52 protein-coding genes and 5 pseudogenes (1 of these 57 only partly in view) are annotated in these 56529 nt (G+C 71.1%); 30 read left to right on the plus strand and 27 right to left on the minus strand.

All coding sequences use genetic code 11. The features are described 5' to 3' along the window. Together ITX44_RS19100 and ITX44_RS19105 are read left to right on the plus strand one after the other, a co-directional pair. Positions 1-825, plus strand: the end of a protein-coding gene (locus ITX44_RS19100; RefSeq protein WP_205358479.1) for a bifunctional YncE family protein/alkaline phosphatase family protein. 2013 nt of this gene lie to the left of the window's left edge; 825 of the gene's 2838 nt are visible here — the last part of the coding sequence; its start codon lies off the left edge, out of view; its stop codon occupies positions 823-825. A gap of 694 nt (positions 826-1519) precedes the next feature. Continuing rightward, positions 1520-2239, plus strand: a complete 720-nt coding sequence (locus ITX44_RS19105) for a hypothetical protein (RefSeq protein ID WP_205358480.1) — start codon at positions 1520-1522, stop codon at positions 2237-2239. 58 nt (positions 2240-2297) lie between these two features. Here the strand turns inward: ITX44_RS19105 and ITX44_RS19110 are convergent. From ITX44_RS19110 to ITX44_RS19130, 6 genes and pseudogenes are all read right to left on the minus strand, one after another. After that, a pseudogene (locus ITX44_RS19110) lies at positions 2298-2588 on the minus strand (transposase family protein); the annotation flags it as partial. A gap of 190 nt (positions 2589-2778) precedes the next feature. Next, positions 2779-3771 (minus strand): aldo/keto reductase, encoded by a 993-nt coding sequence (locus tag ITX44_RS19115; protein ID WP_205358481.1) that lies wholly within the window; start codon positions 3769-3771, stop codon positions 2779-2781. A 120-nt stretch (positions 3772-3891) separates the two neighbouring features. Next, on the minus strand, positions 3892-4014 hold the full coding sequence (locus ITX44_RS42245; protein ID WP_265934247.1) for a hypothetical protein: 123 nt from the start codon (positions 4012-4014) through the stop codon (positions 3892-3894). A gap of 73 nt (positions 4015-4087) precedes the next feature. Continuing rightward, entirely contained in the window at positions 4088-4360 is a 273-nt protein-coding gene (locus ITX44_RS19120) for a hypothetical protein (protein WP_205358482.1), read from the minus strand. A 262-nt stretch (positions 4361-4622) separates the two neighbouring features. Further along, a complete protein-coding gene (locus ITX44_RS19125; RefSeq protein WP_307795359.1) occupies positions 4623-5651 on the minus strand; it encodes a PP2C family protein-serine/threonine phosphatase in 1029 nt (342 codons plus the stop codon). A gap of 198 nt (positions 5652-5849) precedes the next feature. Further along, positions 5850-6500, minus strand: coding sequence for a TetR/AcrR family transcriptional regulator (locus ITX44_RS19130; protein ID WP_205358484.1), 651 nt, complete (start codon positions 6498-6500; stop codon positions 5850-5852). Positions 6501-6785: 285 nt separating this feature from the next. Here ITX44_RS19130 and ITX44_RS42665 point away from each other — a divergent pair, with 285 nt between their 5' ends. The 6 genes and pseudogenes from ITX44_RS42665 to ITX44_RS41175 all read left to right on the plus strand — a co-directional run bounded on the left by ITX44_RS42665 (position 6786) and on the right by ITX44_RS41175 (position 12098). Continuing rightward, entirely contained in the window at positions 6786-8231 is a 1446-nt protein-coding gene (locus ITX44_RS42665) for an alpha/beta fold hydrolase (RefSeq protein WP_307795360.1), read from the plus strand. Next, positions 8228-9376, plus strand: a complete 1149-nt coding sequence (locus tag ITX44_RS19140; protein WP_205358486.1) for a hypothetical protein — start codon at positions 8228-8230, stop codon at positions 9374-9376. Before ITX44_RS42665 ends, ITX44_RS19140 begins: the two co-directional genes overlap by 4 nt. Before the next feature lie 186 nt (positions 9377-9562). Beyond that, positions 9563-10337, plus strand: a pseudogene (locus tag ITX44_RS41170) (NF041680 family putative transposase); the annotation flags it as partial. 24 nt (positions 10338-10361) lie between these two features. Next, positions 10362-10739 (plus strand): hypothetical protein, encoded by a 378-nt coding sequence (locus ITX44_RS19145; RefSeq protein WP_205358487.1) that lies wholly within the window; start codon positions 10362-10364, stop codon positions 10737-10739. A 574-nt stretch (positions 10740-11313) separates the two neighbouring features. After that, complete coding sequence (locus ITX44_RS19150; RefSeq protein ID WP_205358488.1) at positions 11314-11718, plus strand: hypothetical protein; 405 nt, start codon at positions 11314-11316, stop codon at positions 11716-11718. Then, positions 11715-12098, plus strand: a complete 384-nt coding sequence (locus tag ITX44_RS41175; RefSeq protein ID WP_236060986.1) for a P-loop NTPase family protein — start codon at positions 11715-11717, stop codon at positions 12096-12098. Before ITX44_RS19150 ends, ITX44_RS41175 begins: the two co-directional genes overlap by 4 nt. A 31-nt stretch (positions 12099-12129) precedes the next feature. On the opposite strand, the pseudogene ITX44_RS43035 reads toward ITX44_RS41175, so the two are convergent. The 4 genes and pseudogenes from ITX44_RS43035 to ITX44_RS19170 form a co-directional block, all read right to left on the minus strand. Continuing rightward, positions 12130-12249 (minus strand): annotated as a pseudogene (locus ITX44_RS43035) (transposase); the annotation flags it as partial. A 238-nt stretch (positions 12250-12487) separates the two neighbouring features. Beyond that, positions 12488-12604, minus strand: a pseudogene (locus ITX44_RS43040) (hypothetical protein); the annotation flags it as partial. 192 nt (positions 12605-12796) lie between these two features. Next, complete coding sequence (locus ITX44_RS19165; protein WP_205358490.1) at positions 12797-13318, minus strand: hypothetical protein; 522 nt, start codon at positions 13316-13318, stop codon at positions 12797-12799. A gap of 329 nt (positions 13319-13647) precedes the next feature. Continuing rightward, positions 13648-14163, minus strand: coding sequence for a DinB family protein (locus tag ITX44_RS19170; protein ID WP_205358491.1), 516 nt, complete (start codon positions 14161-14163; stop codon positions 13648-13650). A gap of 65 nt (positions 14164-14228) precedes the next feature. On the opposite strand from ITX44_RS19170, the gene ITX44_RS19175 reads away from it, so the two are divergent. Together ITX44_RS19175 and ITX44_RS19180 are read left to right on the plus strand one after the other, a co-directional pair. Continuing rightward, a complete protein-coding gene (locus tag ITX44_RS19175; protein WP_205358492.1) occupies positions 14229-14723 on the plus strand; it encodes a helix-turn-helix domain-containing protein in 495 nt (164 codons plus the stop codon). A gap of 38 nt (positions 14724-14761) precedes the next feature. Then, on the plus strand, positions 14762-15031 hold the full coding sequence (locus ITX44_RS19180; protein WP_307795361.1) for a transposase family protein: 270 nt from the start codon (positions 14762-14764) through the stop codon (positions 15029-15031). Between the two features lie 261 nt (positions 15032-15292). On the opposite strand, the gene ITX44_RS19185 is transcribed toward ITX44_RS19180, so the two are convergent. Next, positions 15293-16411 (minus strand): hypothetical protein, encoded by a 1119-nt coding sequence (locus ITX44_RS19185; protein ID WP_205358494.1) that lies wholly within the window; start codon positions 16409-16411, stop codon positions 15293-15295. A gap of 143 nt (positions 16412-16554) precedes the next feature. Continuing rightward, on the minus strand, positions 16555-17172 hold the full coding sequence (locus ITX44_RS19190; RefSeq protein ID WP_236060988.1) for a COG4315 family predicted lipoprotein: 618 nt from the start codon (positions 17170-17172) through the stop codon (positions 16555-16557). A gap of 548 nt (positions 17173-17720) precedes the next feature. Here ITX44_RS19190 and ITX44_RS19195 point away from each other — a divergent pair. Next, entirely contained in the window at positions 17721-18062 is a 342-nt protein-coding gene (locus ITX44_RS19195; RefSeq protein WP_205358495.1) for a hypothetical protein, read from the plus strand. Between the two features lie 585 nt (positions 18063-18647). Here the strand turns inward: ITX44_RS19195 and ITX44_RS19200 are convergent. Then, complete coding sequence (locus ITX44_RS19200; RefSeq protein WP_205358496.1) at positions 18648-19697, minus strand: transporter substrate-binding domain-containing protein; 1050 nt, start codon at positions 19695-19697, stop codon at positions 18648-18650. Between the two features lie 102 nt (positions 19698-19799). Further along, on the minus strand, positions 19800-20777 hold the full coding sequence (locus tag ITX44_RS19205) for an amino acid ABC transporter permease (protein WP_205358497.1): 978 nt from the start codon (positions 20775-20777) through the stop codon (positions 19800-19802). 321 nt (positions 20778-21098) lie between these two features. Here ITX44_RS19205 and ITX44_RS19210 point away from each other — a divergent pair, with 321 nt between their 5' ends. Beyond that, positions 21099-21989 (plus strand): hypothetical protein, encoded by an 891-nt coding sequence (locus tag ITX44_RS19210; protein ID WP_205358498.1) that lies wholly within the window; start codon positions 21099-21101, stop codon positions 21987-21989. After that, entirely contained in the window at positions 21986-22162 is a 177-nt protein-coding gene (locus ITX44_RS19215) for a hypothetical protein (RefSeq protein ID WP_205358499.1), read from the plus strand. Before ITX44_RS19210 ends, ITX44_RS19215 begins: the two co-directional genes overlap by 4 nt. 176 nt (positions 22163-22338) lie before the next feature. Here the strand turns inward: ITX44_RS19215 and ITX44_RS19220 are convergent, their stop codons facing one another. The 3 genes from ITX44_RS19220 to ITX44_RS19230 form a co-directional block, all read right to left on the minus strand. Further along, positions 22339-22932, minus strand: coding sequence for a hypothetical protein (locus ITX44_RS19220; protein ID WP_205358500.1), 594 nt, complete (start codon positions 22930-22932; stop codon positions 22339-22341). Positions 22933-23242: 310 nt separating this feature from the next. Further along, a complete protein-coding gene (locus ITX44_RS19225) occupies positions 23243-24001 on the minus strand; it encodes a hypothetical protein (RefSeq protein ID WP_205358501.1) in 759 nt (252 codons plus the stop codon). A gap of 1057 nt (positions 24002-25058) precedes the next feature. After that, on the minus strand, positions 25059-26366 hold the full coding sequence (locus ITX44_RS19230; protein ID WP_205358502.1) for a carbohydrate-binding protein: 1308 nt from the start codon (positions 26364-26366) through the stop codon (positions 25059-25061). Positions 26367-26832: 466 nt separating this feature from the next. Here ITX44_RS19230 and ITX44_RS19235 point away from each other — a divergent pair, with 466 nt between their 5' ends. Further along, on the plus strand, positions 26833-27381 hold the full coding sequence (locus tag ITX44_RS19235; protein ID WP_205358503.1) for a hypothetical protein: 549 nt from the start codon (positions 26833-26835) through the stop codon (positions 27379-27381). A 370-nt stretch (positions 27382-27751) separates the two neighbouring features. Here ITX44_RS19235 and ITX44_RS19240 read toward each other — a convergent pair whose 3' ends face one another. The 3 genes from ITX44_RS19240 to ITX44_RS19250 form a co-directional block, all read right to left on the minus strand. After that, positions 27752-28084: a Ku protein gene (locus tag ITX44_RS19240; RefSeq protein WP_205358504.1), complete on the minus strand. Its 333-nt coding sequence runs from the start codon at positions 28082-28084 to the stop codon at positions 27752-27754. A gap of 71 nt (positions 28085-28155) precedes the next feature. Then, positions 28156-28641 carry a DUF6233 domain-containing protein gene (locus tag ITX44_RS19245; RefSeq protein WP_205358505.1) on the minus strand — a complete coding sequence of 162 codons (486 nt, stop codon included), beginning with the start codon at positions 28639-28641 and terminating at the stop codon, positions 28156-28158. A 932-nt stretch (positions 28642-29573) separates the two neighbouring features. Beyond that, positions 29574-30290, minus strand: coding sequence for an SDR family NAD(P)-dependent oxidoreductase (locus tag ITX44_RS19250; protein ID WP_205358506.1), 717 nt, complete (start codon positions 30288-30290; stop codon positions 29574-29576). A 185-nt stretch (positions 30291-30475) separates the two neighbouring features. Between ITX44_RS19250 and ITX44_RS42670 the strand changes: the two are divergent. Together ITX44_RS42670 and ITX44_RS42675 are read left to right on the plus strand one after the other, a co-directional pair. After that, positions 30476-30553, plus strand: a pseudogene (locus tag ITX44_RS42670) (hypothetical protein); the annotation flags it as partial. Between the two features lie 83 nt (positions 30554-30636). Further along, entirely contained in the window at positions 30637-31512 is an 876-nt protein-coding gene (locus tag ITX44_RS42675; protein WP_307795362.1) for an Lrp/AsnC family transcriptional regulator, read from the plus strand. Between the two features lie 72 nt (positions 31513-31584). Here ITX44_RS42675 and ITX44_RS19265 read toward each other — a convergent pair whose 3' ends face one another. After that, positions 31585-31878 carry a hypothetical protein gene (locus ITX44_RS19265; protein ID WP_205358508.1) on the minus strand — a complete coding sequence of 98 codons (294 nt, stop codon included), beginning with the start codon at positions 31876-31878 and terminating at the stop codon, positions 31585-31587. 379 nt (positions 31879-32257) lie between these two features. Beyond that, a complete protein-coding gene (locus ITX44_RS19270; protein WP_205358509.1) occupies positions 32258-34096 on the minus strand; it encodes a WD40 repeat domain-containing serine/threonine protein kinase in 1839 nt (612 codons plus the stop codon). Positions 34097-34526: 430 nt separating this feature from the next. Here ITX44_RS19270 and ITX44_RS19275 point away from each other — a divergent pair, with 430 nt between their 5' ends. From ITX44_RS19275 to ITX44_RS19315, 9 genes are all read left to right on the plus strand, one after another. After that, entirely contained in the window at positions 34527-34925 is a 399-nt protein-coding gene (locus ITX44_RS19275; RefSeq protein WP_205358510.1) for a hypothetical protein, read from the plus strand. Between the two features lie 81 nt (positions 34926-35006). Continuing rightward, entirely contained in the window at positions 35007-35321 is a 315-nt protein-coding gene (locus ITX44_RS19280) for a hypothetical protein (RefSeq protein ID WP_205358511.1), read from the plus strand. A 319-nt stretch (positions 35322-35640) separates the two neighbouring features. Then, positions 35641-36321, plus strand: a complete 681-nt coding sequence (locus ITX44_RS19285; protein ID WP_205358512.1) for a class I SAM-dependent methyltransferase — start codon at positions 35641-35643, stop codon at positions 36319-36321. Between the two features lie 393 nt (positions 36322-36714). Then, on the plus strand, positions 36715-37317 hold the full coding sequence (locus ITX44_RS19290) for an RNA polymerase sigma factor (protein ID WP_307795363.1): 603 nt from the start codon (positions 36715-36717) through the stop codon (positions 37315-37317). After that, the gene (locus ITX44_RS19295; protein ID WP_205358513.1) at positions 37314-37961 is read left to right on the plus strand and encodes a hypothetical protein; all 648 of its coding nucleotides are present in this window, start codon (positions 37314-37316) and stop codon (positions 37959-37961) included. Before ITX44_RS19290 ends, ITX44_RS19295 begins: the two co-directional genes overlap by 4 nt. Before the next feature lie 137 nt (positions 37962-38098). After that, positions 38099-38401 carry a helicase associated domain-containing protein gene (locus tag ITX44_RS19300; RefSeq protein ID WP_205358514.1) on the plus strand — a complete coding sequence of 101 codons (303 nt, stop codon included), beginning with the start codon at positions 38099-38101 and terminating at the stop codon, positions 38399-38401. Between the two features lie 288 nt (positions 38402-38689). Continuing rightward, the gene (locus ITX44_RS19305; protein ID WP_205358515.1) at positions 38690-38914 is read left to right on the plus strand and encodes a hypothetical protein; all 225 of its coding nucleotides are present in this window, start codon (positions 38690-38692) and stop codon (positions 38912-38914) included. A 143-nt stretch (positions 38915-39057) separates the two neighbouring features. Further along, positions 39058-39438, plus strand: a complete 381-nt coding sequence (locus tag ITX44_RS19310; protein WP_205358516.1) for a hypothetical protein — start codon at positions 39058-39060, stop codon at positions 39436-39438. 93 nt (positions 39439-39531) lie between these two features. Next, on the plus strand, positions 39532-40251 hold the full coding sequence (locus ITX44_RS19315; protein WP_205358517.1) for a hypothetical protein: 720 nt from the start codon (positions 39532-39534) through the stop codon (positions 40249-40251). Positions 40252-40278: 27 nt separating this feature from the next. Here ITX44_RS19315 and ITX44_RS19320 read toward each other — a convergent pair whose 3' ends face one another. Then, positions 40279-40452: a hypothetical protein gene (locus ITX44_RS19320; protein WP_205358518.1), complete on the minus strand. Its 174-nt coding sequence runs from the start codon at positions 40450-40452 to the stop codon at positions 40279-40281. 1136 nt (positions 40453-41588) lie between these two features. On the opposite strand from ITX44_RS19320, the gene ITX44_RS19325 reads away from it, so the two are divergent. Further along, positions 41589-42122 (plus strand): hypothetical protein, encoded by a 534-nt coding sequence (locus ITX44_RS19325; protein ID WP_205358519.1) that lies wholly within the window; start codon positions 41589-41591, stop codon positions 42120-42122. Between the two features lie 822 nt (positions 42123-42944). Here ITX44_RS19325 and ITX44_RS19330 read toward each other — a convergent pair. Together ITX44_RS19330 and ITX44_RS43045 are read right to left on the minus strand one after the other, a co-directional pair. Continuing rightward, positions 42945-44849, minus strand: a complete 1905-nt coding sequence (locus ITX44_RS19330; RefSeq protein WP_307795364.1) for a multicopper oxidase family protein — start codon at positions 44847-44849, stop codon at positions 42945-42947. A gap of 135 nt (positions 44850-44984) precedes the next feature. Beyond that, a complete protein-coding gene (locus ITX44_RS43045; protein WP_372440946.1) occupies positions 44985-45413 on the minus strand; it encodes a DUF6233 domain-containing protein in 429 nt (142 codons plus the stop codon). 442 nt (positions 45414-45855) lie between these two features. On the opposite strand from ITX44_RS43045, the gene ITX44_RS19335 reads away from it, so the two are divergent. The 4 genes from ITX44_RS19335 to ITX44_RS19350 all read left to right on the plus strand — a co-directional run bounded on the left by ITX44_RS19335 (position 45856) and on the right by ITX44_RS19350 (position 51766). After that, entirely contained in the window at positions 45856-46050 is a 195-nt protein-coding gene (locus ITX44_RS19335) for a hypothetical protein (protein ID WP_205358520.1), read from the plus strand. Positions 46051-46755: 705 nt separating this feature from the next. Then, a complete protein-coding gene (locus ITX44_RS19340) occupies positions 46756-47145 on the plus strand; it encodes a VOC family protein (RefSeq protein ID WP_205358521.1) in 390 nt (129 codons plus the stop codon). Positions 47146-47750: 605 nt separating this feature from the next. Continuing rightward, positions 47751-48134 carry a hypothetical protein gene (locus ITX44_RS19345; protein ID WP_205358522.1) on the plus strand — a complete coding sequence of 128 codons (384 nt, stop codon included), beginning with the start codon at positions 47751-47753 and terminating at the stop codon, positions 48132-48134. A 2933-nt stretch (positions 48135-51067) separates the two neighbouring features. Continuing rightward, positions 51068-51766 carry a hypothetical protein gene (locus ITX44_RS19350; RefSeq protein WP_205358523.1) on the plus strand — a complete coding sequence of 233 codons (699 nt, stop codon included), beginning with the start codon at positions 51068-51070 and terminating at the stop codon, positions 51764-51766. Positions 51767-51938: 172 nt separating this feature from the next. Here the strand turns inward: ITX44_RS19350 and ITX44_RS19355 are convergent, their stop codons facing one another. Both ITX44_RS19355 and ITX44_RS19360 read right to left on the minus strand, forming a co-directional pair. Continuing rightward, on the minus strand, positions 51939-52667 hold the full coding sequence (locus tag ITX44_RS19355) for a hypothetical protein (protein WP_205358524.1): 729 nt from the start codon (positions 52665-52667) through the stop codon (positions 51939-51941). 360 nt (positions 52668-53027) lie between these two features. Further along, positions 53028-55874: a WD40/YVTN/BNR-like repeat-containing protein gene (locus ITX44_RS19360; RefSeq protein WP_205358525.1), complete on the minus strand. Its 2847-nt coding sequence runs from the start codon at positions 55872-55874 to the stop codon at positions 53028-53030. Positions 55875-56529 lie beyond the last annotated feature (655 nt).

Genomic DNA, 56529 nt, shown 5'->3' on the forward strand with positions numbered 1-56529 from the left:
GCCGACCCGCTGTCCCCGCCGTTCGACCTCTCGATCCCGGACACCTACCGCTACCAGATCTGGAAGCAGGACTTCGAGAAGAACGGTCCCGCGAACTTCAACATGGTGTGGCTCTCCAGCGACCACACCGGAGGACCGGCCGACGCGGAGGCCGGGGTCGCGGACAACGACCTCGCCACGGGCAAGATCGTCGACACGATCTCGCACAGCAAGTACTGGAAGGACTCCGCCATCTTCGTCCTCGAGGACGACAGCCAGGACAGCGCCGACCACGTCGACGGACACCGCGCCCCCGTCCAGGTCATCAGCCCCTGGGCCCAGCACGGCAAGGTGATCAACACCTACTACTCGCAGATCTCGGCGGTCCGGACGATCGAGCAGATCCTCGGCGCCCAGCCGCTGAACCAGAAGGTCGCCGCCGCCACGCCGATGTACGACGCCTTCACCTCCCGGCCGAACTACACGCCCTTCACCACGGTGCCGAACCGGATCCCGCTCACCGAGGCCATCACCACCGCGCCGGCCTGCGGTCTGGACACCCTGGGCCTGACCGGCACCGCGGCGACCGCGCTGAACAAGGCGGAGGCCCAGAAGACCACGGTGCCCGCCAACGAGCAGTCCACCGCCGCCGCCTGGCAGACCTGGATCGCCGAACAGCACACCACCGGCAACGGTGCGGTCCCCGACTACGCCGACCCGGAGCAGATGAACCGGTACACGTGGTACCAGGCCCACGGCTGGAAGACGCCCTACCCGGGCGACTCGAAGATCTACGCCCCGGCGCAGGTGCCCGGTGCCTACATCCCGAGCTCGGACACGGACTGACGAGCCCATGAACACCGGCAACTGAACAGCACCGTGGGCGACGGGCCGCCGGACATCCGGCGGCCCGTCGCCTACCGCGCCCGACCGATCCGCATGGCGCGCGGCACCCAACCGCCCAGCCCTACGGCCGCATCGCCGACCTGACGAAAGCATGGCGTACGGCTTCCGCCGTTCCTGCGTCGAGAAGGCCTCGTCCAGGTCCCGCAGGCGGTCTTCGTCCCGCCCGGCCATCGGCCCCCAGCGGTCGAAGACGTGACCGCCCAGTTCCACGCGTAGCCCCCGGCCTTCCAGCACCTCGGCGCCGCGCTCCCCCTCCTCTCGCACGACGCGCGCAGCCTGGCCGACGGACCGATCAGTTCAGGCATCTGCTCATGATGCCGGTCCGCGCACTGGAACGGGCCACGTCGCGCTGTTCCGCAGGGCCCCGCCGGCCAGTGTGTTACTGGGCGGTCCCGCTGCGCAGGGCGATGCAGGCCGTTCGGCACAACCATCGGGGCTCCGGACTCGTCATAGGCGTGCCAGTATCCGCCGCGTCACGAGGAAAACCGCACCTGTGACTCACCGATCGACCTCCACCGCCGTCATCGCATGCTTCCTGACCGCTGCCCTGGTCCCGGCGATCGCCGGCTGTTCAGGCAGTTCCGGCAGTTCCGGAGCCAAGTCCCCTGACACGGCGGGCGAGGAGTCCGCCCCCGTGCAGGTCATCCCCTCCGCGCCGGATCCCGCTTCGATCCATGTGCCGACCGCCGCCGCCACCGCGGCGAGCACCGCGGCCCAGGCGTTGCCCACCGGGCCCACCCTGCGGCTTTCCCCGGAGGACGTGTGGCGAAGGACGGTGGCGGTGATGGCAGAGCAGACCTCCGCGTCCCTCACCGTCGATCTGCGTGACGGACAGGGCCGTCCGGTGCACGCCGTGTCCTCGGTCGCCAGCGACGGGGACTGCGTCGGGCGGATCTCCGCCGGCGGCGGCCAGGCGCAAGTGATCGATGCCGGCTCGACGCACTATCTGAAGGGCGACAGCGCCTTCTGGGCGTGGGCCGTGAGCCAACCGGGAGCCTATGGAGTGCCCGAGTTCTGGGTCGGCAAGTGGGTTCGGGGATCGATGGCAACGCTCGAAGCCTATGGAGTCGAAACGATGTGCTCGCTGTCAGTCGCGGTCGGCAACGTCACGGCGGACTTCGGCGGTGCGAAGCATGAAGTCGGCCCCCGGAGCATCCTCGGCCGCCAAGCGGTGTCCGTGACCGAGACAGGTTCGGCCGGTTCCCTCACGCTCGACGTCGCCGCCACCGGACCCGCCACCGTACTCCGAGGGGTACAGAGGGCAGCCGGCAGTGCGACGATCACCACAACCTTCACGCACCTGGGCGTGGCCGTGCACGCCAAGGCTCCCGCCGACGCCGTCGGCATCAACTGAAGGGTGCTGCAGAAGGGTGTCGTCGGGCAGGTCGGGGCCTGATTGCGGGTCGATGTGGTCATGCGCTGAGGGCGAGGTTGTGCATGTGGGCGACGGCTTGCACGGCCTGGTGGAGGCCGTCGCCGTGCTGCCGGCAGTCGCGGAGGATCTTGTAGGTCTTCATGCGGGCGAAGGTGCGCTCGACGCGGGCGCGGACCTTGTGGTGTGCGGCATTGTCGGCCTCCTCGCCCTTGAGCAGGGGGCGTCCGGGGCGTTTGCGGTGCGGGACGACCAGCCCGGTGTTGATGCAGGCGCCGTCCCCGAGCACGGTCATGCCCTGGCAGTGTGCGGCCATACCGGAGGACCGCCAGACGCCGCTCCACCGACCGCCGCACCGCCGCCGAGGTCCGCGCCGCCACCATGTCCGGCTTCCTCATGATCTGGTAGCGGGAGATCACCGACCGCATCAAGGCCACCCACCGGCCGGCGGCCCCCCGCGTGCTGCGGGTGACCCTGGCCGGCTCCGCCGCCGGCTGGAGGCGGGCAGGCCAGGCCCGGACTCAAGCCCGAGCGACCTCAGCGGTGTGCGCGGGGGTGTAGCGCTCGCCCGTCACCTGGTCGCTCAGCGGGTCCAGCGCGGCCAGCGCCTGGGCGTCCAGGGTGAGCTCCAGCGCGGCCGCGTTCTGCTCCAGCCGGGCCGGGCTGCGGGTGCCCGGGATGGTCGCCACCGCCACCCCGAGCCGCTGGGCCTGGGCGTACACCCAGGCCAGCGCCACCTGGGCCGGGGTGGCACCCAGCCGGTCGGCCACCTCGCGCACGGTCTGCGCGATCTTCTCGTTGGCCTCGCCCGCCTCGCCGGCGAAGCGGGGGTTGGTGCGCCGGAAGTCCTTCTCGCCCAGCGTGGAGCGGTCCAGGGCGCCGGTCAGGAACCCCCGCCCCAGCGGCGAGTACGGCACCAGCCCGACCCCCAGCTCGGCCATCACCGGGGTGACCGCCTCGACGTCGCGGGTCCACAGCGAGTACTCGCTCTGCACCGCGGTGATCGGGTGCACCGCGTGCGCCCGGCGCAGCAGCTCGCCGTCGACCTCGGACAGGCCCAGATGGCGGACCTTGCCCGCCTCGACCAGCTCGGCCATCGCCCCGACGGTCTCCTCGATCTCCACGTCCTGGGGCGGGCGGTGGGCGTAGTACAGGTCGATCACCTCGACGCCCAGCCGCAGCAGCGAGGCGTCGCAGGAGCGCAGCACGTAGTCCCGGGCACCGCGGATGCGGCGTGCCCGGTCCCCGGCGCTGCGGTCGATGCCGAACTTGGTGGCCAGCTGCACCTGGGCCCGGCGGCCGTGGACGGCCCGGCCCACCAGCACCTCGTTGTGCCCGGTGCCGTAGGCGTCGGCGGTGTCCAGGAACGTGATGCCCAGCTCCAGGGCCCGGTCGATGGTGGCCAGGCCGCCGTCCCAGTCGGCGGCGCCGTAGCTCTCGCTCATCCCCATGCACCCCAGGCCCATCGCGCTGACGGTGAGACCGGGCGAGCCGAGCGTGGTTCGGGTGATCATGCGCGGATACTCCTCCTGCCCGGCGGGCCGGGCGGTACCTCGAGGGCTGACGAACGCCTCCGACGCTAGGATTTGGAGCGCGCTCGAAGTCAAGCCGGAGGACCGCCCCCCGCCGGCGGGTCAGGCGCGGCGGGAGCGGGTGAAGGTGAAACGGTCCACCGGCAGCAGGTCACCACAGGGCCCGGACACCGCGTAGTAGGTGACGTGCATCGCGGTGGTGGGCCCGCCGCCGCCCGGGTCCACGTCGAAGGCGGACGAAGGTGCTGTAGGCGCAGGCGCAGGCGCAGGCGGAGGCCCGGTACACCGCCGGCCACGGTCACCCGCCCACGCCGCGGGTGCGCGGGCGGCTGATGAAGCGTGCCGCCACCTCGCCCGCGAGCTGTGCGGCGCCCGCGCCGAAGTCGGCCTGGACGAGCGCATCGTGGATGCGGCGATCGGCACGTACTGCGTCGACGTCTCCTCGCCCCGGCCACCGGGCCGCCGCCCGCGCCCGCCCGGTCACGCCCTCTGCACCGCCGCCTGGCATCCACCATCGCGGCGCGGCGACGCGCAGGCCCGGCAGGACACCGCTGTTGAGCTGAGCGTGCACGACCGGGCGTGGCCGTCGGCATCCGCCTCCAAGCGCTGCTGCGGGCATCCCGGGCCCGGGCGGCCGGCCTGGTCCTGTCGGGCCGGGCGACGGGTGCCGGCAAGCCGTCGCCGGCAGACCAGGCGGCAGCAACCGTGCTGTACGAGCAGTTGGCGGCCGCGCTGCTGGCGGGGTGGACAGTACGGTGTGCCGGGGTGGCTGACACCTCCCGTTTCATCATTGAGCCGCGCCGCTTTCGTCGTCGTACCGCCGGGCTGTCCTTCTACTTCCTGGCCGGGACCCGCTGGATGGCCAGGAGGGCGACGTCGTCGGCTGGTTCCTGTCCCGCGTGGCTGATCAGGTCACCTTGGATCTTCCGCAGCAGGGCGTCGGGCGTCGACCCCGAGAAGGAGTCCACGCGCTGGGCGAGGGGGTAGAACTCGCCGCTGGGCGAACGGGCCTCGATGACGCCGTCGGTGTAGAGCAGCAGGATGTCGCCCGGGCCAAAGGCGATCGAGTCGCTGTGCGGGCCGGTGACCGGCTGCCAGCCCGTGCCCAGCGGAGGCGAGGCATGGTCGAAGTCCAGAGTCCTGACGTGGCCCTCATGGATCAGCAGGGGCGGCGGGTGCCCGCAGTTGATCAGATCGGCCGACGGGTTGCGATCGGGGATCTCCAGCATGAGCGCGGTGATGAAGTGCTCGCCGAGATCGCTTTCGACGTCGGCGACCTCCTCGACTTCCCGCCTGACGCTGTCCTCCAGCGCCGCGACGAGGTCACGCAAGGTCGGGCATCGGTGGGCACCTTCCCTGAAGGCTCCGAGAACGACCGACACCTCGCCGATGGCGGCCACCCCCTTGCCCCGGACGTCTCCCATGATCACTCGGGTGCACGGGTCGGACCCGCGGGCGGTGGCGAAGAGGTCGCCGCCGATCCGGGCCTCGTCCTCGGCTGCCAGATACAGCCATCCCAGACGCAGGGGACCGATCCGGTTCGGCGGAGGCCGCAGAATGCATCTCTGTGCCGCGTCAGCCACCGACCGCAACCTCGTCAGCTGCCATGTTCTGCGCTCCCGGACGTAACTGGTTGCCACCATCGCCGCGCAGAGACCGGCCAGGGCGGCGAACTGCGCTACGTGGTTGGTCATGTTCTCGCCGTTGTACCCGTCGACGAGTTCCTGGGCACCGATGGCCACCAGTCCGACGAATGCTGTCGTCCGCGGCCCCGCGAAGGCGGCGGTCAGAGCGGGGGCCAGCGCCACGAGCGGGCCGAGGTGGACCGCCGTCGAGGACATCATGTCCACCAAGCTGATCACCGCGATGATCGCAAGCGGGACCACCAGCGCTACGAGGCCCCATGGCCTCGTAACAAGGCGGCCCCACTCAGCACGCCAACCTCCCACACCCCAAGTATCACGCCGAGTCATGACGCGGGCAGAACTCCGGGCCACCCCGGAAGCGAGCAGCCGGCATCCGGCCTGGCCATGTCGGCTGTGGTCCGGATACCCCGCAGATCAAGTACAGCCGGGGCCGGAGCTTTGGTGTGGTGCGGCTCCGACACGGGCCGGCTCTTCACGCGCGGCACGCGCGAGGGTGTCGGCCACCGTGGTGCAGGTGAGGCCTACCACTGCGCGTAGCTCCGCTTCGGAGGCGCCGGCCCGGCTCAGTACGGCGAGCGATTGGTTGACGGCGACTACATACGTCGTCAGCTCGTCGAGTACGCGGGGGTCGGCTGCGGAGTCCGCCAGGGCTGCGCGCACCCGCACACGCTGTATGTCGAGCAGGGCGCGTACGTGGGCGCTGGACTCCTCCTTGAGAATCGGCGCCTGTGTGGCCGAGTGTGCGATGAGGCATCCCGCCGGGACCGAGGGATCGGTGATGCGGGCCAGGACGACCTCGAAGAAAGCCTCGATCGCCCGCACCGGCTCGCCGGGACGGGACGCGAGCGCCTGTTCGTACTGGGCGCCGTAGGTGCTGGCATACCGGTCGAGGCTCTTGCGGAACAAGGCGTCCTTGCCACCGAAAGTGCCGTAGAGGGAGCCGCGCCCCAGGCCGGTGGCCGACGCCAGGGCATCGAGGGAGGCGTCCGCGTAGCCGCGCTGCCAGAACACGCGCATCGCCTGGTCGAGGGCTGCGGTGACATCGAACTGCTTGCGGCCTGACATGGCGCTCCTCCGGATGGGGCTCCCAGTCTACGCGCTGTTGGATCGATCGGTCCAACAATGTTGGACCGATCGATCCAACATGGTCTACGGTGACACCACGGGTTCGGACCGTTCACCGAGCGTCGGTGTCCACCGCCCGGCCGAAGACATCGTGCTGTTTTGCAAGGGAGAGAGAGCACTGTGAGCACCTCGACGACTCGTCCGCCCATACCGGAAGGGCCCGGTTCGGCATCCCGCGCGCCCGGCCTTCCCGCGGGCTTCACCGACACGTTCACCAGCCGGTACATGGACACCGGCAAGGTCCGGCTGCACGCGGTCGTCGGCGGCGACGGCCCGCCGCTACTGCTCCTGGCTGGCTGGCCGCAGACCTGGTACGCCTGGCGCCTGGTGATGCCGGAGCTGGCGCGGGACTTCCGGGTCGTGGCCGTCGATCCGCGCGGCGTCGGTCTGTCCGACAAGCCGGAGGACGGCTACGACACCGGCACGCTGGCGGGCGACATGGCGGCACTGATGACCGCCCTGGGGCACGACCGGTTCGCCATGGTGGGGCACGACGTCGGCATGTGGACCGCCTACGCCCTGGCCGCCGACCACCCCGACCGGATCGAGCGACTCGCCGTCGCCGAGGCCGCCATCCCCGGCCTGTCCCCGTCGCCCCCGCTCCTCGGCAGCCACGAGGCCAACACCAGGCTGTGGCACTTCGGCTTCAACCGGCTGGGCGAGCTCAACGAGCAGCTCGTCCGCGGCCGCGAACGTCTCTATTTCGGCGGTCAGTTCGAGAGCAAGGCCGCGCAGAAGCTTCCCGAGGAGGTGGTGCGCTACTACATCGACACCCTTGCGTCCGACCCCGACGCCCTGCACGCCAGCTTCGCCTTCTACCGGGCGCTGGACACGACGATCGCGCAGAACGAGCAGCGCAAGAAGCGGCCTCTCGGCATGCCCGTCCTCGCCATCGCCGGCGAGGCCAACTCCGGCGACCTGGTGGCCGACACCATGAGGCTCGGCGCCGTGGACGTACAGAGCGTGATCATCCCCGGCTGCGGCCACTACCCGGCCGAAGAGGCCCCCGACGCGATGCTGGACGCCCTGACCCGATTCCTGGCCCCCTACCGCGACGGGGCGCCGTGCGACCGCGTGCCCGCGCAGCACACACCCGCACAACCGGGCGCCGGGCAGGGGAACGCGAGCGCGGCGCAGCCCGCCGGCGCGGGGTCGTTCACCGCGCCCGCCAGCCGCATCGCGCCGCTGCCGATCAACCACATCGGCATGCGCGTCAAGGACATCGACACGGCGATCAACTGGTACCAGGCCGTGCTGGGCTTCGAACTGATCGACGGGCCGATCGAGTACTTCCCCACGAGCCGGCAGGCCGCGCGGATCAACGGCATCTACGGGCCGGCATGGACCCGCATCCGCCAGGCGCACCTGGCCACGGGCAACGGGGTCGGTCTGGAACTCTTCGAGTTCAGCGGCGCACCCGAGGACTGGGCGACTCCCTGGCGTCCGGGCACGGTGCCCCCGCCTGGCCTGTACCACTTCTGCGTCACCGCCCACTGCATCGACGAGCTGGCCGACCGGATCAGCGCAGCCGGCGGACGCCGGAACACCCCGATCGCCGAACCCGTACCGGCGATGTCGATGACCTACAGCGAGGACCTGTTCGGGCATGCGCTCGAGATCAACAGCCGAAGCTACGAGCAGTCCCATCCCAGCCGCGTCGCCCGCCCGTGACCAGCCGCCAGCACGAGGCGAGCGCCCCGCGCCCGGCGCAGCCCGGGCGCGGGGCGTCGTCGTCCAGCAAGCGCGGTCAGCCGGACACCGGCAGCAGACGGGCCCGCCATGAGCATCCGGCCACGCGCCGGGCGCTCGGCGGCCTGGCGGTCACCGCAACGGTGTTCGTGGTGGGCGGCTTCGGCCTGCGACCGATGGGATCACTGCTGGTCCTCGGCGCCCCCACCACATTCGCGATGCCGGTGCTGGCCGCCATCGCCGACTGGGGCGCCGGCGTGCGCGGCCGCTGGGCGGCCGCCGTCAATTCACTGCTGGTCGTCGTCAGTGCCGCCGTGCTGACGCTGCTCGGGCAACTGCTGGTCGGCCATGCCGACATCGCCGGCGCGACACGAACGACCCCGGCGGGGTCCGGCCAACAGATGCCGACGTTCCCCTACGAGATCCCCCTGGGGGCGCTGGCATTCGTGACGTTCCTCCAGGTGTCCGTGGTCAGTGAAGGCCGTCTGGTACTCCCGGCCCGCTACGGCCCGAAGGCCGGCCGGCTTGCGGTGCTCGGCTGCCTCGCGGTGGCCCTCACCGCATACGCGGCACTGGCGAACTGGGGATCGGCGACCGCAGAGGTGCGACGATTGTCCCTGTGGGACCCGCACGGTCCTTTCGACGCACTCGACATCGCCGCCTGGCTGATCTCCGTGGCCATCTGGCAGACCGCACACGGCCTGCTCGACGGCTGGCCGTACTCCCTGGTCAAGACCCGACCCGCCCGCGTGGCCCTGGCGAACGTGACGGTCCTCGCACTCGGCTCGGCCACCTACGCGATCGCCACCGGCCCGCTCGGCATGACCGGCCCCCAACTGTCCGCCGCAGGAGCGATGTTCGTCGTCGGCGCGTCCATCAGCGGCCCGCTCCTGAACGGATGGCCGCTCGCCGGGGCCCGCACCGCGTGCCACCGCACCTGGCTGGCCGTCAGCGCAACCGGCATCGCCGCAGCGGCCTACATCACCCTGCACCGGCTGGGCCTTGCAGCCGAGCACCGCTGGACACCCCAGGCACCCGTCGAACTATGGATGGTCATCTGCGGCCTCAACCTGATCGGCGGCACCATCCCCTGGTACACCCAGATCGCCCGGCCCCAAGCCCTATGAGTGGGCGTTCAAGACGATCCGCCACGGAGACGGGCCAGCGACCACCTACCGTGATCACTCTCGCGTACGCCCTGCGCGCTCTACGCCGACCTCGCGGAAGTCCCGGTTGCCCGATGACCGTCGGCATCGACGCTCCAGACCGCTGCGGCCCTCGGCATGGCCCGCGGCGGCGCCGATCGCGGACGCGTGCCGGACGCCGGATACGACGCCCCGCGCATCGCGCACCTGCTGTCCGGCCTGCAGGTCGAGGTCCTGGGCCGGACACGGTCGGACCGGGTGATGCGCCGCCCGGCACCCTCGCGGGAGGAGTTCTTCCGGGCCCATCCTGGACCGGCTGCATCCCAGGCTGACCCAGCGGGCCGCGTGGCTCGACCACGACGGCCCGCTGCCGGTCATCGAGGGCACAGTCATCCGCCTGGCCGTCGAACACCTGCCGTCCGGCGGGGAGAACAAGCCGGTCTGGCTGTGGTGGTCACGCACCGGCGCCACCGAGGCCGACGTCGACCGCTGCCGGCAGGCATTCCTCCGCCTCTTCGACATCGAGCACACCTTCCGCGTGCTCAAGCAGACACTCGGCTGGACCCGGCCCCGACTACGCGACTCGGCCGCCGGCCGACCGCTGGACCTGGCTGATCATCGCCGCCCACACCCAGCTCCGCCTCGCCCGCCCCCTCGCCACCGACCTGCGCCGGCCCTGGGAGAAGCCAGCCCCACCGCACAAGCTCACCCGGCCCGCGTCCGGCGCGGGTTTCGGAACCTCCGCACGAAGGCCGGCTCGCCAGCTGGTGCACCGAAAGCCACCACACCCGGCCCCGGACGCCCACCGGGCTCGAAGAACCGGCGACCCGCAACCCGCCACGACGTGGGACGAGTCCTCGCCGGCAACGAGGCATACCAGCGACCGGCCCACCACAAGGTCGGCACCAAAACCCGCCGAACTGCTGAACGAAGAAATCCGTAGGTGCGGGCGCCACCACCAGGCAAGATGGATCCGGTGAAGGATCTACCACCCGGCCTGCCGCCGGCAGACTCGCGCAAATGGCACAGCCGCCGATGGTGGGACCAACTGGGGTATCTGCGCGTGCGTTCCCTGGCGAACCCGAGTTGGCCCAGGGACATACCGTGGCTGGTTTCGTGGCTGCGACGCGAGCGCTCGACCGCCCTCCCGACGGATCACGCCCTCTACGATATCGCGATCACCGCAGCTCAGAGCTATGCGCGGACTCGCAATCACTCCCCAGAAGCGGACCGCGCGTGGGATCGGGTTCTCGAACCGATCGATGAGTTGCTGACGCGGCGGCAGGTAAGGCACCTCGGCGAAGTCCACAAGGCTCAAGCCGAGCAACGCAACCCAGGTTCCTGACGTCGTCATGAGCGCTCAGAGGTTGAACGGCAAGCTGGGTGCCTGCGCTGGAACCAGGACGTAATGGTCTGGAACTCCATGGAGCGGCGGGGAATTGGGCAATCCGTCCGGTCGAGGGGGTGGCCGAGGTGAAACCGGGCGCTGAGGAACTGGGGCTTCTTTGCCCGGCGCAGTGTCCGGTCAGGGTCCCTTGCATGGCACACACCACGGGCACCTTGCGCCCAGGGCCAAGCCGCCCAACCCAACACGAGGCGTGACGTCGCGTCAGTAAGCCGAACCAGCACACCGCTCGACTTTGAAGACCTGCGGTTGCGGCAGCTGCTGTCTGTCGGGCAACGCGCATTGTGGCCGGTGGCGGAACCTGCGCAAGGGATCGCGCCACGACCGCCAAGCTCCGGCCACCGTCATCGGCTTCGCTGGAACCCAGCTGACCGACCCCATCGGTCTCCACCCCGCGCACACCCGCGACACAGCCGGACGCGACATCTACCGGCCGCTGGGCTGGGCGAGGTGACGCACACCAACTCACGCTGCCTATGGGGGACTTCATGCCGGATCCGGAAGCGGCGCTGGTATGGCGACCAGCGCCTGGCAGGCCACGAAGGCCGGGGTCGCGAGGATCTTTCAGGGCGCCGGTGGCGCCGGGTCGGGGCCGGAGTCCGGTGCCGGCATCGAAGTGCGGCTGGAGCGCAGCGCGGCGCGGATCGCGGACGCCGTTGACCCGGACGAGGTACGGCAGGCACAGATCGTCCGCTGGCAGGAGGACTTCGAGGACCTGATCCACGATCATCCCGATGCGGAGGCCGAGTTGCGCGCGCTCGTGGAGACGACCCGGCAGCAGCTCCCGCCGGTCCGGCAGCAGTGGGTCCAGCATGTCGAGGCGCGCGACGGAGGGTTCGCCGTCGGGGCGCAGGGGCCGGGCAGCAGGGTCGTCGTTCACCGCGACCGGGAAACGCCGCCCACCGGGGACGGGCATTGAGCCCCGCCCGGCAGCAGACCGTGCATGCGGTCAACGGCTTTGCCTACGGCTGCGTCGGGGCGGACATCCATGTCTTCGGCGACGGCGTGCCGCTGTACGTCCTTCAGCGATGGCGCCCGGAAACCCGGCCGGACCCGGCCTGGCTGCTGGACCTGCCCAGCCGCATGCCGAACGCGCGGTTCGCCGTCCTCGACTTCACCGGGCGAGAGGAGGAACTGGTCGACCTGCGCCACTGGCGCGATCACGGGCCACGGCTGTCGGTCCGGTGGCTGCACGCGCCGGGCGGCCAGGGCAAGAGCCGGCTGGCTTCGCAGTTCGCCAAGGAGTCGGAGGTCGCCGGCTGGAGCGTCGTAACGGCCGCACGCGATCCCGGCAGATGACCTTCACTCCTGGGCGGGCGGCAAGCCAGGCCCGGACGGTGTCGATGGTGCGGTCGGGCAGCAGGTCGACGGGGCGGCGGGTCTCGATGCCGACCAGGACGGTTGCGTAGACGCGTCCCTTGCGCAGGGCGAAATCGTCGATGCCCAGCACACGGGGCGCCGACGGCGTGGACTCGGGGACAGCGCGTATCAGTCCGAGCAGGGTGGAACGGCTGGCCGGGACGGCGAAGGCTTCCGCCAGGCGGGATCCGGCCCCGGCCGGCCAGCATCAGCCCGAGCCGCTGCAACGCGGCCTGGATGGAGCTGCTGACTTCGCCGTCCGTACTGGACGGTGACACCCTCGCCTGCTCGACGAACGTCGCCCGAACGCACGCTTGCTGGCGGCACCGGAAGCGGGGGACCCGTAACGCGAGCACGACCCGGCGCTGGGCTGCCGCACTGTCATCGAGACGGCGCAGACAGCTGCTGTGAACACGCCCCGAGGACGTCCCGCACGACGGACACACCGCCTCCCCCTCGGTAGCTGTCAATCCGAGTGAGACATCAGGCTGCTTGTGCTGATGACAAGCTCACTCACGGCCCGCTGACCTGCGGACGGGCGCCACTCGGGAGGGGCCGCCGGCAGGAGTGAGGGAGGCGAACATCCGCCACGGACCGGGGAACGCGGACCTGCCGGGCGTGGACACGGCCGGGGCCCGTCAGCTCCCGCTCCCGGGCGCGGTCTCGGTGTCGGTCTCGGGCGGGAGGGCGCGCCGGAGGCGGTTGATCATGTTCCGGCCTTCGTTGACCTTCAGGCGGGGGAACTCGAAGCCGAGGATGCCCTCGCCGGAGACGCCGACCTGTACGCGCAGGGCCTGGGCGGCGCCCGGGACCAGTTCCGGCTTCGGTAGCCAGGCGATGGCGTCGAAGGGGATGGAATACAGCAGCTTCTTGGGTTTGGCGACGAAGGCGCCGCCGATCGAGAAAACCAGCAGCCGCTGGTCGGTGAGGGCCACGATGACCCGGCCGGGCACCGGCAGCGGCGCCGCCGGAACCGCCGTGCGGCCCCTCGTGGCTGCGGCCGCCATCGCCGCCCCCGCCACCCCGGCGAGGCCCGCGGCGCCCCCGACCATCGTCCTGCGCACGCCCCCGATCCGGAACGCGAGCACCCCGTACAGAACCCGCTCTCCCGCCAACGCCTCCCCGCTCAGACGCCGTTCGACCTTCTCCACCTGTGCCATGGGCCCTCCCCGAACGCCGGACGCTCCCGTGAACCGGGCGACCCGAAGACCTTACTGGCAGGACTCCGTCAGATCTTCGGACCGGTTGGACATCCCGGGGCGGAGGTGTTCGCGTCGATGCCCCCGCTGGATCCTCATCGAAGCCCGCCGCCCCCGACTTCGACACCCCACCCCGCTGGCAGCTGCCCACCGCCCGCGTCTGGGCCGGGGCTCACGCCCTGTCGTCCGATGGCGCGAAAGGCGTGTCAATTCAACGGGCTCTCCCGCGATTGGTCGTGAGGCGCGTTGGCCTGGCTGCTGAGACAAGGGGCCCGCTACGCGCAGCCGCGCTAGTAATAGCCCTTCGCGCCGTCGAGCAACTCCCGGACGATGTCTGCGTGCCCCGCGTGCCGCCCCGTCTCCTCGACGAGGTGGATCAGCATCCAGCGGAGGTTGGCGCTGCTGGAGCGGAAGTCGGGGTGCCGGCCGATGTCGTCGAGGGAGGCCGCGGCGACGATCTCATTGCTGCGGGTGCACTGAGCCTCGTACTCCGCGAGGAGCTCGGTGAGGGGGCGGCCGTCGGTGTGCCAGTCGGCGTCCTCGCGCGACTCGTCGAACGACGGGTTCTGCTTCTTGTCGCCGCCGAGGAACAGCACCTCCAGCCACGTGTGCTCGGTCCAGCGCATATGGGAGATGAGACCGGCCATCGTCATGGCCGGTGAGGTCGGGATGACCGAGCGGTGCGCGTCCTCATCGCTCAGTCCCTCACATTTCCAGCGCAGGATCTGCCGCTGCAGGTCCAGCCAGCCGATGAGCGCGGTGCGTTCGTCCGCTTGAAGCGGGGGGCGTTCCAGTTCCGATGTCATGCCGGCGCACGCTACCGGGGAGCCCTGGAGTGGGACACCTGGATTTACGGGCTCTTCCTCGATTGATGATCTTCGTCACCGTCGGGGACATCGGGGTGGCCGTGCGAGTTATCCAGGTTGTGATGTCTCGTCAGATCTGTGCGGTGATGGCGCACCCCGCGTTCTGCGGTGTGTCGGAGTGGCTGTTGGGCGAGCTGGTTGCGGAGCTCGCTGCGCGCCGGGGGGCCCGCTGCGAGTCCGAACGTCATGACCGGCGTCAGGGCTCGCGCCGACGTGAGGCAGGGGCCGGGCCGAAGTACGAGCTGGTGTTTACCGACCGGCTGCTGGCCACGCTGGTGCACTTGCGGACCGGGCTCACCTATGAGGCACTGGGCGTCATCTACCAGGTGGGCAAGTCGACAATCGGCCGGGCGGTGGCAGAGGTGAGGCCGCTACTCGCGGCCCGCGGGTTCGCGGTGCCGCAGCGCCCCGGGCTGCGGCTGCGCACATTGGAGGATGTGTTCGCCTACGCCGAGGCCGAGGGGGTGACCCTTCGGATCGACGGGGTGAAACCCAGGTGAGGCGCCCCAAAGCACACCGGCCCGGACGACGTGCGTTCGTGTCGGGCAAGCGTAAGCAGAATACGGTCAAGACGACCACGATCAGCGATGGGCAGGGCCGGACCCTGTGGTCCGGAGCGGTGCGCCCGGGCCGGACGCATGACCAGACCTGCGCGCGCACCGAGGGCATTGCCGAGCAGTTCCGCATGCACCCGGACGTCGCAGCCGAGGTCGACGACGGCTACCGGGGCCTCGCGAACGCATTCCCCGGCCAGGTCTCGGCCCCGCCCCCAAACCGAAGAACCTTGACGCCGAGACCGCGGCACTGACCGAGAAGTACGGCTGGCGCGAGTACAAACGCCGCCAGTCCTCCCGCCGGATTTGCGTCGAGCACGCCCACGCCGAGTACCGCCAGGGCGTCCTGAGAGGCCTTCTCCCGCAGCTGCGCAGCTGCGGGAAAAGACCCCGGTGACAGCGCCGCATCCCTTGTCCAGGCCGAAGTTGAGTACGGCGAGTTCCCCACCGCCTGCCCCGCGCCGCAGCAGCGGTACCCGGCCGTCCCCGACTGGACGGCCAACCGATCACGTTGGTCAACTGACCGCGTGGTGCCAGGTGGCCCACAAGCCGTACAGGGCGAACGCGGAGGCGACGGCGCCGAGACCCCACGCGACCACCGGGTGCGTGCCCTTGCGGACGGCGAACCGGGGGTAGACCGCGAAGACCACCAACTGGCTGAGCCACAGGGCGAACAGCGACGGCTTGATGAGCGCGTCGTAGAACGCGTCGGGGTCGACCAGGCTGAGCGGGGCCACGCCCACCAGGGCGACCGCGATCCAGGCGATCACCGTACGGACGGGAGCGCGCGTCAGCGCGTGGACCAGGCGGCTGAGCGCCAGGTACTCCACGAGCATCACGCCGACGACGCTCACCGCGACGCCCGCCCCGACCACGACCGCGAGCCGGTGGCCGGCGAACACCTCGACCAGGGACATGCCCGGGATCGGGGCCTGCGCGAATGCGGGGTTCGCGGTGATCGGCACGGCGGCGACGGTGACGCCCGCGGCGACGAGCAGCGTCCCCCAGATCAGCCCGCGCGGGACCGTCCGGGCGGGGCGCGCGACCTCCCCGCCGAGGAAGAGGGGAAGGCTGCCGCACACGTAGAGCAGGGCGGTCTGGCCGACGGAGGTGGTGAGGTCGCCCGCCGGCGCCGAGGTGCCGAAGGAGTGCGCGGGCGCGCCGTGGCCGAGCCCGACGCCCGCCACCACGCCGACCAGCGCCAGCTGGCCGACGGCCAGCACGCCGGTCGCCGCGAGGGCGGCCGTCCGGCCGGCGAGCATCACGGCGGCGAGCGCGACCGGGATCGCGATCTCCAGCGCGGGCTGGTACGGGCGCACGCCCGGGAAGACCGCGGGCAGGGTGTCGTACACCACCGAGGCCGTCGTGTAGAGCAGGTACAGCAGGTAGCTGAGGATCCACAGCCCCGCCTGCACGCGGGCGGCCGTCCGCCCGGCCGCGGCCTCCACGAAGGCGTAGAGGCCCCCGGCGGTGTTGATGTGCTGCGCGTAGCCGATCCAGATCGCCAGCGGGAAGCCGAAGACCACGGTGGCGGCGAGGATGTCGAGGCCGAGGGAGCCGGTCGCGTCGGCGGCGATCGTCGGGGCGTAGAGGGCGGCCAGGGCGAGCGGGCCGCCGAGGGAGGTGACGACCACGCCCAGGAACGGCCAGAGTCCGATACTGCGGCCGCCCGTGCCGGGCCCGGGGCGGGCGCGGGGGCCGGGGGGTGCGGCCCCGGCCGGTCCCGGGCCCGGAAGGGGGGATCCCGGGCCCGGGACGTCGGTGGCCGGGCCGACCGTCACGACCAGCCGCCGCCGGCGTCGGAGCCGCTGCCGGAGGAGCTGGTGCCGCTGCCCGCGGCGGGCGCGGCCTTGGTGATCGAGGCGCCGCCGGGCGAGACCACGTACCACGGGGCGCCGAACGCGCTGCTGCCCTGGCCGTTGGTGTCGCCGGCCTTGGTGTCCTGCACGAAGTAGTACAGCGGGTGGCCGTTGTAGGCGACCTGCATCGTGCCGTCGGAGCGCTTGAAAGTGGTGATCTTGCTCGTGTCGAGGCCGGAGACGGCCTTCGGCATGCCGTTCGCCGCGGTGAGCGGGGGCCACGCCTTGGCGCAGGCGCCGTTGCAGGTGGACATCGTGGCGGTGTCCGAGCCGAAGTCGTACAGCGTCTTGCCGCTGCCGTCGGTGAGGAAGGTGCCGAGCGGGCCGCTCATGGTCTTGAGCTCGACGGTGCCGGCGGACGCGCCGGTGGTGCCCGGGGTGGCGGCGGCGCTCTGCGAGGGCGCGGCCTGGGCGGGGGCGCTGCTCGCGGTGTCCGAGCCGGAGCTGTGGGAGCTGCCGCAGGCGGCGGCGAGGGCGGCGACCGCGGCCAGGGAGAGGCCGAAACTGCTCTTCTTCAGTGTGGAGCGGATGGTCATCTGGGACCTCGGTTCGTATGCGTCCTGCATCTGAGTCGTTGGGGTGGGGCGCCCTCTCCCCTCAGTACGCGGCTGCGGCGGGTTCGTCTCATCTCCGTTCGGAGACGGGTGTCACGGGGGAAGCGTGAATATTCCAGGCGTTCCGTGCGTAAGGGGCCGACCGTGACACGGAGGCTGGGGCGTGCAGAAAAAGACCGGTGCGGGTTGAGCCATGGGGCGCGGGGGCCGTGAGCGGGGTCGAGCGCCACCGGACGGGGGCGCCGGAGAACGGAAAGAAAAGGGGAACCTTCGTGGGTACACGGCGCGGCGCGAGGGCGGCGGTGCGGGTGCGGCGGCGACCGGCGGTCAGGACCACGGGGTCTTCTCGGTGACCGTCCGGCCCTCGGCCCCCGGACGGACGCCACGCCGGGCCCGGGGCCCGACTGACAGGCGCTCACCGGCGAGGTTCGGTGAGCGCATGGTCTGGACGTGCCGCGGCGCTGGAGGAAGGGTGGGCGGATGAGCGATGAGGACAGCGCGGAGGGGCCGGACGCGGGTCGGTGAGCGCGATGTACCTGGAGACGCTGCGGCTGCGTATGGAGCCGGACAAGTTCGGTGCCCTGGCGGATGCGCTGAAGGGGATGAAAGAGGCCTCGGAGGCCGGCTTCGACGGGACGGGCTACGAAGTCAACGAAGAGCTGTTCACCGACGAAGTGCGCCAGGAGTTCGCGACGGTCGTGGCGATGGCGGCGACCGGGCGTACGGACGACCGGGTCGTGGGGGTCGTGGAGGGGGACGCCGGCATGGGCTGGGTGGTGGTGACGGCGGAGGTCGCGGACGATCCGGTGAGACTGGCTGAGGTCCGCGAGCAGCTGCTCCGCATGGTCGAAGAGGGCGAACTCCCGGAGTGACGGACGGCTGCCGGAGCAGGCCTGCCGCGTGGGCGACGGCGTCGGGCAGGCCTACGCGGCGGCGCGCAGGGGCCGGTCGGGCCGGCCGATACGGCAGGGGCGGTGTCGGGCCGATCGAGGGCGGTGCGGGCCTGTTCGGTGGCGGCGGGGTGGGTGCCGCGGTCGACGATGCGGGCCGGGCCGCGCCCGGTGCCGAAGCAGACGGGTTCCTCGATCTTCCAGGCCGGGTGGCGCCGGCGCGTTCAGTGGGCACCTGGTCGTACGCCTCGACCGGGATCGGCGCGCAACGCCCTGCCGCGGTGGAGGGGCGGTTCGTTCACCAGGCGGCCGCGGGTCTCGGTGGCGGTTTGGAGGTGGATCTGCAGCAGATACGACCACGATGCGTCGTCCCCCCGCGGCGCCGGCCTTTGACGACGGCGTAGAGCTGCTGGCCATCGTGCAGCGTGACCTTCACCAGAGGCCCGTCGGTCTGCGGCAGGTCCCCACCCTCGCGGTCCGGTCCGGTTCCGCACCTTCGCCGGCCACCGCCGCGAGGCCCCGCGCCGGCTGCCGCACGCGCCGTCACGCCGGGCCCGCGGCCGGTGGTCAGGAGGCGGACGGCGGGAGCCCCGGCGGGTTGATCCGCGATGCGGGCACGGCTTCCTTCTCCAAGTGCCAGGCGGCCAGCCAGCGTGCGTAGGTCCCGTCCTGGACGAGCCGGTTGATCGCGTCGGCGAGCGGCTTCACCAGGCCGTCGTCCTTCTTCGTGGTCGCGCAGATCAGTCCCTGCAACTGCGGACCGGCCCCGGAGAACACCCCTGCGACCCGGGTGGCTTGCGGGGTGCCGGCGGTCTTCGCCACGTGGTAAGCGATCGCGGGGTTCGACTCCAGGTAGGCGTCGACCCGGCCGGCGGACAGCGCCAGGTAGGTGCTGTTCGGGTCCTGGAAGTACTTGACGGTGAGTGTCTTGCCCTCGGCCTTGAGCCGGGTCTGCCAGTCCAGGGCGATCCTCTGCAGGTTGGTGCCCGCGCGCACGGCCACGGTCCGGCCGGCCAGGGCGTGGTAGTCGCCGCGGAAGACCAGAGGGTCGTTCTTGCGCACTTCGATGGCGAGGTTGTCCTCCCGGTAGGAGGCGAAGTCGTACTTCTGCTTGCGCTCCTCGGTGTCGGTGACGTTGGAGAACGCGACGTCGGTGCGGCCGCTGTCGATGCCCACGAAGAGGTTCTGGAAGGTGACGCCCTGCAGGACGGGCCGCAGTCCGAGGACCGCAGCCACCAGCCGGCCGAGGTCGGGTTCGGCGCCGGTGAGGGTCTTCTGGTCGCTGCCCAGGAAGGCGATCGGGGCGGCCCCGGCGGGAAGGTAGCCGACACCGATGGTGAGCTGCCCGCTGTCGCGTACCCGGGCCGGCAGTTCGGCCCTGATCCGGGCCACCTCGGCGACCTCCAGCGAGGCCGGGCTGGCGGCGCCGTTGGACGCGGCGCCGATCATGACGGTGCTGCCGCCGGAGACCGGCGTCTTTTCCGCCTTCCCTCCGCCTCCGCCACCGCCACCGCCGCACGCCGACAGGCCGACGGCCAGGACGCAGAGGGCGGTGATGGCGGCCGGCCGCAGGACGGATCTGTGACGGGTGCGGACCCGGGCAGGGGTGCGGGGCATGGTGGTCTCCTGTTGGTCGCCATGGGGGTGCCGGTGGTGGTCCCGGCGGTGCGGTGTGCCGGCGGGCCGTTCCCGGGGAACGGCCCGCCCGCGGGGGTTCGGTCAGCGGGCGGTCTCCAGCGCGGCACGGGCCCGCAGGGCGGCCAGCGCCGCGCGGGCGCGGTGCAGCGGGGGCGGCGGTACCGTGCGGCCGGTGCCACGGGAGTAGTGGCGCTCGGCGCCGTACTGGAGCGCGGAGACGACCGCGGTGAGGATCACGTACCAGACGGTGGCGGTGAGCAGCAGGGGCACGATGTCGCCCGGATAGGTGCTGCCGAGCGTCTCCACGGTGCCGAAGAGGTCGAGCAGGGAGACGTAGAAGACCAGCGAGGTGGCCTTGACCAGGTTGATGAGCTGGTTGACGTAGGCGGGCACGATGACCCGCAGGGCCTGGGGGAGGACGATCCGGGTGAACCGGCGGTGGCGGCCCATGCCCAGCGCGGCGGCGGCCTCGTACTGGCCGCGGTCCACGGAGAGCAGCCCGCCGCGGACGACCTCGGCGGCGTAGGCGGCCTCGTTGAGGCTGAGGCCGACGACCGCGACGGTGGTGCCGGTGGCCAGTTGCGCCTCGCCGGTGCGGAAGAGGCCGGGGCCGAACGGGACGCCGATGCTGAGGGTGGGGTAGAGGGCGCTGAAGTTGTACAGGAACAGCAGGAGCACGATCAGCGGGACGGAACGCAGCAGCCACACGTAGCCCCAGCTCGCGATCCGCAGCGCCGGGTTGGGAGAGAGCCGGGCCGCGGCCAGCAGGACGCCGCCGGCGAGCCCGAGCAGCGCGCTGAGGGCGGTGATCCTCAGGGTGAGGAGGAGCCCGTGCAGGACGACCGGGCGGGCGAACCAGTAGCCGAACCGGTGCCACTGGAAGAAGGGGTTGGTGACCAGGCCGTGCGCGGCCTGGGCGCACACGACCAGCACGGCGCTCGCCGCGGCCCAGCGCCAGGGGTGCCGCTGCGGCACCACGCGGATACCCGGCGAGACCCGGGGCCGCCGGTCCGGTGTCGGCAGCGGCGGACCGGGGACAGGGGCGGCGGGTCGCGTCATGCGGGTGATCGTGGTGGCACCGGACTGCGCGCCGCAATACGCGAAATTGCCCTGCCGAGCGTGAAGACGGGACGGTGGTCCCCTCTCGGGGCGCCACGAACGCGACCATGCACGACCAGGGCGTAGGGCGGTGTGGAACGCCGGATCGTCGGTCCAGCGTCGGTGCTCGTGCTGGGCAGTGTCTCTGCATGGCACACGCGAGCTGGTCAGTTGAGTATCCGGCCGATCCGTCTGTTGTATCCGCCGGCCGCCTTCCTGTCGGTGCCAAGCTGCTCACCAGCCTCCCGGCCGCGCTCGTACTTCACCGAGGTGCCGCTGCCGGTGACCGGCACCTGGACCACACCGGGCAAGGGCGGCGTCCAGGCCGACATCGTGGTGACCGCATCCGGGGCCGGGGTGCCGCTGCTGTTCGTGGAGGTCGACAACTGCTTCGAGGAAGCCGCCGTCCTGGCGGACAAGGTCGACCGCTACGCGAGGTTCTTCGCCCGCACCGCCAGGACCGACGGCCAGAGCATTGCGATGTGGCGGCAGCGCTGGAGCGCCCCGCCCGACCCCTACGGGGAGCGGAGCCTGCCGCCGGTGCTGCTGGTCTTCAACCCCGTCGGCCCCCGCAACCCCGACGCCACGACGCGGCAGATCGCGCAGCGCACCGTCCAGCACTGGGCGGGCGTCGACCACGACGACCACAGCACCTACGACGGGCGCATCCCGCTGGTGGGGACCACCTTGGACCTGCTGCGCGAGCGAGGACCCGCGGGCCGGGCCTTCTGGCGCTTCGGCCGCCCAGGCCTCCAGCCGCTTCACGACGCGGTCGGCAACCCCCGCAAGGACGCCGCCGACGCCCGCCGCCGCGAGCAACGAGCCCGCGAGGAAGCCGAGTACCAGGCGGAGCAGACCCGGGCGCGTGAAGCGCGCCGGCCCCGCTGCAGCAGCTGCGGGGAGAAGTTCACCGACCAGCGGCGGGAAGAGGTCAACAAGCGCGGGTGGGACGACGCCGACAGCCATCCGAAGCTGTGCGGGGACTGCAAGGAGTCGGCGATCGAGGCGGAGCAGGTCCGCAAGGCCGCGAAGGCGGAGGCCGCTCGGCTGCGGCGTGAGGCGGAGAAGGCCGCGCACGCCGCGCAGGAAGCCGCTGAAGCCGAAGCCGCGCAAGGCGAACCGGTTCCTGGGGCGCTTTCGTCCCTGACCCAGCGGCCGACGCCCCCGCGGTGAGCATCGCGCAGCGCGCGGCCCGGCCCTGCGGGTACGCGCTCAGCAGCGAGTTGACGCACCAGCCGTTGCTGGGCAGGGCGGTCGGCGCACCCGGCGAGGTCTGCCCGTCGAAGCCGTACCGCCGGCCGACGCCGAAGTACGCGACCGCGCGGACCACGCCCGACAGGTCGTAGCCGGTGCCCATGAACTGCGCCCGGGCCCCGTCGGCGGTGCTGTGGGGCAGCGGGCCACCCCCCACTGCACCTTCACCGCCTGGCTCCCTCCCCTGCGAAGCGCCCGCGCCCCTGGTCACGGGGCGCGGGCGTCCGGCAGCGGCCCGGGTGGGACCCGAGCCGGGCGCAGGCGGCGGTCAGGCGTGCGGGAGGACGAAGTCGAAGCCCTGCGCGCTGTGCGCGCCGCCCGCGGCGCAGTGACCGTTGTCGGCGTAGCCGTAGAAGAACATCACGAAGCACTTCTGGCAGAAGCGCCAGTCGCTCTGGCTCGTCAGGGTGGCCGGGATGTCGTGCGGCAGGACGAAGACGAAGCCCTGCTCGATGTGTCCGCCGCCCGCCGGACACGGGCCGGGGCCGTAGTACTCGAAGTGCATGGAGTAGCACTTCGGGCAGAACCGCCAGTAGGACTGGGCGGTCGGGGTCGCCGCTCCGCCGTAGGGGAGGATGAAGTTGTACCCCTGGGGGCTGTGCGCGCCGCCGGCCGGGCAGCGGCCGTTGTCCGCGTAGCCGTGGAAGAACATGGTGTAGCACTTCTGGCAGAACCACCAGTCGCTCTGGGCGGTTCCCGCCGCCGGGGCGGCGGGGCTCGCGTGCGCCCGGCCGGGGACGGCGACGGCGAGGCCGATCAGCCCCGCCGTCACCCCCGCAGCCCTCGTGAAGAACGCCCGCCGCCCCGGGGACGCCACACTGTGTCCGTCCGGTTCGCTTCCGGGCTGGTGCGGTTGCTTCAACGGATTCCTCCTCGCTGGATGGGAGCCGGATGGGAGCTCCTGACGGGCGTGCGGTCGTGCGGGTTCTGCCGGGTGCGGGCGCAGCCGTGCCCGCAACGGTGGGCCGAGGGGTTGCTTCCGCCGCCCGGCCGGTCCGTGCCGCGGGTGGTGGCGGGCCGGAACCGGCGGGCGGTGCGGTGGGTACGCGGGTGACACACAGGGGGCTTCGGGGAGACGGGAGCCGTCGCTGTCCGGCGCCTCGGTGCCGCCGCCGCGGAGTCCTCGGGAGATCGGCGCCGGAACCCGGAACCGGCATACCGGAAACGCACGTTCAACTGCTCGGCGCATTGCAGGCGGACTTGGCCGCGGCACCGGCCGCGGCGGGCGCCACAGCCGGTGCCTTCGCCTGCGCCTGTACCTTCACGGGTGAGGCGCCCGCGGTCGACGCGGAGGAGACTGCTGATCCGACGAGCAGCGCGACGGGAGCGGCCGCCAGGGCGGCCAGGCGCTTCCGTTTGATGGTGCACCTCCACGAGGAATTCCAGGGTGGCCGGGGGCCGGACACGTGCACCAAGCTAGCCGCGGCGGGGTGACCTGTCGTGAGTAGTCGGCTACTCAAAGGTCCGCTCATCGCGGCGCCGCAAGGCCGGGGCGCGGCGCGTGCGCGCCCCGGCGTCGCCGGTGGGAGAGTCGGCCCTGCAGTTTTCAGCAGTCCTGCGACAAAGCGGCTGGCACAGGAGGGTGAGGCACAATGCCCGCTGATGGGCGATCGGGAACAGCCGTCGGGGCCGTACGCGCATACCGTCGGCGTACCCGCCCGCCGCGGGGCGACGGCGCGGCTGAGGGCGTGGAGGGTGTCGGCGATGTTCAGCAGCCGGTAGGCCTGGGCGCGGCTGATGCCGAGTTCGCCTTCGGCGTAGGCGCCCCAGCCGCTGTAGCCCAGCGCTGCCCAGACCCGGTTTTCGTATACGGCGCGGGTCCGTTCGGCCAGCTGCGCGAGCGCACGGTGGGCACCCGTCATCGCCGCGCGCAGCTGCTCGGTCAGGCGCCGGGCCGCCACCGCACCGGCCGGAGCCGGCGAGGCGTCCACACCTCCATCATCACCCCGCCCCGGGCGGCGGCAGGTGTGGCCTGCGGTGCAACCTGCTTGCACCGTAGGTCGGCGGCGCAGGCCAACCGGCCCGGCGGGAAGGCCGGGGCTGCCGGTTTCGGGTTTCGCCCCGGGCTTCGCGGCAGGGTTTGCCGAAGGCATCCCCCGGCGTTCTCCCCGAGGGTTCGCCGGGCGTGTCGCCGGGGGCCGCGCGGCGGGTTTGCCCTCCTCTTGGCTGCGGTGCTTGTTTCCGCAGGTCAGCTCCGGGTGCAACGGGTCCCGGAACACCGACACCTCTTCCTGTTCCTGAAGCAGGAAGAGGCCATCTTTTCCTCACTTTCCGGGGTGGCTGAGGCCAGGCGGCCCGAGCGGGGCCCGGGGGCGTTCGGGGACGGGTCGGTTCACCGGTACCGGCGCGAATCCGGTGGCCGGTATGCCCGGGAGACCGGCTTGCCGGAGGTGGCCGGGGTGAGCTTCGCCCAGGAGCGCCGTGCGGTCGCTCCGCAGGGGTGCGGCGACCGCGCGGACGCGCGGCCGGCCTCCCGCTGGCGAACCGTCCCGTCATGGAGTTCCACCCGTACCGGCGGCCCGTCGGCCTGCGGCACATCCTGCGGCCGGCCCGCGTCCTCGCTCACGGCTCCACGCCGGTTCGACACCCCGTTCGGTTCCGCGGTGGAACAGCTTCCGCTGCTGCACCCGGCGGGTGTTCCGCGGGCATCACTACCGCAGGTCACAGTGCTCGCCGGACGCGCAACTGGGCCGGGGAGACAGTCAGCGCCAGCACGCCGCCCATTGAGCCAGCGGCGGTATTGACGAAGGTCGGCGAGCTCCCTCTGGAGCTTCCTCGCCCTCGCGACGCTCCTGGCCGTGGAGGCGGTCGGCCTCGGGGCGGTCCGTCCCGGCGAACACGCCCGCCGGAGTTCGTGGTTCTGGGAAGTGGCCTCGCGTCAGGTTCGCCGACGCCGTCGTGCGGAGCGAAGAGGACGGGTCGTGCACGATCGTCCGTGCGCGACCCGTCCCCTGCCGGCTCGTTCAATCTCCGGGAGCTTGTGGAAAGTCAGTACCCGAGGGTGCTCAGGAACTTGTTGGTGTACTGGAGCGGCGTGGTGCTGGGGACCGAGTTGCACGTGGGCGAGGCGTAGGAGGCGGAGCAGGGCGTGTCGCGGTCCAGCGACCAGTAGTGCAGCCCGGCCAGGCCGTTGCTGACCGCGTACGACGTCAGCGTGCTCACGTCCGCGACGGTGAAGGTCTCGCTGGTCGCGTCGTTCATGCCGATCATCGGAGTGACGGCGATCTTGCTCGCCGGGACCCCGTAGGTGTGCTCCAGGTTCTTCACTGCCTGGATCGCCGACTGCGCCATCTGGCAGCTGCCGGAGGTGACGACGCACACGCCGCTGGACGCGTTGCCGTAGTCCATGGTCATCAGGTTGATGACGTACTTCTTCAGGCTCGAGCCGAGCACCGCCCTGACGACCGTGTTGCCGAGCGAGTTCACGCCGCCGTAGCTGCCGTCGGACGCCCCCAGCGTGGCGAGGGTGAACGAGAACTGCAGGTTCGGGTACTGCGCCTGCGCCCCGGCCGCCGCGTTGACCAGGCTCTGGATGTCCGACGCGGACTGGCCGCCCTCGATGTCGAAGTCGACGCCGACCAGGTTCGGGCTGGCGTAGCGGGCGATGAACGACTCCATGCCCGCCGTCGAGCCGCAGGTGAAGGTGCCGGCCGCACCGCCGGTGGACACGACGTAGTTCAGGTTGGCGGCGTGGAGCTGCGGCACGTTCTCGGCGGCCCAGTTGGCGCCGGACACGCCGCCCCAGTTCTCGCTGCCGCAGGCGCCGGTGGCGAACGCGACGGTGAGGGCGGGCAGCTTCGGGAGGTGCTGCGACACCAGGCTGCCGGAGCCCACCACCGGCTGGACGGAGCCGGCCGCGGCCGACTGCATCTGGTAGGTGTTCCAGTTCATGTTGATGGTGACGTCTTTGTACGGGCTGAAGAGCAGGCCGCTGGCCGAACCCGTCCCGCCTCCGCCCGTCCCGCCCGTTCCGCCGCCTCCGCCCGTCCCGCCGGTTCCGCCGGTTCCGCCGGCACACGCGCCGTTGGACGTCCACGGCTGTCCGGAGCCGCTTCCGCCGTTGCTGGTCGCCGGGTCGTTGCCCTGGGTCCAGTAGTTGGCGGTGTAGTTGGTCCCGTTCTCACTCGCCTGCTGGCCGGCGGTGTAGACGGTGCCGGAACTCCACGCCGAGGCGCAGGTGGCGGCCGCCTGGGCGGTGGGCGCCGAGGCCACGGCGAAGGCCACGCCGCCGACTGTCAGCCCGAGCGCCGAGCCGGCGACCAGAGCTTTGCGCAGAATCAGTTGTCCGACTCGCATGGACCCTCCAGGGGTGAGCGGAGCGCCTGCCGTCGCGGCCCTCGCAGGGCCGTGGACGGCAAGGCCCCCGCTGTGTATGTGGGGGAACGGAGTGGTCTTGACCAGTTAGCCGATTGGTCCAGACCAAGTTATAGGAGTGGTGAGCGAGCCGGTCAAGGCTTCCGCGCCTACCGGCGCATCTCCAGCTCTGTCAGCTCCTGGCGCCGCTCCGCGGTCAGCTTGTCGGCGCGGCGCCTGGCGTTGTCGACGAAGGTGTGCCGAGCTTGTGGGGAACGTCGGCGACTTCTTCGACGTGTTTGCGCGGGACCTGGAGGTGGCCGTGGGGAGTGTGGAACTGCTTCGCGGGGCGAGCGTTGGCCGCCGGCTTGTCCGCGCTGTTTCCGACCGTGCTCCCGGCGCATCAGGACCAGTGCCGGTCCACTGGCTGACCTGGCGGTAGGACGAATCTAGGACGGTTCAGGGACCGGTGACCGTAGCGTCACGGCCGGGCGGTCGGGGGCAATGGCTTGAGGCCGAGGCCGACCCGTTTGCCGAGCGCGGCAAACATCACAGAAGCGAAGCAGGGGGCATGATGGTACGTCGAATCGCTCGGCTGGCGGTTGCCGCGAGTGCGGCGGTGGGGCTGGGGCTCGGCTTCACCGGATCAGCGAACGCCGACACCACCGTTCCGTGGTGGGCATACAACGGGAACCAGCCGAACTGGACCTGCGGTGGTACGCAGCCCTGGCCCGGCGGCGTCTACACCAACTCGTGCGTCGCGGTAACCGGTGACTACTTCCAGTCGGTTGTCGTGCTCACGGTCCATTCAACGCAGTGGGCCGACGCTACTTCCCAGGACATGCTGAACAACACCAGCATCGATCAGCGCGAGTGCGCGGGCACCCTGACCTACGGCAGTTACGTGTGCTTCGGGCCGACCAAGCAGGGCGCAAGCGGGCAGACGGTTTGGGGACTCTCGAACTGGAAGAGCCCCTTTGCCTCCTCGACGTTCTCTCCCGAGGTCACGCTGCCCTGAGGCCAAGAGCCCGTGTGGTCTTCGCCCGGGGCCTGGAGCGGGACCACGACGCCGTGCTGTACTGGCGACGCTCTACCGGCGCGCCGGCCTGCCGCCGCCAGCGATCGTGCTGACCGGGGCGGGCCCGGCCGCGCTGGCCAACCGGATCCGCGCCGTGGCCGGCCTGTCCCGGGAGCACTGGGCACCGCAGCTCAGGACGGGGTACGTCTACACCTCTTCCGGGTACGGTCCGCGCGAGGACGGCGACTTCTACCTCGACTTCACCGGCCGGATCCCGCTGGCGATGCCGACTTTGGATCGGCTCCAGCACCGCTGCTTACGTTGCGCACCGCTTGCTCGAGTGCCCTGCAGGAACGTCGGGCAGCTTGCTTCAAGGAAGTTCGAGGCTGCCGCATCTGCCGGGCCTGGAACGGATCTCAGAGCCGAGGATGTCGATGGTCTTGCGGGTGGCCAGGGGCAGGTGGTCCAGGTCCTCGTCGCGCAGCAGGATCACTCGTCCGTCCGGTGCCCGCCAGCTGCGTGCGATCTCGGCTTCGGGGACTTCGCGGGCTTCTGCCTCGCACACCCCGCGGCGCCGGATCCGGGCCCCGTCGGCGGCGTGGACCTGGTGCAGCTGCGGGCGCGGGTCGTGCGTCGCGGCGTGCGGGCGTACCGGCACGGTGACCAGGGAGCAGGTGACGTGACCTGACCACAGCGCGCGCATGTTTCCCACCCTGCGCCCGGCCTGACGCAGCCGCGCGGTGGCTGCTCCGCAGGGCCGGGCCCGAGGGCGGTCTACGCGGCCTTGAGCGGTCGGTCGGGGCGGCAGATCTGGCACGGTGCGGTGTCGGGGCGGTGCAGGAGGGTGCGGGCCTGGTCGGTGGTGGCGGGGCGGGCCCGGTCGCGGCAGGCGCCGCATCCGCCGCGGTGGACGATGCGGGCGGGTCCGGTGTCGACGCCGTAGTACACCGGCTCCTCCACCACCCAGGCCGGGGTGACGCCGTGCCGTTCGGTGGGCACGGTGTCGTACGCCTGTCCCTGGATCGGCTCGCACCGTTCGGCCGGCGCGCGGAAGTCGACGGGTGCGGGTTCGTCGGTGAGGCGGCCGAAAGTCTGGGTGGCGGCCGGGAGGTGGATCTGCAGGTCGTACCACCAGGTGCCGTCGGCTTCCTTCCGCCGGCGTTTGACCACGGCGAACAGGGCTTGGCCGTCATGGAGTTCCACGCGCACCAGCGGCCCGTCGGCCAGCGGCAGCCCGTCGTCCTTGGCACCCTCGCTCACCCTCACAAACCTAATTCGCTTTCCTGTTTGATTCTGCGGTGGAACGGGAGCGGGGAACAGGCCGGGTCGTGTTTCACGGGATCACTGCCGCAGGTCACGGTGCTGATTGGCCGGCTGCGGCGCTGGACGGCCGGGTGGTGCAGCCGGCGGCCGCGCCCGGGCGTTGCCCGGATGCTTGCACCCGAATCGGTGTGGAATGCCATGAGAGGGTGTGGAACGGGGTCTTTCAGGCGTCGTGGACCTGTTCCACGGAGCGGCCCGGGCGCGCGGTGGTGGCTCGCGGGTGGCTCGGTGGCGCGCGGGGCGTCGTTTCCGGTGTCGTGTCGGGGGCCGTTTCGGTGCGTGCTTGGAGGCGACGCCCTGGTGCAACCGCGTGCCGCAGGTGGCGGGCGGTTCGGGCCGGTTGCTCGCGAGGGCGACTGTGTACGGTGCATGCGGGCTGCCCTCACCCATCTCGAAGTCCGCGGCTGGGTTCCCGGGCCCATGAGTTGCGGGGTGCGCCGGCACCGCCAAGGAGCGTCCGGCCTGCGGCAACGCGACACGAGGGGGCTTCTGCTCTAACGGGAAGGCTGATTGGAACCCCCGTCGGCAGAGGAATCGGGCCCCCTGCTGGGCGAGCGCCGGCCCGCCCCGAGGACGCGCCACTGGGTCTGCAGCGACCCGGGTCTGCCGGGCCGGCCTGGTGCGGTGGTGCCGTGGGCGGAAGGGCTGTTGCTGCCTACCCCGGTGGCGCGTGGTCGGGACGGGCGAGCCGCTGGCCACCATGTCCGCCGAGCGGCTCACCGAGCACCTGACCAGGACGCTACGCCAGATCGTCTTCGGCTGAGCGCCCGCAGTACGCAGCAGCCGGCGTACCGCGGGTCACCTGCGGCACGCTGCGGGGCATTAAGGTGGCCCGCCTTTTGATGAGTGCTGGGGTGGGGCCGCAGGGTTTACCAAGGGACGGTCTGGCCGAAGCGGTCCAGATACGCCAGGCCGGGCGTGCCCAGTTGGGAGAGCAGGACGTCCACCAGCAACGGGACGGTCTCCTCGATGGTGAACGGCGCATCCGGACCACCCAGGGCGGTACGTATCCAGCCCGGTGCCATGAGTACGAAGGCGCGCTGCGTCTCACCTTGCCGGGCCGCGAAGCTCCGCAGGAACATGTTCAGGGCTGCTTTGCTCCCTCGGTAGACCTCGCGGCCTCCGGTCGTGTTGTTGGTGATGCTGCCCTGTCCGGAGGACATCGCCCCGATGAGTCCCGCCGGTGACACCAGGTCTTCGAGGGCTTCGATGACGCGCATGGGGCTGAGCGCGTTGGTGAGCATCACGTCGATGAAGTCGGCTGTCGCAACCGCGCCTATGGGCGTCTGCTCATTGTTGGTGGTGCCCGCATTGACGAAGAGCACGTCGAGTCGGCGGTGCGCCAGACGTTCGTGCAGCGGGGGCAGTTGGCCGGGGTCGTTGATGTCGAGATGCTCGATGGTCACCCGCCCGTCGGCGTGGTCCGCGAGATCGTGCAGCGGCGTTCGGGCAGTGGTGTCGCGAACGGTGCCGACGACGTTCCAGCCCCTGTCGAGGAACTCCGCCGCCATCGCGTGGCCGAGGCCGCGCGAGGCCCCGACGATGAGAGCGGTCGGTGAGTGCTGTTCAGTCCCAGCCGATGACATCCGGCGTCATCTCCGTTCTTCGAGCGTTGTACCGTTCGGGCATTGTCGAGGCCCCGGGACCGGCAGAGACGGTGCCCGCTGTTCTGACCCCCCCAGCCCGTGCGCTTCAAGTGTTTCGTCCGCACCGCATCGCAGGCGAGCCACGAGCGCCCGTTTGTACGATTGCCGACATGGCAAGGGCACTCATGACGGAATCCGCTTCGGTACAGCCTGACGATGTACGAATCATCCGGGCGCTGCAGATCGCTCCGCGGGCTTCGTTCGCCGCGATCGCGACCGTCCTCGGCCTGACCGAGGGCGCCGTCACCGTCGGTATCGCCGTCTGCGCGCCGACGGAGTCATCCGCGTGGCCGGTGTGGTCAACCCGGGCGCCCTGGGACAGAGCAGGTGGCTGGTGCGACTGCGCTGCCGCCCGGGCAGCGGCGCGGCACTCGCCGACGCGCTCGCCAAGCGTGACGACGTCAACTGGGTGGCCCTGAGCGCGGCGGGCTGCGAGATCACCTGCGCGACGCAATCCCGGACGCGGGAACAACGCGAGGACCTCCTGGGGCAGCGCCTTCCCCGCACTGCGGCGGTGATCGACATCAACGCCTTCGCCATGCTCCGCCAGTTCCTCGGAGGCCGCGGCCACTACTGGTCCGCCCTGCAGGGCACACTGTCCCCGAAGGAGGAGGCAGCGCTGGGGAGCGGCGGGCCCCCTTTCACCGAGTCTCCGGTCGTCACTCGCGAGCCCCTGCGCCTCACCCCCGAGGACGAGAAGATGCTCGACGCGCTCGCTGCAGACGGCCGCGCCAGTCTCGTCGATCTCGCCGCGGCCGCCGGCCTCACTCCGGGACGCGTCTCGCGGCGCCTTGATGCTCTGCTCCAGCACCGCGTCGTCCACATCGACGTCGAGACCGCCGCCGCAGCCCTGGGCTATCACGCCCGCGCGAACCTCTGGCTTCGCGTGCACCCGTCGGCGGTGAAGAGCGCGGGCCGCACGCTCGCGCAGGAACCCGAGATCGCCTTCACCGCGGCCATCTCCGGGCCCTGGAACATCCACGCCGTCGCACACTGCCGGGACCTGGACGAACTGTTCGAGTTCACTTCGGATCGCATCGGATCCCTGACCGGACTGCAGAGCATGGAGGTCTCACCCGTGCTGAAGCACGTCAAGCAGGCCGGCACCCGGCTCTGCGACGGTCGCCTCGTCGAGCCGTCCAGCGCTCGCGCGCGACGCTGACAGGCTCAGCCGCCACCAGCCGCTCGGCTGGGCGCTGGGGGATGACGCGACCCGAGCGGTGATCGAGGCCGGTCACGACGTGGCGGTTGCGGATGTGCTGGCGTGGGTGGAGAACGAAGCGGTCGTGGTGTACTGCGGGCCGGGCGGCAGCCACTGGTAGCGGGAGCCGGCGGTCCAGTTGGTCGGGACGGCAGCGGTGCCCTGCTGGGTCGGCAGCGTGGTGTTGGTGCCGGAGGGGTTCGTCAGGGTGACGGTGACCCGCGCGGTGCCGTTGACGGCGCCGGTCGCGTCGACGTGGAAGGTGAGTCCGCCTTGGGCGAAGGTGTCCCCGGCTCCAGGCTGGTTCGATTCTCTGTTCGATTCCATGGCGGAAGACCACCCGCCGCCGCACCCGGCGGGTGTTCCACGGACATCACTACCGCAGGTCACAGCCGTGGAATGCCGGTAAGCGGCGGGGTGAGCGTCGACCGGGCACTGCACCGGCCGCCCGTTCCGCACGCGCCCGAACAGGGGCGTAAGGGTGTGGAATGCCATGGAAGGGCGGGGAATTGGGCAATCAGGGTGGCCAAGGGGATGGACAAGGCGATATCGGGCGCCGTGGAACAGCCGTGGGGTGGCGTCGGCGAGCGGCACGGGAAGTGCACTGCTGCGGCACGGCAAAGTACATGCGCACGGCGAGAGGCGGTGTCCGTGCAGGTCAGCGCGGCGGGCAAAGTGCAACAAGCACTCCAGGCGCGGTCCGGGTTCATGGGGCGACCGTCCACAGGCAGATCTCGCCGGAGGACTCGGGCCATATGCCGGCCGCGCTGGCCAGGGTGCGGCCATCGGGGGTGAAAGCCAGTCCGGAGACCGTGGCCGTGTGGGTGCCGGTCAGGGCGGCGACCTCCGCGCCGGTGGCCGGGTCCCAGAGGCGGACTACCCTGTCGTTGCCGCCGCTGGCCAGCAGGGTGCCGTCCGGGCTGAAGGCGACACATGCCACGATCGACAGCGCGCCCTGGTATTTCGCACCGTGCGCGCCGGTGAGGCCGGCGAAGGTCCGGTGACGTTTGCCGGAGACGGCGTCGCGCAGGTGGAACTGCTCGACGCCGACGCTGGCGAGCGTGCCCCCGTCCGGGCTGAAGGCCAAGGAGCGGAAGGGGGACCGCGGGGACATCAAGGAGAAGAGCCGCTCGCCGGTGGCGGTGTCCCAGGCGAAGACGTGCTCGTCGGAGACGCCAGCCAGTGTCTTGCCGTTGGGGCTGAAGACCAGGTGGTTGACGCCGTTGGAGCCGCTACGGAGGGTCTGGTGGAGTGCGCCGGAACGCACGTTCCACAGCCTGACCGGGCCGGAGCCGCCGGAAGCGAGCAGTCGCCCGTCGGGGCTGAAGGCGACGGTGTGCAGGCTGGTCAGCGGTCCGCCGTGCTTCAGCTCGCGCTCCGGCTCACCGGTGTGCGTGTTCCACAGCCTGATCAGCTTGTCCGTGCGGGTTGCCGCCAGCAGTTGGCCGTTCGCGCTGAATGCCACCGCGCTCATGTTCGACAGCCGCTTGCCGTGCCAGTCGGCCATCTCACTGCGCTGCTCGCCGGTTCCGGTGTCCCACAGTCGTACGCCCTGCCCGGCACCAGCCAGAACGCGGCCGTCGGGATCAAGGGCCAGCGCCCGTACGCCGCCGGGGACGGGCAGCGACGTGCGCAGCGTGAAACGGCTCGGCCGCGGGGCGGGGTGCGGCTCGCGGAGGGCGGTGGGCACGTCGCGGCGGGTGGTCGCGAGCGGGCCGCGGGCGGGCGGCGCGGAGTCCGGGGGCGCGGTGAGCGCGTCGGCGTCCGGTCGGTCCCGGGGGCTCTTGGCGAGCAGCGAGGCGACCAGGTCGGCCAGCCGGTTCGGGACATCGGGGCGCCGGTCGGCCACAGGTGGCGCGGGCATCTCCGCGTGCTGCCGCAGCAGCGCGTACAGCGGCTGGCGCGGGGCGAACGGCGGCTCCCCGGTGAGGAGTTCGTACATGCCGCAGCCGAGCGCGTACATGTCGCTGCGGGTGTCCAGCGGCAGGTCCTGGCACTGCTCGGGCGACATGTACGCGGGCGTGCCGACGACCCGGCCACTTTCGGTCAGGGTGGAGGTCGTGTCGGTGCTGCGGGCGATGCCGAAGTCGCAGATCTTGACCCGGCCGTCGTCCTGGAGGAAGAGGTTCGCCGGTTTCAGGTCCCGGTGGATGACACCCCGGCCGTGCGCGGCGGCCAGGGCCTCTGCGGTCTGCCGCGACAGGCCGACCATCGTGTCGAGCGGCAGCCCCTGTGGGTGCCGGGCCACCAAGCGGGCCAGGTCGGCGCCGTGCAGCAACTCCATCACCAAGAAAAGGTGCCCCTCGTGGCTGCCGGCGTCGTGCACGACGGTGATGCCCGGGTGCTGTAGACCCGCGAGCGTCGCCGCCTCCTTCTGGAACCTGCGCACCGTTGTCGGGTCGGCCGACGTCTCGTGCAGCACCTTGACCGCCACAGCGCGGTCCAGCACCGTCTCGTCCCGCCCCAGCCACACCGCACCCATGCCACCGCGGCCCAGCACCCGTTCGAGCCGGTACCGCCCGGCCAGCACATCCCCGTTCTCCATCTGGCGATTCTCCGGTACGGGGCCCGAGCACGTCACTACCCTCCGCGGCCGCCGGATGCTCCACCCCCGGCGTCCACCGCGTCCCGCACGACGGACACTCAGCGGTGTCCCGGGCCTTCATCAGGGCCACCACCCTCGCCCGCACCCGCACCGCATGCCGAGCGCGTCGAGTTCCGCGCGCGGCTCGGGGATGAGCTTGTCGGGCCGCCTGTGGGCGTTGTCTGCGCACTGCCCCAGCCGGTACCGCACGCCGTCGACCTCGTCCACGGCCAACGGTGGGTGGTTGTTGTGGGGGTGAACCGGGTGGGGGTCTTGTGCGTCGTTTGGTGGGGGCCGGTGGTCGGGTGGGATGGCACCGCCGGCCGGGGACAAGCGTGGGGAGGGGGAGGGGCTGGGCGTGCGGAGACGGTGGAAAGTCACGGTGTCGGGGGTGGCGGCGGTAGTGGCTGTGGCGGGCGGGGGCTGGTGGTGGGAGACCACGCCGAGGTACGAGGTGCCGGTGCCGTCGGCGGGTGCCGGGCCCGATGATGTGGTACGGGCGTACATGCGAGCGCTGGATGCGCACGACGGCGCCACGGCACGGGCCTTGTCGACCGCGGGTCACCGGCCGGTGACCGGGGCGTGGCTGGCCGACACCTCCGGCATGAAGGCCCTGAAGGTCTCCCCGCCGGTCCCCGATGGCGGCGGGGTGCACGTCGCGGTGGCCTTCGACCTCCACCAGCACTGGTGGACCGATGACCCCTCCATGCGCCCCGGACGGCACGACTGGACCTACCTGCTGGTGCACCAGCAGGGGCGCTGGCTCATCCGGGACGAGGGCATGGGCTGACTCCCGCACACCGACGACAGCTACGGATCGACCGACGCCGACGCCGACTTCTACCTCGACTTCACGGCCAAGGTCCCGCTGGTGATGACGACCCTGGATCGCCTGCAGCAGCACGGCCCGATGGGGCCGGTGTGGTTCCGCGTCGCACAGGAGCGCGGCCAGGAACCCGAGCCGCTGCTCCAGGCGCTCACCGACACCCACACGGCAGCCGAGTACCGCCAGCGCCGCAAACAGTGCCAGCGTGCCGCCGAAGCCGAGAAACAGCGCCGCGAGGCAGCCGAGCAGCAGCTACTGGATGAGCAGTGGGAGCGGGCGCAGTGGTTCGAGAAGCGGAAGAGGAAGATGAAGAAGCTCGCCCGACTGTGGGACGAAGCCGCGACCGACGACGAACGGTGAACCCCAGGCCCGCACATCCCACCCTGGCGACAGTGGCTGAGGCCGGATATGTCACCGCCGTGACAGTGCGGCAGCCCACGAAGTGAGGGGGTGCGCTCCAGTCTCGCGTTCGCTCGGGGGAGGGCCTGGAGCGTAGTGCGGCTGTCAAGGCTCGTCCAGGTCTTCAGTGTCCTGTTGCGGTGAACCTTGCAGTTTCCAACGTGACTTTGCATCTGAGGCTGCACGGTCCGGTTGGATCTTGCACATGGCTGCGGGCTCGGGAGCGGAGACGGCGGTGCCCGTGCGCCGGTGGGGTGCCGCTGCTGTCTACCGTGGCGCCATGGCGCTGCGTTCTTACCTCCACCGTCTCAATCGGCGGCACCCGTGGAGTCACAACGACCACTACGGCCCCTGGATCGCCGGCCGGGTCGCCGGGTCCGGGGCCCGCCACGTCTTGGACGTCGGGTGCGGCGCGGGGAATCTTGCCGCGCTTCTGCGCCGCCGGGCTGTCACTGTCACCGGGCTCGACCCCGACCCCCGGATGGCCCGCGCCGCAGCGGATCGCTTCGCCGACGACCCCGTGGTCACCATCGTCGAAGCCGGCTTCGCCGGGCGCGACCCGCAGCGGCGCTTCGACGCCATCACTCTGGTCGCTGTCCTGCACCACCTGCCGCTGGTGCCCACCTTGCGGGAGCTGCGCGGCTGTCTGGCTCCGGGCGGCCGCCTTGTGGTCGTCGGCTGCTACCGGGAGACCGGGTGTGTCGATCTGCTCGTCTCCTTGCTGTCCGTGCTCTTGAATCCGGTCATGGGGCTGGTCAGACATCCGGCCCGCGCCGCTGCGCTGCCCTTGCACATGACGGCGCCTACCGCCGATCCGCAGGAGACCCTGGGCGATATCCGGGCCGCGGCCGCGCAGGAACTGCCCGGCGCCCGGATCCGGCGTCGCCTGTTCTGGCGGTACAGCCTGGTCTACGACGCTCCCGCCCTGCACAGCCCGGCCGGACCTGTGCGAGCCGCTTGAGAGATGCCTCCTGGGCTCGCGGCACCCTCGAAAACGCAAGGTCAAACCGACCCGTACAGGCCCGCACAGACCAACCCTTTCCTGCATCACCCAGGTCAGGGCCCGGCCCCCACGCAACCACAAACGTGAAGGGACATTCAGCAGATGCTCCGTCTCATCGAAGTTTGATCAGTCTCAACGAAGTTTGACAACGATTCCCTGGAAGGGCGGGGAATTGGGCAGTCCGTGTGGTCAAGGGGGATGGACAAGGCGATATCGGGCGCAGTTGCGCCTGCGCACCGGCGGCCGCCTCAAGGTGATTGAACTCCGGGGTTCGGTAACGCTTTGCCCGCGGCGGCCCACTAAGTGATGTGGGGCAAGGACGGATGCCGGCTTCCAGATACGGAGTGGTCAGTGAGCGACATCGAGCTTGTGCGCCGGATAGGGCGAGATCCCGCGGCGCTTGAAGAGGTCTACCGGGCGCATGTCGAGCAGGTGACGCGCTTCGTCGCGCGGCGGGTGAGCGACCCGCACAAGGTCGTGGACCTGACCGCCGAGGTGTTCCTGCAGGCCGTCAGCAGCGCCGAGTCCTACCGCGGCGCCCAGCACGGAGTGGGTGCGTGGCTTTACGGCATCGCGCGCAACGTGACGTCTGCGCACTGGCGGCAGGAGGAGCGCGAGCGCGGCGCACGGGCGTCGATATCCGGCCGTCGCATGCTGGAGGACGACGACCTGCTGCGGCTGGAAGAGCGCATCGATGCCGAACGCCAAGCCCGCCAACTGTATTCGACCCTCGCTGGGCTGCCCGACGGAGAGCGGGCGGTCCTGGAACTGATTGCTGTCGACGGCCTGAGCGTCACCCAAGCGGCGGCCGCCCTCGGCATATCCAGCGCGGCGGCGCGGGTCCGGCTGCACCGTGCCCGACGGACGATGCGCGCCTCGCAGCGGGAGCCGACGCCTCAAGGCGTACGGCCCGTCGAGTACCCCGAGATCGCCACTACGAAGGAGTTGGCATGACCAAGAGCGCAGACTCCCAGGAGCTGGGCGGATTCGAGCAGCGGTTGCTCGGCGAACTGACAGCAGTCGTCACCGAACGCGCCGCAGCGGCGCCGGCACCAGTACGACAGCGGGCGAGGTGGCAGCGCCCGGCCGCCGCCGTGGGCGCGACTGCCGCGTTCGGCACCGCCTTGGCACTGATCTTCCCGGTCCTCACCCACAGCCCGGCGAGCCAGGCCTACGCGGTCGAGGTCGGCCGCGGCGGCACGGTCACGGTCACCCTCCACGACATGGCCGGTCTGAAGTTGGTGTCCGCCCGCGAGGACCTGCACCGCAAACTGCTGGCCGCAGGCATCCCCAACAGCGTGGCCGAGGTCGGCCCCTTCTGCATCACAGGGTCTCACGACACACCGGGATTCATGGAAAACCGAAAACACTCGATCGTGCTGCACCCGGACCGCCTCCCGGCGGCCGACGAACTCCTCGTCGGCGTCCAGCGCGATGGCGGAGCGGACGGCGACTTCAACGTCGCATTCACCGAGGTGCGCACCGACCGCCACAAGTGCCCCGGCGCCGAGTCCAAACCGACTGCCGCCCCGACCTACCCGCCGGGCAGCGCCGCCCGGCGCAAGGCGGACTGGCTGGCAACTCAGGGCCGCAAGTGACCCACGACGATATCGGGAACGGCTGCATTCCCCTTCCGGCATCGCCGCCTCGAACCCCCGGCTCAGCTTGGGTGCGGATCCAACACAGGCTGCCCACCGCGCCGGCCACAGCGTCCTCGACCGAAAAATCAATGCCGGTGTCGACGGCGAGACAGGCCACGGGGTTCCACGCCCGTGAGGGCCACCTGCAGCCGTCCAGGAAGACCGTCGAAATGGTGGACAGGGTCGAACACAAGCTCGGCCTGTTCGTGGACAACGCCCGCAGGCAGGCCGACAAACTCAACCCCGAGCGGCGCCAGGAGCTGACCGAGCTGGGCATGCGCTGGTGGCGCACGAGCGAGGCCGGGCCGGACCCGGGCTCTCTGTTTGGAGCCTGGTCCCACCCATGTACGCGCCGCGTGCGCCTTGCTGACACGGGACGGCACAACCCCGGCTGCTGACGTCAGCCCGGCACACTGGAGCACAGTCGGGCCAGCCCGCATCGTCCACCGCGTCTGCATCACCCCGGTGGTGGCTCCCGAACTCGCGTCGAAGTGACCTGGAAGGTCACACGGCCCCTTGGCCGTCCGTGAAGCCGTCTGAGTACGGATACTCATGTGCCTTCTCCTCCTGCCCGCCACGATGGCGGGCAGGAGGAGGGGGATCAGATGACGCGGAGGCAGTGGGATAGCGGGCTGTCGTGTCTGGCTGTGACGGGCTTGGTCCTGCAGGGGGTCTTGACTGCGGCTGTGCTGGCCGCGACAACTGCACTCCTGCACAGCGGCGGATGGTTCGACGACGCTCACGACCATGCTCTGCTCTGGGATGACGCTGCGGTTGTCGTCGGACTGATCTGCGGTATTCCGTTGGCCTGGTCCCTGATCAGCAGGCGGTCGTCCGCCGTCGCCGTCGAAATCATGCTGACGATCTTCGCGTGTGTGATGTTGCTCGTCCTTCGCCCGGCCCGAGGCTGACGCGCCTTGCTCGGCGGCCTCACGACGCTGTGGGTTGCCCCCCGGGCTGTGCAGTTCAACGTGTCCGGTTGAGGTGGCGGGGTGAGTTCCCGGTTTGCTGCGCGGGCGGCGTCGACTTCTTGGGCGCGTTCGTCCAACTGGTCTTGGAGGTCGACGACGTGCTGTTCGAGGGCCGTGATCCTGCGCTGCAACCGGTCGATGTCGGTTGGTGCCCCGAGTTCGGATTCGGCCCAGACCTTTACGATCTGGACAACGCCCTCAGCGACTACGTCCTTCAGTACCCGGGGAACCCCCTGGGCACATTGGTGGAGTTCCTCGATCCGACCGTCCCCTTCGAAGGGCGCGGAGTGTGCGGTGACGACCCGGCGATCATCGGCGTCCGTATGGCGGCCAGGGCCAGTGAGGCGGGCAGCGTATTGGACTTCCTGCGCCCATCGGCCGAGTCGTTCCTTCCCAACAAGAAGGGCACTAACATCTACGGGCAAATTCTCGATGATTACCTGAGCACCTTCGCCTACCCGTGACCGTCCTCTGGCCACGCCGTGTGCGGTCGCCCCGTCCCCGGGGCGGCCGCACGCCGCGCGCTGACTGCCGTCGTTCGCAACAGGAGCCACCCGATGCCACGAGCCACGCAACAGAGGGACGGAAGCCTGGCGCCGGTCATCGTCGGCCTGTTCGTACGGCAGGCCGCTGCGACCGTCTTCAACGGCATCCCGTCGAACGCCCGGTTGCACCTGACCGTCAGGTCCCGCCGCGCACGCCTGGCGCGCGAGCGGGCCTGGACCGATATGCGCGAGCGAATCGACGAACTCGCCACCGCAGTACCGTCCGCCCACCTGGTGGGCTGGCGCTACGTGGACCGCGCCACCCGCGCCTCCCGGGTCAGGAAACTGCCGATGTTCGGGTCCGGCCCGCGCGGCACGGAACTCCTCGCGCTGACCGGCTCACTGTACGCCGAGGCCTACTTCGGCACCGACGCCGACCCCGAGCCGATGCTACGGAAACTGAACGCCGACACCGCCCACCCCTTGTTGTGGCGGGCCACGCACCGGCCCGGCTGGCCGGCCGGCCGCTGGGACCAGGACTCGCCGCACGACCCCCTGCTCCGGGACGCCATGCCGTCAACGCGCAGCCGCTTGGTGATCCTGCGCACCGAGCGGACCGAGCCGGCGGGCTGGTCCCTGGACAGCGCCCGTACACAGTACGGAGCCCTGCTGCGCTGGTCCGCACACACCACATACCTCACCGTCCACCGCCACCCATGGCTGCGCGGCCTGCAGCGGCGACTGTGGCGCCGCCTCAGGCGATCCGGTCCGGCACGACCGGGCCGTGCATGACAAGGACGCGCCGGCGGTTGGCGTACCTCACGAGAGCGGCCCGGCGAATTTCGTGGCGAGTACGCGCGCTTCGTCGCTCCAGGGCGCGGGGCGCAGCGTGTTCGGGTCCAGGCGGATGTGCGTACGGGTCCCGTGCGCGTAAACGGTCTGCGCGTCGGCCGGCTCCCAGTCCTTCGCCGACGTCGTCCGCGACCGAGTCACCGCCGGCCCCTGCGACGCCGTGCTCCTGGTGGTCGGCTGCTCGGGTGAGGACACGGCCCGTCGGCCTGCGGGCCAGGTCCTGGGGCCGGCCCGCATCCTCGCTCACGGTTCCATGCCGGTTCGATTCCCGTTCAATTCCACGGTGGAACGGCTTCCGTCGCTGCACCCGGCGGGTGTTCCACGGACATCACTGCCGCAGGTCACGGTGCTGATTGGCCGGCTGCGGCGCTGGACGGCCGGGTGGTGCAGCCGGCGGCCGCGCCCGGGCGTTGCCCGGATGCTTGCACCCGAATCGGCTGTGGAACTGTTCCACGGCCGGCCGGGAAGGTGTGGTGTGGTGGCTCGCGGGTGGCTCGGTGGCGCGCGGGGCGTCGTTTCCGGTGTCGTGTCGGGGGCCGTTTCGGTGTGCGTGCTTGGAGGCGACGCCCTGGTGCAACCGCGTGCCGCAGGTAGCAGGGGGGGGCCGGGCCGGTTGCTCGCGAGGGCGACTGTGTACGGTGCATGCGGGCTGCCCTCACCCATCTCGAAGTCCGCGGCGCGATGCCCGGGCCCATGAGTTGCGGGGTGCGCCGGCACCGCCAAGGAGGGGCCGGCCTGCGGAGCACCGGTGTGGCGGGTCGGCGGGCCGGACGGCTACTGGACGCTGGACGGGCTGCCCGCGGCGCGTTGACGGCCCGGGCGTCTCCAGGCCTTCGCTTCGCTCGGGGGGAGGTGCCCTGGAACGTACCGGCGCCGTCAGGTGCCGGTGAAGGCTCAGGGACCGGCTGGCGGTCGATGTCCGCCCCGGCCGCGACTCCTTCCAGGGCCCCTTACGGGACCACTGCCGGGGCTCCTACCGGCCCCTTGAGCGCCGATTGGGGCGTTTGTGCAGGTCAGGTCGCAAGTAGTGATGTTGCTGGGAGGCTCGACGACCGCTCTTGCCCTCCACCCCCCCTGCTGCACCCGATGAGAAGGAGACGGGTACGGCTGGGTGGTGGGCGCGGCGCGAGGGGTCAAGGGGCGGTTTGGTGCCTCCGGCGGCCCTGGCGGGGCGCATGGCCGCCGCTGCTGCGTCGGCCGCGGGTCGTCAGAGGTCACGGGAGGGGTCGACTGACGGTCTGTCCGATCGGCGCTCAGGGCTGACAGACTTCCTGCCCATGGCGGACAGCGGACTGTGGATCGGCGTCCTCACTGCACTCACCGCACTCGGGGCCAGCCACATCACCGGACGGGCGACCTTCCGTGCGGCGAAGGCCCAAGCAGAGACGACGACCATCGCGGAGGCCCTGCGTGAGCAACGCGAGCGGCGCCGTTCCGCCTACCGGGAGATGATGAGCTGCGCGCACGCGTTCAACGCGGTCACGTGGCAGATCGACGACGTGGACGCGACCCGTGACCGTGACAGCAGGAACCGTCTGCTGACGCAGATGTACCAGCGCATCGGCCCGGCCATTGCGGACATGAACCGGGCGATGCACGAGGTCCGGCTCGACGGTCCTGCCGAGGTGTCCGGCGCGGCGGATCACGTGCGGAACATGGCGCGGCGTGTACAGCAGCAACTCAAGGCGCTTGCCAGTGACGAAAGCTCCGAGCAGCGCGACGCGTACGACGCCGCCTACCGTCGATTCCGGGAGGCGTACCTCACGTTCATCAGCGTGGCGCGTGAGGCGCTGGAGGTCAGGGACACGTAGCCCTGGGCGGCGCCGCCAGCGCGCGGATGCGGCAGGCAGTGTGTGGCGGCCCCGCACCTGACGCACCGGCACACCGCAAGAGAGACCGCGGCGAAGCGGAAGGAGGCCCGTACGTCTGCGCACCGTGGGACGTTGGCGGGAGTGTCTCCCGCGGGAGACACCGCGCCGCCCGGCGGCGGCCTGGCTGAGGGGCACGGGCGGTGTGGGCGATGTCGAGCAGTCGGTAGGCCTGGGCGCGGCTGTTGCCGAGTTCGCCTTCGGCGCAGGCGCCCCAACTGCTGCAGCCGAGTGCGGTCCATACCTGGTGTTCGGGTGCGGTGCGGGTACGTTCGGCCAGCTGCGCGAGCGCCTGGTGGGCACGCGCCATCGCTGCGCGCAGCTGCTCGGTCAGGTGCCGGGCGGCCGCCGCGTCGGCCGTAGCCGGGGAGACGGACACACCTCCATCATCGCCCCCGCCCTGGGGAGGGGCTGTTCGGGATTCCAGCCCTGCGGCTTCGGAGTACCGGCTGCGTTCGGTGCATGACTGCTGACGCCAGGAGACTGGCCTTCGATTGGAGTCCTGAAGGTCATGGCGCCGACGCAGGGCGGCCGCGGCGCCGCACAGGATCGGGATGGGACCTCATCGGTCAGACCGGCCCGGCCTCGCTAGGGCTGTATAACGCGGTGGACCGAGAAGCAGGCCGGCCGAGTCGTTGGCGTATCCCGGTCAGGCCTGCCCAGCAGCCGGTCCAGCGCGTCAAGGGCGGCCGCCTGGCGGCTGGGGAGCGGTGGGTCGACGTGCTCAGCCGACGGCTGAGTGGCCGCCTGTGCGGGCTGGGCGTGTCAGTTGTCGGCGCTTTGGACGATGGTCCAGGGGCGCATCAGGTCGTCGTCCTCGTGTTCTAGCAGGTGGCAGTGGTGGATGTAGGTTGCCGGGAGTTCGGTGCCGCTGCCCGGGATCGACGCGATCGGGTCCGTTGGTGGGGTGAAGTCCGGGATGACGATCCGGGTCACTGTTTCCGGGTAGGACTTGAAGGTGTCTTTGAGGGATACGGCCTCGTCCGGGTCGGGTGGGATCGGCGGGCCGGTGAGGTAGTTCTCCAGTACTGGCAGGTCCTCCGGTTCGCGGCCGCCGTTGATCCATTTCTCGTACTGCTCCTGGTAGCTCGCGGCGTCGATCGGCTGCCGGTTGAGTACCTGGAAGTTGATGAGGTGGACGTGCATCGGGTGGGCGTCGTGGTTGGGGTTGATGTACTCCCAGACCTCGCCCGTGCTGGTCGTGACGAAGTCCTGGGAGGGCGCGTAGAACGGCACCGCGTTGAACGTCATGGTGCCGAAGAGCTGGTGCTGGTAGACGACCCACTCCCGGCGACGCATCTGCGGTGTCGGCTCGAAGGGGGTGACGGCCGGTAGGTCGAGCTTGTCCGGTGGCGTCGACTTGTCCCCGCCGCCGGACAGTGGCTTGGTGACCTGGAACTGCATGATCTCCGAGATCTCGGGCCCCAGTCCCGGCATGCCGGGGTAGTGGACCGGGGCGTGGTAGTTCGTCAGGGTGACGCTCGTGCCCATGGGCAGCTGGCTGAAGTCGACGATCAGGTCGTATCGCTCGGCCGGTGAGATCAGGAAATTCAGCATGCGCAGGGGGGTGCGCAGACCGCCGTCGGTGCCGATCAGCCAGAACGGCAGGGTGGGCTGGGGCAGGACATCGCGGGGGGTCTCGAACCGCAGCCGCCAGAAGCGCTCGTTGGAGGCGTTGAGGATGCGGAAGCGGTAGCGGCGGGGCTCGACGGCCAGGAACGGGTAGGCCTTCCCGTTGACGACCGGGGTGTCCTCGCCTTCCTGCAGGGTCATGGTGTAGGCGAGCGTGCCGTCGGGGTTGAAGGTCTTGTCCTGGAGGATGAGAGGGACCTCGAATTCGCCGCTCGGCAGTCCGAGTTGCTCGTCCTCGGGGTCGCGGATGGTGTAAAGGCCGGCCAGGCCCGCGTAGACGTTGAGGCTGGTCATCCCCATGCCGTGGTCGTGGTACCAGAGCAGGCACGACTGGTCGTGGTTGGTGTAGGCGTAGATCGCCTCGTTGGGTTCGACCCGGTCCGGGTCCAGCGTGCTGTAGGACTCCGCATGGATGCCGTCGGGACTGTAGGACTGCTTGGGCATGCCGTCGGACTGCGGCGGCGTGTAACCGCCGTGCTGATGGACGACGTTCCACACGTTGACGTCCGGTGGGAACGGCACCTCGCTCTTGTAGGGAGGAGGTGGGGTCGGAGTGAGCTGGGCGTTGCCGCTGCGGATGTCGTCGATGACGAACTGGAACAGGTGCGTGGTCGGCAGGCGGTTACGCCACTTGACGACCGTCGGGTGGTCCCTGGTCACCTCGAGGGTCGGCCCGAGGTAGCCCATGCCGATCGGCCGGTGCGGACGGTGCGGGTCCGTGGCCCAATACCCCCACACGGTCGCCGGTCCGAGATCGCGGTGGAAGCGCCAGGAGCCGGCCCGCATCGTGATCTCGTAGTAGTCCGCGCCCGGGTAGACCGAGGTGTCCGCGATCGCGGTCAGCGGCGTGGGCAGCGGGTCGACGTACTTCTCCAGCGCAGGGGTCTGAGGGATGGTGGTGCCCGGGTCTCCGCCCCCGTGAGCCTGCGCCTGCGCCTGCGTGCTCATGCGGCCCCACGGGACCATGGCCGCACCTCCCATGGCGCCGGCCATGAGGAACTTCCTGCGCTCCACCATCGTCTCCAGCCCTTCTCTCACCGCACGTGACGATCATGAGATACAGGGGTTCCGCGAGAGGTTCGGGGAGCAGGGCCACACGGCATTGGGAAAGCCACTCAAGGGGCCGATCCTGGCGACAATTCGACCAGCTTCCAGATGGTAACCGTATGACCGTCACCGGTAGTTGGGGCTTCCTTGGCGCCAGGGGCGGCCCTCGGGCTCGTGGGGATTCTCCGTCTGGGTCGAGCGGGTCCATAGAGAAGTTGTCGGCGTGCGCTGCGCCCCCGCCGAACAGGCTGCGCCGCAGGTCAGGAGTCGGGCGCCCGCTCTTCCTGGGAAGGGGCTGAGGCAACCCCAGAGGCAACCTTGTCTCGGGCTACGCCGCGGTGTGCAGCGGCCGGTCGGGCCGGCACACCTGGCCGCCGCGGCGTCGGCGCGCTCGAGGATAGCGCGAGCCTGCTCGGTGGTCGCGGGCCGGGCGTGGTCGCGGTTGGCGTGGCAGTGTCTGCGGTGCACGACGCGGGCGGGGCCGACGTCGTCGGTGAAGTACACCCGTTCCTCGACCTTCCAGGCCGGGGCGACGCCGACGCGCTCGGTGGGCACCTGGTCGTAACGCTCGCCCTCGATCGGCTCGCAGCGGGAGGCCGGGGCCCGTCGGCCTTCGGCAAGACCGCCGTCTTTTCCTTCTGGTCGTGGTCGTCGCTCACGGCTCCGGGCTGGTTATTCTCCGTTCGATTCCATAGTGGAACGGCTTCCGCCGCTGCACCCGGGGCCGCTGTCCCATGCCACTGATTCTTAACCGATTGGCACTGAAGATGGGCCACTGTGCGGTTCCTGCCATCGAACCTCGACTACCTGGTCAGGACGATTCCGCTCCCTTCGCCGGCGCCTGGCCGGACGCCCCCGGTCGGGGGCTTCGTCGTTCCCGTGCTACTCCGCTCGTGCTGCTTGCCCGGGTTGAGTACGCGTACTCATGCGGGTGCGGGAGGACCAACGCACGCTACTGGTACGCCGGAGTGTCCGATGTTCGTGCCCGGGGGGCTTCATGGGTGTCTTGGGTGTGGCGGTGGCGCTGGTGTCCGCGGTGGCGGTATGGCGGCAGTCCCGGTGGTCGGAGCAGGGGCTCGGCGTCGGCCTGGGATGTCTCCTGGCGGGCGGAGTGGCCCTCACGCTGCTGGTGTGCGTGTGGGCGGTTGTCGTCACCCTCAGCGGGTCGAATCTCGGGCTCGATGTTCCGTAACGCGAGACCGGTGACAGCCGACCGGTCAAAGTTCAGTGGCACCAGACAGCCGTGTTCCACGGACATCACTACCGCAGGTCACGGCTGGGGAACGCCGGTAAGCGGCCGGTGCGCCGACCGCTGGCGCCAGGGCCGCCGCCCGCTCGACACCTGCCCGAACACGGATGTATGGGTGTGGAACGCCATGGATGGGCGAGGAATTGGGCAATCCGTGCAGTCAAGGGGGCGGGGAAGGCGATATCGGGCGTTGTGGAACAGCCGTGGGGTGGCGTCGGCGGGCGGCAGGGGGAGTGCGCTGCTGCGGCACGGCGAAGTACACGGGCGCGGTCGGGGGCGCGGTTTGGGCAGGTCAGCGCGGCGGGCAAAGTGCGTGCCGGTCGGGCTGAGTGATATGGCAGTGGCAGGGGTGTGGCCGCCGGCGGCCGCCGATGCGGGGGACTGGCAGATCGAGCCGGCGCATCCGACGCCGACAGGGGCGCTGGTCCCCGATGTCGTGGTGCTGCTCGCCACGGGGGCGGTTTGCGTTCGTGGAACTGGATTGCGGCACGATGTCCTACGCACGCCTGCTGGCGAAGGTCGACCGGTACGCCGCCTACCGCACCGCCCCCAGCAGGTGCAGCAGCTGGAGGCTGAAGCCCTTCGGCAGGCGGCCGACCGCCTCTAGGGTGTGGATCCCGAAAGTCCACCGACCGGTCCGGAGATGCTGTGCCCCTGCAGATGAAGTTGACCGCGATAACACTCGACTGCCCTGATCCGCTCGCTTTGTTGGCGTTCTATCAGCAGGCCACCGGCCTTGAGCCCCACCCGAAATCAGACGCCCACTTCGCCGGTATCACTCGTGAGGACGGACTCTTCATCGGCTTCCAACGGGTCGACGACTACCAAGCTCCCCGCTGGCCCGACCAAACGGTGCCTCAACAGTGCCACCTCGACTTCGCGGTCCAGGACATGGACGAGGCGGAGGCCCAACTGCTGGAACTTGGCGCGAGGAGGCCGGACCACCAGCCGGGCAAGGACAAACATTGGCGGGTCCTCACTGATCCGGCCGGGCATCCCTTCTGCCTAATCAAAGACAAAGAGCGCAAATTTACCTAATCCGGCGGACCGTCGCACCTGGTGGGCATGCTACGCAGGTCGGACAGGGCGGTCACATCGGGACCGCCCTGCAGTCTCCAAACTGCACTTCGATCCGGCGTTCTCCCATCGACCTCGCCCCGTCAGCCTTCGGTGGCAGACGAACACGTCGGTCAAATTTCAGTGGCAAACGGTCAACGTTCAGTGGCACCGGACAGGTGTTCCGCGGGCATCACTGCCGCAGGTCACGGTCGTGGAATGCGGTGAGCGGCGGGGTTCGCGTCGACCGGGCACCGCACCCGTCGCCCGTTCCGCAGCGCTCGAGCAGGGGCGTATGGGAGTGGAACGGCGGGGAATTGGGCAGTCCGTGCGGTCAAGGGGGTGGACAAAGCGATATCGGGCGCCGTGGAAGAGCCGGGGAGTGCCGCCGGTGAGCGGCACGGGGAGTGCACTGCTGCGGTGCGGCAAAGTACATGCAAGCGGCGGCAGGCGGTGTCCGTGCAGGTCAGCGCGGTGCGGTAGGTGCATGCCGGTCGGACTGAGTGATATGGCGGGCTCCGGCGGACTGCCCGCTGCCTGGCGGTCGCGGTGCGGGCCGGCTGGTGGGGGCTGGGAGGATGGGTGGCATGACGAGTGAGTCGGCCGAGTCGGCGCAGTATGACGGGCGGTTGCGGGACCTGGAGGCGGAGGCGTTCCGCGCCGGCCGCACCCTGGCCGAGCACGGCGAGCAGCTGGCGTCGATCCGGGATCAGCAGCGCACCGCGTTCGGCAACATCGACTCCCTCGCCGACGCGATCGGCGCGCCGGGGGAGCGCTCGATCGCCCGGCGGCTGGAGGCCCTGGAGGGCGCGGTCGGGGCGCTGCGGGAGACGCAGATCGAGCACGGCCGGGAGCTCCAGTCGCACGGTCGGATGCTGGAGCAGCTGGCGGGCGCGGTCGGCTCGCTTGTCGAGGGCCAGGCCCGCATCCTTGAGCGCCTGGACGAGATCGCCCCGCCCCGGCAGGACTGACCGCCCGCGGCTGGCCGCCCTGGTGGTGTCTCCCGTGTGAGACACCGGCCGCCCGCGGGCCGGGTTGCCGTTGGGGGTTCCTGTTCGGGTGCGGGTCTGGGTTCCGGTGCGGGTGCCCGCTGGAGCGGAAGCCCTCGGGTGCCGTCTTGGTGCGGGTCGGCCGCGTCTTGCGGGTTCCGGTGGCGGCCGCAACTGGGCGCGACGTCGTGCCTGTGGGTGATGTGCCGGTGGGCGGGGTCCGGCAACCAGGCGTTCAACCAGCCGTTCACGGGGGCGTTCAACCATCCGTGCGCAACAGCGGGTGACCGCCGCCGGGAACCGTGCTGTGACCTGTGGCAGTGATGTCCGCCGTGCCGCTCGCCGGCGCCGACTTCCCCTCGTTCCGCCCCTTTCCGCCCATGGAGGAAGGGAGAGACGGGGGTGGTGCGGGTCGTTGCTCGGGGAACGGCGCGTGGGTCTGGCCTGGCCCGCTTCCCAGTGGTCGCGGGCCGGGCGCGGCAGTCCGGGCCGGTTCGGGGCCGGGTTCACGGGGTTCATCACGCGGCCCGGATCGCGGTGAACCGTCGTGTCCAAGGTGCGCGGACACGCGTACGCGTGTGGAGCCGTGGGCGGTCTTCACCTTCCGCGGGTGCCGGGGCTGCCGCGCGAAGGTGACGGTGGGGGTGGGAGTGCCTCTCCCCGGAGGGGCTGGGGAGAGGTGTCGGGGCTGGCGGCCGGGTTGCACTTCGGGTGCGGCTGCGGGAACCGGGCGGGCCCGCCGGGGCGGGGTGGACCGGCCGCGGCACGTCCGGGGACACGTCCGGCGATACGGTGTGCGACACCTTCGCCGAGACTGCCGGTGAGCCCTCCGGCGCCACCGTGGGCGACACCTCGGCGGGGCCGGTTGCACCGGCACCCGGCGTGCGGGACACCGGCCCGGCACGGCCGCGCGCGGTCGCGGTGAACGTGCTGGTCAGCGCCCGGCGGGGCGTTAAGTGCAGCCTGACAACCACCTCCGGCCTGCCCGACGCCCCCTTGCACCTGGTGGAAGAAGTGGCGGGTGACGGGTGCGCGGGCGGCCCGGAGGTGGCCGGGCGGCCGGCGGGTGGGGTCGCGGCGCCCGGGCGGGGGAGCGGTGGGGAAGCGGGCCCGTGCCGGGCCGGACGGTGCTTCCCGGGGCCGGGATGGGTCTCCCAGGGAAGTAGTCGGCGCGGCCGGCGCCCCTTGTCCGCGGCGGTGGCCTGGTGTTCCGGGCGCGCCTGTGCCCGATCGTGGGCGACTCCGCAGGCGACTCCGTGGGCAACTCCGCAGACGCCTCGGCAGGCAACCTGCGCGCGAATCGGAACCGGCGCGGGGGTGTCCGACACGACGCGCACCAGGACGCGCAGCACAACGCGCGACAGGACCGCGCGACACAACGCGCACCCCCTCCGTATGCGGCTTCCCGGGAAAGGGGTGCTGACCTGCGGCGGGTAAATGCATCGGGGGTCTGCGGGGCGCTGACAACCCCTCGGGGCCCCACCCGTGCACCGCCGCCAGGAGGAGAGGGAGGCAAGCGGAAGCCGGGCCGGTGCGCCTCGGGGCCGGGCGGGGTGGGGCCTTCGCGGCCGGGCGGCCGGGCCGCTCCTGGTGGTCGCGGCGGGCACGGTGGTGACCGTGGTCACCACTTCGGTGAAGGTCCGACCGGCACCGCGGCCGGCGCTGGTGGTCAGCAGGACGGGCGGTTCCAGGCTGGTGCCGGGCGGCGGCGGTGACCACGACCACCGCCGGCGTCACCGCCGCCGACTGCTCGGCCGGCGGCGGTGACGGGTAGGCCATGGGGGGACCATGGCGCCAAGTCCACCGAGTCGCCTGCGAAACTCGCAAGCCCTGCCCCGGCCTTCACGGCGCGCAGCGGCCGGGAGGAACCGGGCTGCGTTTGGACTGGCCGGACGGGAAGCGGAATGCTGTGCCGCAGGGTGCGGCAGCACGCGCAACTAGAGCGCACGTGCCCCGGATTGCGATGGTTTGGCGCGCGCAACTAGAGCGCACCCCCGAAGTACACGGCTCTGCGGAAAACCGGTTCTGACCTGCGGTAGTGATGTCCGGCGGGCACGTCCTGGGCGCTGACTTCCCTCAGTTCTCCGCTCTCCCGTCCCGCCACCTACAAGGACGGTGGCGGAAGCGGAAGCGCGGAGAGCTTCGGGAACAGGGCCGGATGGGTGGCCGTGCCCGGCCTCGGCCCGGCCGCGGCGGCGAGCGCCGGGTGGGTCAGGCGGGCGTTGCCGGTCCGGCGCCCAGGATGCGGCGCCCGTGGTCGCGTTCGGGTCGGGCAAGTGGGGCCGGTACGGCAGGGACGAGGCGCTGTGCGGCGGTGCCGCGCAGGGGCCAGGGCGGCAGGACGTTCGCAGCGATGGGTGACAACTCCGGGTTGTCATCGGGGTTGGGGCCGGTGCCCAGTGGGCGGCGCATGATCACCGGCACAGGGTGCCTGCCCGGCCGCGAATCCGCGCCGGATCGGCGCGGCGGGGGCCCTGAAGGACGCCATTGGCGTCCGTGTCGCCGGGCTCGGGGGAGGGCCTGGGGCGTAGTGCTGGTGTCAAGGCCCGTCCAGGGCTGCGGCGAACGGAACCGCGGACCGGGTACGTCGGGGAGGCGGGTGTGGGGGTCGGTGTCCCGGCGTTAAGGGTGTCCGGCCGCCGCGACAGGCAGGGTTCGGCAGGCGGGCCGGGCCGCCGTGCTCAGGGGGTGCGGTAGAGCCGCTGTACGCCCGTGTGGCGGCTTCGTGGCAGCGGCCGGGCGCGTTTGTCGTCTTGTGTCAGCGGGGCAGGCAGGGCGGACACGAGGGCCGGGCCGGGGACAGGGGGGCGTGTGGACAGCTCGTGCGAAGGCGGTGCCGGTGCGTGGCACCTGGGGTGCGCCGTGTCCGTATCGTGGCGTTGGTGGAACGGACGCGGATACTGCAGGAGTTGGCCGTGCGCGGCACGGATACCGATCCGGCGCGGTGCGCGCAGATCGCGGCGGACCTTGGCCTGCTCAGGTCCGACATGCTCGCGGTCGCCGGGCATCGGGTGCCGGCCGAGCTGCTGCCTCCCGTGCGTGACGGACGGGTCATGAGGGAGTTCGCCTACCGGGTCAGTTACTGCGACCACGCGCAGATGGCGGCGCTGTCGGACTTCGTGCGCACCCTGCCGGCCCCGCCCCCGGATCCGTCACCGCGTCCGGAGCCCGACCGGAAGGTCCAGGCGCATCCGGACGCGGGCCCGTTCGCGACCGTGCTCGACCAGCTCATCCGCAACCGCGGCTTCGGGGTGCGCGAGCTGCCGTTCATGGGGCTTTCCCTCAGCACGATCTACGGAAGCATGCTGAGATTCGACCGCCGCGACGAGCATCGCTGGCACCGGCTGAGCAACATGGCGGGCTCGCTGGGCTGGCGCTTCGAGGACCTGATCGCTGTCGCGGGTGAGCCGCCTTCCGGGCGCCCGCGCCACCCCATGCACTGCCACCACCTCGGCCAGGTCTACATGGCGGCGATACCGCTGACGACCGAGCAACTCATCACCGTTACCCTGCAGGCCGACCGCCTGAGCCGACGCCCGGACCAGGGCGCCTGGCGGCCGGTCTCCCAGGGCTTCGTCCGGGAGTGCCCCGACCGGCCCGCCGACCCCGCCTGACCGCTCGGGGTGGCGCGGCAGAGCCGCTGTACGCGCGTGTGGCGGCTTTGTGGCAGCAGCCGGGGAGGTGTCCGTCTCGTGTCAGCGGGGCGGACACGGAGGCGCACAAGGGCCGGGTCAGGGCTCCCTGTTGGGGTGCCCGGCCCGGCCTCGTGTTGTGCTTGTGCGGGTCTCACGGGCGGGGGAGGCGGACTCCCCACGTGTACGCGAGATCGTCCAGCAGGATGTCCTCCAGCTCCCCCTCCCACAGCCCGTTCAGCAGCAGTGGAGCGGCCTCCAGCCGTTCGCAGATCACGAGGGCTTCGGGCTGGCCGACCGGGGCGTAGCGGCCGTGGGCGGCGGGTGCGCTGCCGGGCTCGTAGGCGCGCAGGAGTTCGGCCAGTCGCTCGCGGTGCGCCTCGGCGAACGCCTGAAGGCGCTGCGCGTAGCCGTCGCGTTCGTCCTCGCGTACGGCGCTGAGCGCCAGGTTGAGGATCTGGCGGGAGGCCTCGGCGGCGAAGAACTGGTCCGGGGTGGTCAGGGCCCATGGGCACCGCAGCGCCGCGGCCAGGACCTCGTCCGGATCGGGCGGTGGGACGTCGGCCGCCGCGGACGGCTGCTGCGCGGGCACCGCGGGCGCAGGCGCTGCCTGGCGCAGGCGGGTGAGGAGTTCGAGGCCTGTCTCGGCACGGGCGCGCTGCGCCGCGGTGCGGTCGGCGATGTCGGCCAGGAGGCGCGAGGCGTCCTTCACCCCGGCGAACCAGCCGTCGTCGAAGGCCGGGTCCGATCCGTGCGGCGCGCTGCTCTCCGACACCCAGGTGTGCGCCCCGGCCACCGCGCCGGCCTCCAGACGGGAGACCAGCTCGTCCGCCTCGGCTACCGGCACGCCCGCGCCGTCCAGCTGTCCGCGCCCGGGGATCATGATCGTTCTGCAGGGCTGTGACCTGGGCTGATCGTGTAGTTGGTTCGGTTGTTTTTGTGGTGGAGAGGGGGCTGGAGACTGGTGACGGCGTGGAGTTCCGTGGTGTGTGACCTGCATATTCATGAGATGTGGTCAGGTTCGCTGATCGGTTGATCACTCTCACCGAGTGGCTGAGAGGGTGCATCTGCTCAAGGTGGATGGGCTTGTCGCGCTCGGGGTCGCCGGCGTGCCGGAGCAGGCGCATCCTGAGCTCTTTCGGGAGTGGAGTCGAACCCGGTCGGGGCCGGTCCGCGGGGACCGCTCCCGACCGGGCGACAGCGCCGCGGGTGAGGGCGGCGGGCGAGGCTTGCGTTCCGGGGCTCAGGCGTGTGGCGGGGTGGTGGGCCAGGTGTTGGTGGGGGTCGGCCCGGTGTCGAGACTGTTGCGGTCGCCGGGGGCGGGGATCTGGAGGATGCCCAGGACGCCGCGTTGCGTGCAGCCCACGTACAGGGCGCGGCCGTAGGGTCCGGCCGGGTCGAAGAATCCGCTGGTGGCCAGGCAGGGTGTGGAGGTGGGGTCGAGCAGCTGGTGCCAGTGCTCGGTGAGGGCCGTGCCGCCGCCGGTGGTGCCAGGGTTGGCGGACAGGGTCATGAAGACGCCGTTGACGCCGACCGCGAACCGGGTTCCCGGCTCACCGGGGACGAAGACCATCGAGCGCAGCGGAGAGTCGTCGTCGTCGTAGACGCAGTTGCCCTTGCAGTGCGGCGGACTGGCCCCGTCGGCCAGGACCTTGGTGGTCAGTTCGGGCTGCAGGTGCCAGGTGGCACCGCCGTCGAGGGTCTCCTTGACCCCGTTCGCGTCCAGGATGTAGGCCACCTGGCTGTCGTAGGGGTCGGCGAAGAAGCGGTAGGCGTGGCATGCCTGGTCGGCCGGGCAGGGGGCGTCCGCGGCGTCCGCGGGTTGCTTGCAGCCGCCGGTCAGCGGGTCGTAGCCGGGCACCACGCAGATCCAGCGGGTGGGGCTGTCCGGGCGGTCGGCGACGTAGAGCTGGTCGGATTCCGAGGAGGCGAAGTCCGGGCCGCGGGATCCGACCCAGAACAGGGTGCCGGTGTGCCCGCCGCTGGTCTGCAGTACGGCCCGCACGCCGGCCGGCAGTGCCGGGCCGACCCGGTGGAAGGATCCGCCGCCGGCGGCGCGGATGACGTAGGTGCCGGTGGAGTCGTTGTCGACGCCGACGACGTCCCCGAAGGGCACCGGGTTCTCGCCGGGCACGGTTTGGACGAGGTAGCGGTATCCCTTGGTCCAGTCGGCGCCGACGCTGCCCTCGACGTCGCTCGGGAAGGTGTAGGTGTGGCCGCCGGGTGCCCCTGGGCCGAACGTTCCGGTCGCCGGGACGTTCCAGGTGGTGATGGACGGGCCGCGGTTGTGGTGGGCGATCACCCCGCCGAGCTGGTCGACCAGGGCGCCCTGGCAGTCGCCGCAGGTGCCGGCGAGGGTCCAGTCCTGGCCGCCGTTGTTGGACAGCCACGCGTCGTCGTCACGCCCGCCGACCCAGAGGATGGGCTGCTTGCCGCCGCCGCGGGAGTATCCGCCCAACCCGCCGCCGGGGTTGGTCGACAGACCCTTGGCCAGCGTCCAGTTCCGGCCGCAGTCGGTGCTGGTGGCCAGGCCGCCGTCGTCGGTCTGCACCATGACCCCGGTGCCGGCGCAGTTGCCGAGGGCGGCGTTCCACGGGGTGACGGCGGATGTCGTCAGGTTCATGGAGAAGTTGGGGCTGACCGTGAAGGCGTGGCTGTCGGGGTGCAGGACGTCCGTCGGCAGGGTGTGGTTCTCGCGGTGGTCGAAGTTGTTGCTGCTGCAGGTGGCCGCCAGGGTGGCCGGGTTCACCAGGGTGCACTGGTCGCCGGGGTCGGGGCCGTCCAGCCGGTGCCAGGCGTACGGCGAGGTCGCGGGCGCGACGGCGGAGGCGAAGTAGGCGCCGTTGCCCATGAACAGCAGGAAGCGGCCGTCCGGTTGTGCCTGTCCGGCCAGGGTCACCTCGCCGCTGCCGGCCGGTGCCTCGTTGCTCCCCTCACCGGTGCGCGGCGGCGAGGACAGGGCCCGTACGGTGGCGGTGTCGGCGTCGATCTGCAGGATCGTCGGTCCGCAGTAGCTGTCGGTGCACGGGCTGACCACGTGGTCGACGCCGCTCTGCGGGCAGCCCGCCTCGCCGCTGCCGCCGCAGTGCCGGAACTGGTAGCCGTTGTTGCCCCAGGCGAGCGCGTAGAGCCGGTCCGGGTGGGCCGGGTCGACCGTCATCGCCTGGGAGCTGGAGATCATCGCTTCGTGCCGCCGTCTGTTGTCCGCGGCGGCGGAGGGCGTCCAGCAGATCAGCTGGGACAGCGCCGACGCCCCGGTCAGCACCGTACTCATATCGGTGAAGCTGGTCCCGCCGTCGGTGGCCCGCCACAGCCGGGCCCCGGAGTTGTCGCCGCACGCCCACACCGAACGCCGCCCGTCCTGGGTGCGCGGCCCGACCGCGATCCGGTAGGCCACGGACGGCTGCATGTTGACCCGCCAGGTCCCCCGGGCGCCGATCGCCGTCGGGTCGGCGCCGGATGTCGGCGGCGCGGACGGCGGGATACCGCCGACCGTCGAATAGGCGACCCCGCAGCCGGCACTCGCCCACAGCTTGGTGGGATCGTCGGGGGCGAACAGCACCTGCTCGATCGGCTGGTTCGTCACCCCCGGCAGCCCGCCGGTCTTGCACTGCTGCTGGAACACCAGCTCCCACGTGACGCCGCCGTCCTCAGTGCGGTACACCCCGTCGCGTTCCGGGCTGTGCTGGTCGTTGACCGTGCCCACGAACACCAGATCGGGGTCGGTGGGCGATACGGCGATACTGCGGATCGTCTGCGACCCCAGCCGGCAGCCCGACGTCGGCTTCCAGCCGGCCGGGCAGACGGCCGCGCCGTCACCGGGCTGCGGCTGCTCCATCTGCTGCCACGACACGCCCATGTCGTCCGATCGCCACAGCCCCGCGTGATCGGCCCCGGCGTAGATCCGGCTCCCGTCCGCCGAGGTGGCCACGCTGATGACCCGGCCCATCGGACCGCCCCGGAACGCACCCGTGGAGTTCTCCGTTCGCGGACTTCCGTCGAAGATCCCCACGGCCAGGCCACCGCGCAGGTTCACCGGATTGCACGCGGCCAGCAGCAGACCGCACAGCATGATCGCTGACGCGGCCATCGTCACCCGGCGATCGCGTAACCAGCGCGGACCCGACCGCCCCGACCGGCCCGACCGGCTCCGCGCATCCCACCGACCCCTCATCGACCAGCACCACCTTCCCGGCGTGGAACATCGAGCTTTCCCCTCCTGGCCGGACGCGCGGGTGCCCGCCGGCCGAAGGACGAGGGAAGGCTCGCAGACCGCTCTGGACGACGACTGGACGTCAGTCGGGCCGGGTCATGAGCCGCCTCCGGCGGGCCGGCGCGCGGGCGACCTGGGCCGGCAGCCAGCGCGGGTGCCCGGTCGGGCCGCCGGTGCTCCGCCGAGCGCCGCACCGCTCCTTGCGGGCACCACGTACGAGCTGACGAGACACGAAGGTCGAGGGCCGCGTCTCGCGTTCTTCTACCGGCCTGGGCGGCTGCGCCTGGCCTTCGTATCAGCTCGGTTGGGTCGTCGGGGTGGGGGCGCCCGCTGGGCGCTGGGGGAGCACCGGGAAGCCACCGTTGCCCGCGCGGCGTGCCCGGCGTCACCTACTGCCGCGACATCGCCGACATCCACCAGGCCCTGATCGGCCTCGCCCAGGAAGGCCGGCGCCGGATCCGCCTCGCGGAGGAGCTGAGCGACGACGTCCTCGCCCCACATCCCCACCGCTGTGCTGGCTTGTTCTGGCGTA

It is taken from the genome of Actinacidiphila acididurans, assembly GCF_016918855.1.
Taxonomy (GTDB): domain Bacteria; phylum Actinomycetota; class Actinomycetes; order Streptomycetales; family Streptomycetaceae; genus Actinacidiphila; species Actinacidiphila acididurans.

Coding starts and splice junctions, on each gene's coding strand:
- ITX44_RS19115 (WP_205358481.1), bottom strand. CDS start 3,771: ATGATCACCCGAACCACGCTCGGCTCGCCCGGTCTCACCGTCAGCGCG.
- ITX44_RS19130 (WP_205358484.1), bottom strand. CDS start 6,500: ATGTCAGGCCGCAAGCAGTTCGATGTCACCGCAGCCCTCGACCAGGCG.
- ITX44_RS42665 (WP_307795360.1), top strand. CDS start 6,786: ATGGACACCGGCAAGGTCCGGCTGCACGCGGTCGTCGGCGGCGACGGC.
- ITX44_RS19145 (WP_205358487.1), top strand. CDS start 10,362: ATGGATCCGGTGAAGGATCTACCACCCGGCCTGCCGCCGGCAGACTCG.
- ITX44_RS19150 (WP_205358488.1), top strand. CDS start 11,314: ATGGCGACCAGCGCCTGGCAGGCCACGAAGGCCGGGGTCGCGAGGATC.
- ITX44_RS19165 (WP_205358490.1), bottom strand. CDS start 13,318: ATGGCACAGGTGGAGAAGGTCGAACGGCGTCTGAGCGGGGAGGCGTTG.
- ITX44_RS19170 (WP_205358491.1), bottom strand. CDS start 14,163: ATGACATCGGAACTGGAACGCCCCCCGCTTCAAGCGGACGAACGCACC.
- ITX44_RS19175 (WP_205358492.1), top strand. CDS start 14,229: ATGATCTTCGTCACCGTCGGGGACATCGGGGTGGCCGTGCGAGTTATC.
- ITX44_RS19190 (WP_236060988.1), bottom strand. CDS start 17,172: ATGACCATCCGCTCCACACTGAAGAAGAGCAGTTTCGGCCTCTCCCTG.
- ITX44_RS19195 (WP_205358495.1), top strand. CDS start 17,721: ATGTACCTGGAGACGCTGCGGCTGCGTATGGAGCCGGACAAGTTCGGT.
- ITX44_RS19200 (WP_205358496.1), bottom strand. CDS start 19,697: ATGCCCCGCACCCCTGCCCGGGTCCGCACCCGTCACAGATCCGTCCTG.
- ITX44_RS19205 (WP_205358497.1), bottom strand. CDS start 20,777: ATGACGCGACCCGCCGCCCCTGTCCCCGGTCCGCCGCTGCCGACACCG.
- ITX44_RS19230 (WP_205358502.1), bottom strand. CDS start 26,366: ATGCGAGTCGGACAACTGATTCTGCGCAAAGCTCTGGTCGCCGGCTCG.
- ITX44_RS19240 (WP_205358504.1), bottom strand. CDS start 28,084: ATGCGCGCGCTGTGGTCAGGTCACGTCACCTGCTCCCTGGTCACCGTG.
- ITX44_RS19250 (WP_205358506.1), bottom strand. CDS start 30,290: ATGTCATCGGCTGGGACTGAACAGCACTCACCGACCGCTCTCATCGTC.
- ITX44_RS19265 (WP_205358508.1), bottom strand. CDS start 31,878: ATGGAATCGAACAGAGAATCGAACCAGCCTGGAGCCGGGGACACCTTC.
- ITX44_RS19270 (WP_205358509.1), bottom strand. CDS start 34,096: ATGGAGAACGGGGATGTGCTGGCCGGGCGGTACCGGCTCGAACGGGTG.
- ITX44_RS19285 (WP_205358512.1), top strand. CDS start 35,641: ATGGCGCTGCGTTCTTACCTCCACCGTCTCAATCGGCGGCACCCGTGG.
- ITX44_RS19295 (WP_205358513.1), top strand. CDS start 37,314: ATGACCAAGAGCGCAGACTCCCAGGAGCTGGGCGGATTCGAGCAGCGG.
- ITX44_RS19315 (WP_205358517.1), top strand. CDS start 39,532: ATGCCACGAGCCACGCAACAGAGGGACGGAAGCCTGGCGCCGGTCATC.
- ITX44_RS19325 (WP_205358519.1), top strand. CDS start 41,589: ATGGCGGACAGCGGACTGTGGATCGGCGTCCTCACTGCACTCACCGCA.
- ITX44_RS19335 (WP_205358520.1), top strand. CDS start 45,856: ATGGGTGTCTTGGGTGTGGCGGTGGCGCTGGTGTCCGCGGTGGCGGTA.
- ITX44_RS19345 (WP_205358522.1), top strand. CDS start 47,751: ATGACGAGTGAGTCGGCCGAGTCGGCGCAGTATGACGGGCGGTTGCGG.
- ITX44_RS19355 (WP_205358524.1), bottom strand. CDS start 52,667: ATGATCCCCGGGCGCGGACAGCTGGACGGCGCGGGCGTGCCGGTAGCC.
- ITX44_RS19360 (WP_205358525.1), bottom strand. CDS start 55,874: ATGGCCGCGTCAGCGATCATGCTGTGCGGTCTGCTGCTGGCCGCGTGC.